Source organism: Pseudomonas sp. GW456-E7 (assembly GCF_059424105.1).
On sequence record NZ_JBWKZB010000048.1, the window covers coordinates 1 to 45,339 of the forward strand.

Genomic DNA, 45,339 nt, shown 5'->3' on the forward strand with positions numbered 1-45,339 from the left:
CGCGAAGGCGTTGTACCAGTCACCATCAACATCGAATGACACACCGCCTTCGCGAGCAAGCCCGCTCCCACAGGGGGGGCACCGAATCATCCATTGACTGCATCAATAGTCACCATCAACTCAATGAAGTTCTCATAAAAAATCCACGGCGTAACATCTGCTCCATACCAACCCATAAGCACCCCGGAGCACACGATCATGAAACGCCAGACCCTCCTCAGCATCGCTTTCTCGGTTTTCGCAGTTAACGCTTTCGCCGCAACTTCTGCTCAACCTGTGGTCGCTGAAGGCGGCTCGGATCGTCTGATTGAAAGCCGTGTGGCTGAAGGTGGTTCGGATCGTCTGATCGAAAACCGCGTCGCCGCCGATGGCTCCGACAAGTTGATGGAGAACCGCGTGGCTGAAGGCGGTTCCGACAAACTGCTGCAGAACCGCGTTGCTGAAGGTGGTTCTGACAAACTGCTGCAGAACCGCGTTGCTGAAGGTGGTTCTGACAAACTGCTGCAGAACCGCGTTGCTGAAGGTGGCTCCGACAAACTGCTGCAGAACCGCGTTGCTGAAGGTGGCTCTGACAAACTGCTGCAGAACCGCGTTGCTGAAGGTGGCTCTGACAAACTGCTGCAGAACCGCGTTGCTGAAGGTGGTTCGGACAAACTGCCGCAGAACCGCGTTGCTGAAGGCGGTTCGGACAAACTGCTGCAAAACCGCGTTGCCGAAGGTGGCTCGGATCGTCTGATCCAGAATCGTGCGGCATAACTAATCGCCGCACCACAACGCCCAACAAAAAACCCGGCCTGATCAGCCGGGTTTTTTCATGTTTGTTTGCAGGCTTTCACTGGTTTGGAGGTCACTTCATTTTCTGCGTGGGCACGTTCCCTTGTGGGAGCTGGCTTGCCAGCGATGGTCGTCAACGATAACGCGTGTGACCTGGATAAACGCGGCGCACTGGAGTCCATCGCCAGCAGGCTGGCTCCTACAGTTTCAGCGTGGGCACGGTCCCCTGTAGGAGCTGGCCTGCCAGCGATGGTCGTCAACGATAATGCGTGTGACCTGGATAAACGCGGCGCACTGGAGTCCATCGCCAGCAGGCTGGCTCCTACAGTTTCAGCGTGGGCACGGTCCCCTGTAGGAGCTGGCCTGCCAGCGATGGTCGTCAACGATAACGCGGGTGACCTGGATGAACGCGGCGCACTAGAGTCCATCGCCAGCAAGCCCGGCCCCTACAGGCATTGCGTTGACACTTCACGGACACCAGAAACCGCCCACACAAAGAACAAAAAGGAATTAATAAATAAAAATTAAGTATTTATCGTTATAAAAGTAGAAGCGTACTCTCCAGTCATCCCGTCATTCATCACCACAGTGAAGTGCCCCATGAATCCGACTGACAACCTCATCGACTTCGCCAGCTACCGCAAACGCAAACAAGCTCAGCAACGGGCACGGGCCATGTGGGAGATGTACGCACGCAACGCCGGACTTCAGGCATTCCAGTGGGTTCAGGCGTCTCGGTCTACCGAGACACGTCAGGCGTGAACGCGCACGAACCCTCGCGCTTTCTGATTAGCGCGGACGAACCTGTGCTGGACCTGAACAATCCGGATGCCCCTGAAGAAGACCCGATCTGCGAACGGGTAGCACAAAACCTGCTGCGTCTGCGGGGCAAGCGCCATCTGTCCCTCGATGCCCTGGCCCGACAGTGCGGCGTGAGCCGTGCCATGCTGGCGCAAATCGAATCGGGGCGCAGTGTGCCGTCCATCAAGGTGCTGTGCAAAATCGCCAAAGGCTTGAAGGTATCGGTGGCTGCGTTTCTGGAGCATCGGGCCTTCGAAGGCGTGGCCGTGCTGTCGGCGAGCCAGAGCAAACGCCTGGTCAGTGCCAACGGCGCTTTTGTCAGCCGCGCCCTGTTCCCCTTTGACGTGGCGCGCCAATCGGAATTCTACGAACTGCGCCTGAGCCCGTTGGGAGAGGACCATTCACAGGGCCATGGCCCAGGCGTCCAGGAAAACCTGGTGGTGGCGCAGGGTGTGCTGGAAATCAGCGTCAACGACGAGCGTTACCTGCTATCCACGGGGGACTCGATCCTGTTTTATGCCGACCAGCCCCACCGCTATCGCAACCCCGCCGACAGTGAAGCGGTGGCTTATCTTGTAGTGACCTACCCGGAACGCCTGGACTAAAACGACCTTGTAGGAGCGAGCCTGCTCGCGATGGACGTCAACGATAACGCGGGCTTCCTGAAAAAACGCGTCAGCCTCGGGCCCATCGCGAGCAGGCTCGCTCCTACAGGTACGTTGCAGGATTTAGCAGGTGCAGCACATCAACGGCATGCCATTGCAGCTCATCATCATCGGCATGCCGCAGTCGTTCATCATTTTCATCATCAGCGCGCAGCAGTTTTTCATCATGTCCATGTTCATGCCGGCCATCGGCATGATTTTGCACATCATGCCGTCAGCCATCATGGTGCATTCCATCACGCACTTCATCGACGGCATCGGCATACCCATCATCGGCATTGGCATCATCATGTTCATCATCGGCATGGCCATGCTCGCCCGGGACATGCACATCATGCTCATGTTGCCGCAGTGCATCATCATCGGCATGCCGCAGTTCATCATCATCTGCATCATTTCAGCGCTGTTCTTGAACATGGCCATGTCCATGCCAGCGGCCGGCATCATCTTGCACATCATCCCGTCGTCCATCATGTCGCAGGACATGGTCGCCATCATCATCGGCATGCCCATCATCGGCATCATTGGCATGGTGGCGTTCATCGGCATTTGCATCTGCATGGCATTCATCATGGTGTTGCTCCCTGAAGGACTGGATAGTTGGGCGAAGCTGATGGAGGCCGATTCTAGGGAATCGACCGAGCGCAACAAGCTGGCGATCGAACAGCCAAAGTCGATGTCGGGGCAGGCTTAACGAGGCAGACAGGACGATTGTTTCTGCAATGACGAACAATCGGATTCGATCACGGACAAGGTAAAAACCATGACGCGGATTAATCGGTTATGGATATGTAGATTGCATCTATATAAATAGCGGAAAGAAATAATCGTTCTAACCGGAGTGACAATCTTTCTCTCCAGGTTAATGCTTGAGTCGCAGGCAAAAACGCGACTTCACGGATTGTCAGAAGCTCTACCACCGCTCCACAAAAACCGGCCTGATCAGCCGGTTTTTTGTATTGCTCAGCCTGATGGTGCCCTGAGATTCTCAGGCCAGGCTCTCGACAGTCTCACCGCTGCTTGCCCGTTGAGCATCCAGCAGCACATCCAGCGTCGTGAGGAACAGGTCATGGCTCATGATGCCGGTGCACACCGTTGATAGAACCTGATTCCCCGCCTCGTCTTTCAGAGTGACCTTCTCACTCCAGGCGTTCAAATTGACTGAAGCAAGGGTCGACACCGGGACTTTACGTCCGTCAACTTCCAGAAACTCGCGTGTCACAATAATTGTTTGAGTGACGACATTCAGGAAGTCCCCCGAGACTCGCTTACGCCAGACCTGCCCGGTCGGCACATACTTGAAGGTCACTGCGCCGTTAGACTCAAGTTTGTTCATCACAACCGGCAGACACTCGCGAACATGCAACTCACGCACCAGTTGCTGGAATTCCTGAAAGCCTTTCAACGACTCGATGACGCGATGAAACGGCTCAGTTTCGTTACGCCGATACGCCAGGTTGGTGATCAGGCCAGTGAATACGGTTTGCCCTGAACTGAACAGGTAAAGGTCTTCTATTTCAGCAAACGCCGTATATTGTTGCTGCTTTCCACTGACAGCAACAATGCCGTGCTCGTAAACCTCATAATGGGTTCCGCGCAACTTCTTCTGCCACGGATAAAGCGCGAACAAGACCGCCGAAATGACGACCAACAGGCCACTGACTGAATAGATCAACAACTGCGGGTTGGAACCACGACTGGTGTTCGCCCCGGAGCTGGCCACCGGCAGTATGGTACCCAGGTACAACACAAATCCCGCCATACAGAACAGGACGATTGCGAGCAACAGCAAGAAGACCAGAAAGCCTTTGCCGTGACGGAAGGTGGAGATCAGTTGACCTGTCACCGTTGAAGCGGGTGTGGGTGATTGCTGCATGAGATGGTTACTTCCCTAGTGGTTGATTGTAAAAAACAACGTAATCCAGACGACTATCTTTCATTAAGAGACGTTGCCTGAGAACACTGTCGACTCCATTGCAAACCTTCAGATACAGGTTGTACGGTTCAGCCCATTGATCACAGAGTCAAAGGATTGCCCAAAAGTCTTGGCATCTCGCTCGATGGGATTATTCATTTTCCACATCATTTGTCGTTGCTCATCAGGCTTGTAGCCACCGCTTCTCGCCGTGTTGATCGCTTCACGCCCTTTACCGACAAAACGGTTCAAATCACTGAGCAAGACACTGCATTTGAGAGCTGGTGTCTGGGCCTTGCCCTTCTTGTCCCAACCTTCGATCATTTGGGCGGTCTTACTCAGGCTGTCTTCAAAATGTTTGGTAGCTTCCTGCGCACCAGATGACTGGAAAAAATCGCCAGACAATCGAACGGATTGCTTGGCGTAAAGCACGATGCCTGCACGGTAATAACCCAGGCTGTCTTTCTCGGCGCTATCAAAGGCTGTCTGGGTATTTATTTCGTCGAGCTTGTTAATACCGGCATAAAACTTCGCCTGCTCAACGGCAACGGCTTCCAAGGCTGCATCCAGCAATGGCTCCATTTCCCTGGCTTTTTTTCCGTCATCGGCCAGGTATCCCTTGGAATTGGCATAATTGGCGAGTTCTGCGTGGATAGGTTGCAATTTTGCGAGCGCTACAAGCATGCCTTTCGCAGGTTCATCCAGTTCTGGCATCGGGTAAGAGAGTTCCAATGCTTTGTTAAGGTTATCTTGCAAAATACTGATATCATAACCGCTGAACATGTAGTAACTCGTCAGTTTCTTTTCTGACGCCAGCGTTTCCGAATATTCGGCCCTACGCTTCTCCAGTGTGGTGACGAAATCCCCGCCCCTGTTCGCGGCCTCGACATAAATATTGTATTTTTCTATCTCTGCCTGACTTGAGTTCCTCTCCTCCAAATGCTCCTGATTGTGGGTCGTAACGCCTTGGGTGTTGTCGGACTTGTCACATCCGCTCAGAAAAACCCCTACCAACATCAACATCCCTGTCAGCATATTCCTTGAATACATGCTACTTCTCCCTGTCCATACAAAAACACATCTACTTCCGAAACAAAAACCACCATTTCAATACAACCTCTGCACACCTCACAGTCCCTTCAATAACTCCGAGCAACTTCCTTAAAAGCGAGCCCTCTTAGGCCTAGTGACTCTACAGCGTCCTTGAACACTTGACTGACATATAGCACTTGCGGATTTTCAGGAATGCGGAAAATTTCTCCCGTGTAACTCTCTGGAATTTTTAACACCGCCTTATAAACGACGTAACCACCCTCCCCCCTATCATAATCGGATTGATCAATATCAAATGCATTTGATAGAAGCTCGGCAATGAATATTGCGACATCCCCTGCACGTGGCCCGAGCAGCTTAACCCTAGGAAAAGTCTGCAAAAAATCAAGCGCATCATATGCTTTTTCCGAGACAACCAAGATCGGCCTGAAAAAAGTAAAAAAATCAGAAAGTGCCAGCTTATTTTTATCATCACTATTATAGACGACACAAAAAGCCTGTCTCTCAGACTCTAAAATCACTTCACCATATGCCAGCTTTGTAGCGAATTCCTGCAGACTTTCCACCTGATCCGCATCGATCAATGTTTTGTATTTATCATCTTGTGTTATTGAATAAATCTTCATAAATCACCCAAATAATCCAGACCACTGCGCATCGCGCGGACTCGTAAGCAATGTATTACGAATTCTATCAATCGTCTTCAAAACCATCGGCTTACCACCAGCCTTATCCGCACTAATTATAAGCTGGTTAACATTCTCAAAATAAGAATTTGGATGCTTACCATTATGCAAGATCCCCGGCACACTCGAGTCAATGTTATTACGATTAGGCAAAAACACTCCATTGACCGCATCATCCACATGAATATCATGCTTTGCCAGGACCGCTCTCGCAGGAGCTGCAAGCTTAGCGGTATCACCAACGATATGATGTGCAGCTGAGTTTGCGGGGCGGGGTGTTCCACCTTTTGTCATATTGTTACTTAGCGCCTTGGAGCAAAGCCCCAGTGGATCGATCCATCCAGTAGGACCGGGCGCATATTTATATAAGTTATATCCCCCATCTAACCCAATCGGATCCTGCGTAACAAACCGCCCCACCTCCGGATCGTAATACCGAAACGTGTTGTAGTGCAGCCCCGTCTCGTCGTCGAAATACTGTCCCTGAAACCGCAGGTTCTGCTCGACTTCATTGACCGTCAGCTTCTCAACCGAACCCCAAGCCTTGTACGTCGCCTGCCAGACTATGCTCCCGTCCGCGTCAGTCATCTCCAGCGGCGTACCAATCTGGTCGGTATGGAAGTAGTAAAGCTGCTGCTCCCCACCCTCCTCCTGGTCGACACGCGCCAACGGCGCATAACTCCCCGGCTCATAGAGATACAGACTGCTCCGCCCCGGACTTTCCTCCCGCAGCATCCGCAAGCCTTGCCACAGGAAACGCTTCTGCTCGGTCCGACCCTTGACCTCTGAAACCTTGGCAATCCGCCGCCCCAAACTGTCGTACCGATACGAACCGGTACTCTCCAATTTGCCGTTGACCAACGTCTCAGCCCGCACCAGCCGATTCTCACAGTCATAAACAAACGTCTGCAGCCGGTTCATCCCGCTGCGTTTCTCAATCAGGTTGCCCCATGCATCGTAGGCATACTCCTGATCCCGCCAGCGCTTGAGGCGGTTGTCTTTGACGTGGTCGAACTGGCTGGTGTTGAAGTTCAGCCGGTTCGCCGCGGCGTCGTAGCGGAATTCTTCGCTGTCGATCAGCTGGCCGGTGTCGCGGCTGTGCAACTGGCCGTTGGCTTCGTACTCGTACTTGATCTCGCCGCGCAGTTTGTCGAGGGTGCGGGTCAGTTCGCCGGCCGGGTCGTACTGGTGACGGCGGTGGATCGGGTTGTAGGCGTGCTCGACCAGCAGGTCGGGCTGGATGCCGGGGTTGTGGAGGCGCGAGAGTTTTTCCGCCGGCAGGCGCGAGGCGAACTGCCAGCTCTTGCGGCCCATCGCGTCGTAGCCGAAGCAACTGGTGAGGGTGCCCTGGGTGCGCAGGACTTCGCGGTGCAGGTCGTCGCGCTCGATGTCGCTGATCAGTTGGCCGTCGAGGTTGAGTTGGTGCAGGTGGCCGCTGCCGTAGTACAGGTGATTGAGGTGTTGGCCGGTGGGCAACGTCAGCGTGGTGAGGTTGCTCAGTGGGTCGTACTCGTAGGACAAGGCGCCTTGCGCTGTGGTCTCCTGGATCAGGCGGCCGAGCAGGTCGTAGGAGAATTCGAGGGTTTCTTCGCTGGCGCCGAGTTGCTTGCCCTGCGCGGTCGGCAGGCGCTGGATCGACAGCAGGCGATCAGCGTCGTCGTACGCGTAATCCTGACGGGCATCGGCATTGAGCTTGGCCAGCAGCCGGCCGATGCTGTCGCGCTCGAATTCGGTGCGACGCTGTGGCCGTTCGCCGCGTTCGCCGTAGCCGGTTTCGTCGACCTGGGTCAGATGTCCGCCGAGGTTGTAGCTGAAGCGCCGGGTCAGGTTGTCGATGCGTTTTTCTTCGACCAGCCGATCGGACGCATCGTAGGCGAACTGGTACGCCGCGTTGTTTTCGTTGATCAGCGCCGTCAGGCGAATCGCCGGGTCGTACTCGTAGCGAATGCGCTGACCCTTGGCGTCCTGGCGGCTGCTCGGCAGGCCACGGGCGGTGCGTAGCAGGCGCGTGGTCTGGCCTTTGCCGTCGGTGTGCGTCAGTACCTGGCCGAGGGCGTTGTAGGTGAACGACTCGGCGCTGCCGTCCGGGTGATGGATGCGCAGCACTTCGCCGTCGGGCTTGCGCTCCAGCGTGGTGGTCTGGCCCAGCGCGTCGGTGACGGCGACCAGGTGCTGGCGCTCGTCGAAGCGGTATGTGGTGTTTTTACCTGAGCAATCCTGGAAGCGCTCGACCTGGGCCAGGGTGTTCCACCACAGGTATTTGGACTTGTGGGTCGCGTCGATGATGGTGTGTGGCAGGCCGTCGTCGCCGTTGAGGTATTCGGTGGTGTGCCCGAGGGCGTCGACTTCGGCGATGAGGTTGCCCTTGTCGTCGTAGCGGGCTTGCCAGGTGCTGCCGTCGGGGTAGTCCACCTGCGTGACCAGCGGGGTCAGGTGGTGATAGCGGTATTTGATCGAACGCCCGAGCGGGTCGGTCTCCTCGAGCAGGCGTGCGTACTCGTCGTACTTGAGCGTGATCCTGTTGCCGTCAGGCAGCGTCAGGCCGGTCATGTTGCCCGTGTCATCGATGTCGATGACGTAGTGCTCGCCCCCGAAATCGCGGCTGGCGATGACGCGATGATCGGCGTTGTAGTGAAGTTCGGCTTCGCGCCCGAGCACGTCGGTGACCCGGGTGATGCGGCCCTTGATGTCGTAGCGGAACTGGAAACGTTCGCCATCGCTGGTCCAGTGTTCCACTACCCGTTGCTGGCCTTCGATGGGTTCCCAACGGTAGTTGCAGGTCAAGCCCAGGGCGTTGCTGTGGCTGGCCATCATGCCGTCGATGTAGCTGAAACGACGCAGCGAATCGCCGTTGCGGTTGATCACTTCAGCGAGCTGGCCGCTGTCGTCGTAACGGTACTGCACCAGGGTTTCAACGGCCTCGTTGTCGACCACGCGCCTGACGTCGGTCAGGCGGCCCAGCGGGTTGTCGTAATGCAGGTGCACCCGCACGCCCCCGGTGGCGCTGATGTCGGTGAGCGTGCCCTCGGCAGTGCGGGTGAAGTGCAGGAAGTGGCCCAGGGCGTTTTCGATGCGTTGCAGCGGTACCGGGACATTGTCGTCCGCGACTTCGCCGAAGTAGAAAAAGCTGTTGTCGAGGGTTTGCAGCAGATAATGACCGCCCTCGGTGCAGACCAGATACACCTGTTCATGGGGATTGTAGATGCGCTCCCCCGGCTGCACGTCCACGAACGGAACGCTGCGCCCCTGATTGTCGGTGAGGTACACGAAGGTGCCACTGCGACGTAGGCTTTGCTCCCAGGGCAAGACCCAGCCCTTGCCGAGCACGCTGTCGACGCTCAGGTCGCTGGCATAGAAACGGGACCATTGGATCGGCATCAGGCCCGGCAGGCTGAAGTCGGTTTCGTCGGTAATGACCTTGCGGCCGGTGGTGGCGTCAACGGGGTTGCCGATCAGGCCACCCACCGCGCGCTCGATGGCCGGTCCCACGACGTAACGCGAGGCAACCTCACCGGCGACGAACCCGGCGGTGAATTTCAGTGCGCAGGGCATGATGGCTTTCATGCCGGCCTGGGTCCCGGCCTTGATCAATTGAGCGATACCGCCCGCTGCACCGGCGACCGCCATGAGGATGTCGACCGTGGTCCGCAGCCAACCGGGAATCTCGTCGTCCACCGGCAGGTAGCGATGGGTTCCGCCACCGATGAAGACATTGTCCGAGCCGCTGGAGAGTGTCGCGCCGCAGGTCATCTTGTCGCCCTTGCGGGCGGCGGCCGTGCCGTTGATGAAGACGTTGGTCGAACCTTCGGCGACCTTTACCGGACCGGGATGCTTGTCGCAGGCCCCCGTGCTTTTTTCGACGTGGGCAGCCTTGCGACTGTTGATGAACACGTTGGGCGACGCGGTGACGATCGTCCCCGCGGGTGAAGAAAACATACTGCCTATCTTCTCCCCGGCCGCGGTGAGCAGGCTACCTCCGACGCCTGCGGCCAAACCCGCCAACAAGGCCACGCCAAACCCACAGGTGAACGTCGCGATCGCCACCGTGGCAACCAGCGCAATACCGAGCGCCGCGCCGATGAGAAACCCGCCCAGGGCGCTGGTGTGCGACAGTTCATCGCCAAACCTTGCGGCTTCGAACATGGCCGTTACTCCTGTGCGCTGGAGTCGGTCTTGGGGCCGCCAGGTTGGCGAGGCTGAAAGCTCGCCAGCAGGTCTATCCAGTTCTGATTCTGCTCGCTGCTGAAGTCAGCCTGGGCTGTGGTGGAAAAAATGATCGCGCGTCCAGGCTCGATCAGAAAGGCCGCCTGGCGCTGATAGAAAGGTCGGCCATCGGTTATGTAATACGCATCGATCTGCACGCCCTCGATCGGCGCCGTGGTCGACAATGCAACGGCCTTCTTGCCCAGCAGCGTATAGCCACGCAGCTTGGACGCGAGCATCTTGATCTGACGCTCGACGTAGGCTTTGAGCACCTCGCCGGGCAGCAATGTGTCCCGGGAAATGGTGATGCTCAACGGCGCTGGAATACTCGCCCCCAACACAAACATGTTTACCGTGCGGTCCTGAAAACCTTGCGGCAACGCGATGCTGCCTTCCTGCAACTCATAATCCATTTTGGGTAACTTCCTTGAATCAAAAAAATTAGGCGTTCAGCGCACGGCAAGGCCGTCGAGCATGCCGTCAAAATCAACCAGCCACAGACTGAGCACGGGCCGGGCCGGATCAATCTCGCAAGCAATGCTCAGCCATTGCCCATCGTCACGCCCGGCGACAGGCACCAGGGCACCGACAAGGCGCGCGTGACGATCGGCATGACCGGACTTGAAATGCAGATCCACGGCCTTTGCCGCACTGCCGGCCACACTGACATCGCGCTGGCGGATGATGCGCACGTCCGGATGCTCCTGGCGAAACGCCTGCACCGAGGCCTCGAAAAGCTGCTCCAGGGTCTGCCCCTGTTGCACATCACGACGACTGATCGTCAGGTTGACCGGCTCGCCTTCGTGCTCGAGGGTGGTCTGGACCTCGCGGAAGTTGAACCCCGTCGGAAATGCCAGGTTGAAACCAGCGAAGGTGAAACTGCTGGGCGTATCCTGCAGCGCCACCACCGGCTCGGGTTCCGGCTCGGGCTCAGGCTGGACGAGGAGCACGTTCTGCTGGGCAAGGCGTTCGAATTCCTCCTGCGCAATGCGCTTTTCGGAGATGCGATCGTAGAGACTGACTCTGGTCATGGCGCCGCTACCTCAGTCATTGACCCTGACCTCGGAACCGGTGATCTGGGTCGTGCCGGTACTCGTCGTGGTGATCGCCTTGCCTTTGATCTCGATGCCGTCCGGTGTGAGGGTGATGCTGCTGTCCCCCACCTGAAGAATGATGTGCTGATTGGCACTGACCTGAATGAACTGGTTGTCGACCTGAATCGTCAGCGAGCCTTCCTGGACATTCATCACCGTGTCTTTCTTGATCGTTTCGGTGTGCGTGCCACCGACCTTGATCGTGCGATTGCTGCCGACGGTATGGACTTCATCGACCTCGATCTCGGTGTCCATGTTGCGCTCGGCATGCATGATGATCTGCTCGGCACCGGCCTTGTCTTCGAAGCGGAAGAAGTTCGCCGTGCCGCCGTCACCTTTCATCGACCGGGTCAAAAAACCACTCTGGGTCTTGTTCGCCGGCAGCGACCAGGGCGGGGTGTTCTGGCTGTTGTAGAGGCTACCCATGACCAGCGGGCGGTCTGGATCACCATCAAGGAAAGCCACAACCACCTCGTCGCCAACGCGAGGGATCAAGACACTACCAAAACCGCCACTGGCTCCGGACTGCGCGACACGAACCCAGCAGGAGCTCTTGTCGTTGAACTCGCCGTAACGATCCCAATGAAACTGTACTTTCACCCGGCCCAGTTCATCGGTGTAGATCTCCTCGCCAGGTGGGCCGACAACAATGGCGGTTTGCGGGCCGGAAATCGTTGGCGTCAGAGTGTCGAGTTGCGGTCGGAACTTGATTTTCTTGCGTACGCAAAAAAACTCATTGGCATAACCCGCCTGCCCGCCGGACAGGTAATTATTACTGCCCCGGTGCTGAATGCTCATCAGCAAAAACTGTCGATCTTCGACTGAGCCATTATCGTGCTCGTAATGCTGAGTGAGTTCGAACGTGTAGCCCGGGCGCATCGCCCGGCAGTTGCTCGCACCGGCAAACGCCTTGCCTTTGAGTTCCAGTGCCTCGATGCGATTACGCACCAGCACTTCGCCATCGTCGTAGGTTCCATGGGTGTACTGGCCCATGAAATCGTAAATCTCGTAGGCCGGTACATCACCCTGCTGATTCAGGCTGTTCATGATCACTGGAAGGCGGTTTTGAGGCTGGCGGTAATCGAAGGTCTGAACCGCTATCTTGCTCGACTGCAACTCCCTCTCTGCATTCCAGTGGGTGATCGAGTCCGCTGTTTCAGTAACGGATGCCGTATGAAAACGTACTTGAGGCTGCTCAGGCAGCGCAGGCAACTGGGTTGAATCATCCATGATGATCAACGTGTGACTATCGGCAGTGTGCTCGAAGTAAAAGAACAGCCCTTCGTGCTCCAGCAGGCGCATCACGAAATGCCGATCACTTTCCCGATACTGAGTGATGTAACTATGGGGTTTGAGCGTACGGTTGATGCGAAATTCGAACTTGGCCAGCCCTTCATAACGACTGAACACTTTGGTAATCACTTGTTCGACCGTTTGGTCCTGGAAAATCTGCGAGTCAAAGCGCTGTTCAAGCAAACTGAGCCAAGAGCCGATCAGCGCCGAATAACGACACATCCCGCCATCACTGCCATTGCTGCCGAAACGCAATACATGCCCGTTGATGTAACGACTTGCGCCCGTAGCCAGTTCGATCTCGATCGTCGCCGACTGCCCCATGGCACTCTTGAGTTTTACGCTGGCATCATCGGACAACAAATCCAACTGGAAACCGAACTCCATCGACAGGCCTTCGTGTCCGACGAAAGACTCAAGCAAGAGCTCCTGGCCGCTTTTGAGCGGCATGGTCAGTTTGAACAGGCGCCGGTTCTGCGCAGTAAACAGGGATGAAAGGTCCATTGTCATGTGTAACTCCTGGAATCAATGTTCGGGCAACCACCGCATTAACGTTCTGGTCGTCAGGAACCTGTCGACTGGCGCAGGGAACCCATCCATTTAAACAACCGGCCCAGCCACCAGCGGCTGCGGGCTTCGCGTATTTCGTCGATTTGCATGAAGGTGTAGGGGGTGGGCATTTTGTGCTCACGGATATGAAGGGTGCGGAGGCCTCGGATGCTGTGGCGTAAGTAAAACAAAATAATTACAGAACACCCCGCGCAGATGACTAGCGCAACCATGCCACCCGTTTGCGCACCCACCGATTTCAGAAACATACTGCCTGTGAGTGTCGAGACACCGGAAATCAATCCGAGATTATAACTCTTGGAATTCACAACTTTTTTAGGTCGAGCCGTAACTCTATTACCTACGCATTCGAAAGGAAAAAAAGAGGATTTACTATAAAAAATCACCAAAAACATCAGAAACACGATAGTGATCGGTGCTGTCCCACTGACTACAGACCTAGGATCTCCCTTGCCAAAGGATTCTGAAGCAATCAAGTACGCCAAACTACTGGAAATATAAGGAAAGGTAAATATCGCAGTTGACAATATGGCCGCAAAAAATACAACAAACCTCTCACAATAATAAATCAAATATAGACTAAAACAAAAAACAACAACTACAAGAAACAAATACCACCACCAAGAACACTCCAAGGTCAAGGGCCCAAAAACACCAAAAAAAGCAGCCATAAAAAACATTAAAAAGATATGTTTTTTTATATTATTCGCGTCAATCATGAAAATTTCACTCAAAACCGCCCGCCCACATCAAGCCGAAGAGCGCAGGGAGCCTAACCATTTCAACAATCTACCCATCCACCACCGGTTACGGGCTTCACGAATCTCATCAATTCTCATGAAGGTGTAGGGGATAGGCATGCCACGCTCTTGCAGGCGAAGAGTACGGATACCGCGAATTATGTGACGGAGACGTATTAACAAATATACGCACATACAAGTCCCTAATAAAATAGAAACCGCCCCTCCACTAAACGAGCCTACAGATTTAACAAACAGACTACCAATCAAAGTGGAGACTCCTACAAGCACCCCACCAAGGAATCCAAAATCCTTTGCCTTGAACTCACGAGCAGCGACTTTCCCACCATCAATCTCAAAAGGAAAGAATGAAGACTTCGTAAAATAAATCAGAAAAAACAATGCAACCACTATTAGCATAGGCCCTACCCCAGCCATGACCGCACCGACCACACCAAGCCCTAAATCCTTCTTCGAAAGCAAGTAACTTAAACTGGACAACAGATAAATAAACGAATACAAACCAGCGCAAAGCATTATCAATACGAAGCTTGTATATCGCTCACACCGATAAGCCAAATACAAAGTAGCGTTCAGCATAAAAAAAACAATCGATATATATAGATACCAGTAATAGGGAAATCCAGACACCTTGAACCCCCCCGCAAATGCCACCGCAAAAAACATGAGCCACGGAAGTTTTTTTATCATATATGCATCTGGATTAAACATCTAACACTCTCATTTTTTTAGGTAGTCCGCAATTTCTTTATCAGCCCCACTGCTCCCCATATACGCTTGAACGGCAGTACCACCTACCCAACCAACTGCTAAAACTATAACCAGCGGCGCTCCGAGCGCACCAGCAATAGCTGTAAAAATCATCCCCCCCGCAAACGCGGCAACGTTAGTAGGCTGACTTTCAGTAGACTTCCTATAAAACTCACCCATCGACGTTGAACTTGTATAATCCAGATAAGCCTGCGGCCCAACGGCTAACGCAAACCCCACCACATTACCCGTCATGAACTTGAGTCCGCCTGTCGCTCCGTTTGCATGAACCATGGCCCGCTGATTAAGCGCCCCCCTGGTTCCATATGCCGGAAGATGAGCAACTTGCCCTCCAACCCGACCGAGCACCTTGTAACTTTGTGCCTGAGCAGTAATCGGCACCTCGAAGTGCAACTGCCCTGCAACCCGAATCAGTTTTATCCTGCCTTTGAAGGCTTTCTTAGCCGAGGTCGAGTTCGCTGTGCCCCGACTATTGGCCCACTTGATCAGTTTTTTCTTGTCGGCCGCGGAGAGATCCAGCAAGTCTACAACCGACTTCGACTTTGAAAATGCAGCTACGCTGGTGCCTGCACTGACCAACGTGCCAGGCAAGTTGGCTGGAGAAAACAACAAGGAGCCTACCTCCGGGATGGCCTCTGCGGTTTTCTGTAATTCTTTCAGCGCTTCGAGGGAGACGTCCTTCGCCGAAGACAAATTCCTGATTAACGAACGCAGTAACTGTAAGGACTCTTGCGCTTCACTCGGCGACATGTCCAATTCGGGCGAAGCCAGTTCATGGGCAAGAAACATCGCCGCGTTGTAATCGCTCGTCGCGTAGTAACCGGCAAAATCTTGCGGCGCAGGGAAAGACCGAGAGGCGATCTCGCTGGGAAATGAAAGATTGCCGCCACCGATCAATCCGGCTTGTTGACGCGTTCCACGGGGGTTCGCCACTGTGCAGGGTAAAAACCTTTCGTCCATGTTCCTTTCTCCTGTTACCGCCTTCCCGAAAAGATCTTCGGCAAAACCTGCTCCGTGCAATAACTGACCAATCTTTCTTGGGCCATACTCCGTTCAAAGAGCATTGCCCCATCAACCATCACGAAAAAAAAACGCTGTTGCGATTGTCTTCCTGAATCACAAACGGCGGAAAATGACCCGTGGGTGCGACAACCACCCTGCTGAAAAAGTGCCGAAGGAATTCAACAAAAATAGAACTGCGTCACATTTTTTAATCGTCACCCGAGTACGTGCGAAAGGAAACACCTATGCAACACCAAGTGTCAAGCCGGTATTTTTTGCTCAGGAAATCATATGTCGAAATGCTGGCACATCATTCATCGCCTCCGAATCGCTTATCCGCGTCCAATATTGAACCGGCTTCACATAGATTTTGATTAAATATGTGATCCACCACCTCGCCGAAACCATTGAATTGGCTGGATTTCAGAACTACCTGACAGACACATCCCACAAGTAGTGGCAAGCAGACATCATTGTGGCCAGTAATCAAGCACAGAAAAGTCCGTCCCCATGGATATCGAAAAACTGAAAGAAAAAACCCTGAAGCTACGGTCCGCCATCGATGCATTGAAGGCAAAGGACCCTGCTGTAACCCAACTGGATCTAGAGCTATCGCCCCTGATGGACCGGGCTGAACGAGGTCAAATCCGCACGCCTTTGGAGTGGCGAGATATCCCTGGACGCTACTTGTTCACTGAACACGGCTTGCAGCAATACGCAGAACTTGAGCTGGCTTTTGCGGAGTTTAAAATCGAACTGACTGGCGGAGAATCCCCGACGCTACTCCGACTGAAAGCCCGAATGGCTCCGCCGTCCGGAACAGCCTGACAAAATCCGCGAAAAGAACGCCTGCCGTATTCCCGCCACGCGCCAATGCCATCATCCCCTCCCGATTAATATGACACTTGCACTGCAATAGTTCTGAAATCGCCAATCAATCCGGAACTGGGTGAACCGGTTCACCTTTTACAAATTATTTTCAATTAAAAATTGGATCCACCACGCCTCTGAAACCATTGAATTGACTGGCTTTCGGAACTGTCTGACAGACACATCCCGCAAATAGTGGCACTAAGGCATCATTGCGACATGTAACAAAAACGAGAAAAAATCTGCCCCCCGAATGAACTTTTCGATACGACGTGTTGCCATACACGACGTTACTGGCAACTCGATATCTATATGCCAGCATCACACTTCCGATTGTTTCCGGCAGTGTGATTTTTTGATGACGAACACCAGCAGTCACTTCTCGTGGACGGATGTCCACTTGTGAATCAAGTCACTCGACATGCTCTCCGGTTTTATTCCAGGAAGGTGCGAAGTGCTCAAGGACGATGTACCGATGACTCAGACGTTTTTTGATGTTGAAGCATTGATCCAGCTGCGAAGCCAGACCCGGGCCATTTCCGATGCGCTCAAGGCGCAGGCCTCGGATTATCTGGCGACCCTGGCTTTGCTGATTCGTCCGCAAGCGTTTTTCGGTGAATACCTGCAAGGCGCGCAACGCAGCAGCGGGCGCGAGACCCAGCACCATTTCAAGGAACTCAAGGAGCTCTTCGACCGCATCGGCTCGGCCGCTCCGTTCCAGCTGGTCAATGAACTCGAAGTGCCCCTCAACCTGCTCAGTACCACCCCGCAATTGTTTGCGCTGGAGTACGACAAGGTGCTGTCCCAAAGCGGTCAATCCATTCGTATCACCAGCCCCGTGCGCTGGGTGGTGGGCTTCAGTTCGTTCGACCTGGCCCGTTTTCGCACCGTCATCAAAGACCCCAATCGCAGCAGCGCCGAGCTGTACCGCTTCGTGGTGCATTACCTGGTGCTGTTCTACTGCCTGAGCAAGTCGCCCGGCATCAGCCGCCTGCTCGAAGGCCTGCGTTTCCCCGTCAGTTTCGAACGCCTGAAGGAATTCGGCGACCTGCCCTTCTGCGTCATCAGCTCGCCGGTTCGCTCGCAGTTGCCCGAGGAGGCCGTGATCCGCAGCAGCACCCAGATCGCCGGCAACACCAGCTTCGAAGAGCTGGTGGGGCACGCCAACATCATGGAAATGAACGATGAAATCCGTCAGCGCCTGCTGCTGACGATCGAAGGAATGTAACGCGCTCGGCCACCCATTGAACCGACACGCAAACGACTTGCAGCGAATTGTTCGCACAGGAGATCACGATGGCGAAGAAGGAAAGTACCCAGCACAAACTCGACCGCGTCCGCGCGCCTCGGGTCCATATCACCTACGACGTGGATATCGGTGACGCTCAGGAAAAGAAAGAGCTGCCCTTTGTCGTCGGTGTGCTGGGCGATTTCTCCGGCAACCCGCTGGAGCCGCTGCCGAAGCTCAAGGACCGCAAGTTCATTTTCATCGACCGCGACAACTTCAACGGCGTGCTCAAGGGCATCAAGCCGCGCCTGACCTACCGCGTCGACAACACCCTGGCGAAAAACGGCACGCAGCTGGGCGTCGAGCTCAACTTCAACGCCCTCGAAGACTTCGAACCGCAGAACGTGGTCAAGCAGGTCGAGCCGCTGCGCAAGCTGCTGGAAGTGCGCAACAAGCTGGCGGACCTGCGCAACAAGATGGGCGGCAACGACAAGCTCGAAGAGCTGCTGATGGACGTGTTGCAGAACACCGAGAAGTTGAAAACCCTGGGCAAGGAATTCGGCCGTGAAGCCGCCGTTCCGGCCACCGACGGCAAAGCGTAGGAGCCTGACGATGAACGACAAGCAAACCGTGACTCAACAGGACAGCACGCTGGTTGAAGTGGACAGCTTCACCGCGCAATCCTCGTTGCTCGACAGCATCATTTCCGAAAGCCGCGTGGCCCGTTCCGAGACTGAGCGCACCCGTACCCGCGACCTGATCGGCGAACTGGTCAACCAGATCCTGGAAGGCGAAATGACGCCGAGCAAGGACCTGATCGCCGTGCTCGATGCGCGCATCGCCGAGATCGACGCGATGCTCTCCGAGCAGATGAACGAAATCATGCACGCCAGTGAGTTCCAGCAGCTGGAAGCCTCCTGGCGCGGCCTGAAGTATCAGGTGGACCAGACCGAGACCAGCACCACGCTGAAGATCCACTTGCTCAACGCGTCGAAGAAAGACCTGGTGCGCGACCTCAAGGCCGCTTCCGAATTCGACCAGAGCGCGCTGTTCAAGAAGATCTACGAAGAAGAATACGGCACCTTCGGCGGTGCACCGTTCGGCATGCTGCTGGGTGACTACGAGTTCAACCGCAGCCCGGAAGACATGTACCTGCTCGAAGAGATTTCCCACGTCGCCGCGGCCGCCCATGCGCCGTTCATTTCGGCGGCTTCGCCTGAGCTGTTTGGCTGGGATTCGTTCACCGACATGTCCGGCCCACGGGATCTGGCGAAGATTTTCGACACTGTCGAATACGCCAAGTGGAAGTCGTTCCGCGCCTCCGAAGACTCGCGTTATGTCGGCCTGACCCTGCCCCACGTGCTCGGTCGCCTGCCTTACGGCCCGGATACCACGCCGGTCGAGGAATTCAACTTTGTCGAAAGCGTCGACGGACGCGACCACAACAAGTACCTGTGGATGAACGCCGCCTACGCGCTGGGCACCCGGGTCACCGATGCGTTTTCCCGTTACGGCTGGTGCGTGGCGATTCGTGGCGTCGAGGGTGGCGGCCTGGTGGAAGGCCTGCCGACCCACACGTTCAAGACCGATGACGGTGAAATCGCCCTCAAGTGCCCGACCGAGATCGCCATCACCGACCGCCGTGAAAAAGAGCTGTCGGACCTCGGCTTCATTCCGCTGGTGCACTGCAAGGGCACGGACTACGCCGCGTTCTTCGGCACCCAGTCGGCGCAGAAGCAGAAGCAGTACAACACCGACATCGCCAACGCCAACGCCCGGCTTTCCGCGCAGTTGCAGTACATCTTCGCCACCTCGCGCATCGCCCACTACATGAAGGCGATCATGCGCGACAAGATCGGCAGCTTCGCCTCGCGCAAGGACGTCGAGCTGTTCCTCAACAAGTGGCTGTCGAGCTACGTGTTGCTGGACGACACCGCGAGCCAGGAAGCCAAGGCCAAGTTCCCGTTGCGCGAAGCCCGCGCCGAGGTGTTCGAAGTGCCGGGCAAGCCGGGGGTGTACAAGGCCGTGACCTACCTGCGCCCGCACTACCAACTGGACGAGCTCACCGCTTCGTTGCGCCTGGTGGCTGAATTGCCGCAATCGACCCGCGGCTGATCATGCACATTGCCAGGGAGGCAATATGAGTAGTCAACACAAGCTGTTGCCATCACTGCTGGACCGGTTGCTGGACGATCGTCCGCATCAGTCCATCGAAGCGTCATCGCAGCGCTTGTGTTCGCTGGCCGATTACAAGGCCAGTATCGTTCGCGACCTGGAGATCCTGGTCAACACCCGCCAGTCCCTGGTCGCCAACGAGCTGGAAGGTTTCGTCAATCTGGGCGGCACCATCCTCGACTACGGCATGCCGGATTTCACCAGTCGCAGCGTGCTTGACCCCAAGGATCGCCTGTTGATCCAGCGGCAACTGGAGAAGGCGATCTCGGTCGGCGACCGGCGCTTTCGCAGCGTCAAAGTCCAACTGCTTGCCCAACAGACCGGCCAACGCATGCTGACCTTTCGCGTGGACGCGGTCCTGCGCCTGCAGGACGTCACCCGTCAGGTGTCCTTCGACGCGGTGCTGCAGGTCAACACCCAGGAATACAAAGTGCAGAACCTCAACTGATGCTCGACGATCTGCTGCCCTATTACGAAAAGGAACTGTCGCACCTGCGCTTTTTGGGCCAGGAGTTTGCGAGCCAGTATCCGAAAATCGCTTCGCGGTTGCTCATCGAGGGCGATAACTGCGAAGACCCGCATACCGAGCGCTTGATCGAAGCCTTCTCGTTCCTGTCTGCACGGGTACACAAAAAACTCGACGACGAACTGCCGGAAATCGTCGAGTCGTTTCTCGAAGTGCTGTACCCGCACTACCTGCGCCCTACCCCGTCGATGTCGATCGTCGAGTTCAACCTGGGCAAGCAGGAAAAAGTCACCGAAGCCTTCCGTGTGCCCCGGCATACCGAAATCAGTGCCAACCCGATCGATGGCGTGGTGTGTAAATTCCGCACCTGCTACCCGGTCGAACTGTGGCCGGTGGCGGTGCAACAGGCATCGTTCATCGAGATGGAGCGTTCGGCGTTCAACGGCCACAGCGCTGACCTGGTCGCGCGCTTGCGCATCGGCCTGGTGGCGACCGGCGACATGATGTTCGGCAAGCTGGAACTGGACCGCCTGCGGTTCTTCCTCGACGGCGAAAGCACGTTGATGCTGCAACTGTACGAACTGCTGTTCAACAACCTGGCCAAGGCCACGCTGACCTTCGAAGATCAGGGCCGCACCCGCGAAGTCGCCTTGCCGGCCAACGCGCTGAAAACCGTCGGCTATGGCCTGGACGAAGGCCTGGTGGATTACTCCGAGCGTTCGTTCCTCGGTTACCGCTTGCTCCACGAGTACTTCACCTTCCCCGACAAGTTCATGTTCTTCGACCTGTCGGGCTTTGCACGGATTCTGGCGGGCAAGGAGGTCGAGAAAGTCGAGGTCAATTTCTACTTCTCCGACTACGACCTGAGCGACCGCCTGGCGCGCCTGACGCAGAACATCGGGCGCAACAACTTCAAGCTCAACTGCACGCCGATCATCAACCTGTTCCGCCAGCAGGCCGAGCCGATCAAGTTGACCCACGCCCAGCACGAGTACGCGGTGACCCCGGATGTGCGCCTGCAAAGCTCGGCCGAAGTGGTGTCCATCGACCGCGTACGACGTGTGCGCAAAGTGGGCAGCATCGATCAGGTGGGCACTTGCCATCCATTTTTCGAGCCTCGTGGCGATCAGGGCCCGGGCCAGAGCTTCTGGATTGCCCGACGTCGAGCCGTACAGACCGGCCAGCGCGATGGCTCGAACGTGTTTATCCGGGTGGTCGATCGAGAACTGGGGCTGATGGAGGCCAACAACGATACGTTGAGCATCCGCCTGACCTGCAGCAACCGCGACCTGCCGCTGATGTTGCCTTTCGGTGGCGAGCGCGGCGATTTCACTATCCCGGGCAACTCGGTGATCAAGAACATCCGTTGCCTGCGCAAGCCCACCGCCACCGCTCGCGTGCCGCTGGGCAACGGCGTGATCTGGCGGCTCATTTCACACCTGTCGCTGAACCATATGTCGCTGGTGTCCCGTGGTCGCGAAGTGCTGCTGGAGCTGTTGTCGCTCTACAACTACCGCAACCTGTCGGCACTGCGCAAACAGATCAACGGCATCGTCTCGGTGAGCAGCGAGCCGGTGGTGGCGCGCATCGGCCACCCGCGGCCGAACTTCGTGCGCGGCGTCGGCATCACCCTCAATTTCGATGAAAGCCAATACACCGGCAGCGGTGTGTTCCTGTTCGGCATGGTGCTCGATCACTTCTTTGGTCAGTACTGCACCATGAACAGTTTTACCCAATTAACCCTTCGCACCTTGCAGCGCGAAAAGAGAGTCGTCCAATGGCCACCGCGAACCGGCGATCAACCCCTGGTCTGATCGACCAGGCAAGGGCTGAGCCGCACCGATTCGAGTTTTTCCAATTGGTGCGCCTGCTTCGCCTGCATTACAGCAGAACCGGGCGCATGGACCTGGAAACCCGACCGCACGAAGATCCTCTGCGTTTTCGCTCGCAGCTGTCGCTCAACTTCCCGGCCAGTGAAGTCAGCGATCTGCAGTTCGAGCGTGAAGGCAAGGTGTCCGTGGCCGGCCTGCCGCTGTCCGAGATGCAAGTCACCTTCATGGGCCTGGTCGGGCCCTCGGGTGTGTTGCCGCGCCCGTACACCGAGCTGTTGATCGAGCGGCACATCCAGTACCGCGATGACGCGGCCCATGCCTTCCTCGACATCTTTTCGCACCGCATGACCACGCTGTTCTACGAGGCCTGGCAAAAGTACAAGTTCTACATCGAGTACGAACGCAACGGTACTTCGGACTTCGATCGCTACCTGCTCAACCTGGTGGGTTTCGGCCCCGAGGCGCAGAAGCAGAAATTCGACCGCCAAGGCTCGCCCCTGCGCCGCGAACTGTTCAGCTATTTCTCCGGCCTGTTCGCCCAGAAACCGCGCAACGCCCTGAACCTGGAAGCGATGCTGTCTTTTTATTTTTCGCTGCCGTTCAAGGTCAAGCCCTTTGCCGGTCGCTGGCTGAAACTCGACGCCAGCCAGTGCACGCAACTGGGGCGCAAGAACGCCGTGCTCGGGCAAAGCGCCGTCGCCGGCAACCGGGTCTGGGACTACCAGTCGTGCCTGCGCATCGAGATGGGTCCACTGGAGCTGGCCGACTATCAACGCTTCCAGCCAGGCACCGAGGACTACCGGAAACTGGTGGAACTGGTGCGTTTCTATGTCGGTGCCGAACTCGACTTCCAGTTGGCGCCCAGGCTCAAACCCCAGGCCGTGCCCGTTGCGCGCCTGGGGCGCCAAGGCAACGTTTCGCTGGGCTGGCTCGGCTGGCTCAAGCGACCGGCCTCCGACGTCGAGCCATCCCGTTGTGCCCTCTTCCACATTCCTTTTGATGGGGTCTCCCTGTGAACCTGAAGTCCCTGTTTGCCAAGCTCAACGACACCAGCCGCGCCGCCACTGAAAGCGCCGCGGCCTTGTGCCTGTCGGAACACCATTACGATGTCGAAATCGAGCACCTGTTGTTGCAGTTGCTCGACAGCCACGACAACGACCTGCCGGCCATCCTGCGTCATTACGACGTGGTGCCCGAACGCTTGCAGGCGCAGCTGGTGACGGCACTGGGGACGTTCAAGAAAGGCAATACGCGCACGCCGGCGCTGTCGCCACACCTGACCCGCATGATCGAACAGGCGTGGGTCCTGGCGTCCATCGAGTTCGGCCAGGCGCAGATCCGCACCGGTCATCTGTTGCAAGCCTTGCTCGATGACGACGAACTGCGCCGCGTGGTGGTCGCCAGCGCCGCCGAGCTTGAGAAAATCAACGCCGACGACTTGCGCGTCAACCTCGGCGCACTGGTGGACAGCAGCGCCGAGTCGAAACAGGCCAAACCGCTGGGCACGTCCGACGTCGCCAGCGCCGGCACGGTAAAAGGCAACGGCAAGACTCCGGCCCTCGATCAATACACCATCAACCTCACGCAAAGCGCTCGCGAAGGCCGGATCGACCCGGTGCTGGGCCGGGAGTTCGAGGTGCGGCAGATGGTCGACATCCTCACCCGCCGCCGCCAGAACAACCCGATCCTCACCGGTGAGGCCGGCGTCGGCAAAACCGCCGTGGTCGAAGGCCTGGCCCTGCGCATCATCCAGGGCGACGTGCCGTCGGTGCTCAAGGGTGTCGCCATCCACACCCTGGACCTGGGTCTGTTGCAGGCCGGTGCCGGCGTGAAGGGCGAATTCGAAAACCGTCTCAAGTCGGTGATCGAAGAAACCAAGCGCAGCCTGCACCCGATCATTCTGTTCATCGACGAAGCGCACACCCTGATCGGTTCGGGTGGCCAGGCCGGGCAGAACGATGCCGCCAACCTGCTCAAGCCAGCCCTGGCCCGGGGCGAACTGCGCACCATCGCCGCGACCACCTGGGCCGAGTACAAGAAGTACTTCGAGAAAGATGCCGCACTGGCGCGGCGCTTCCAGGTGGTGAAGGTCGAAGAACCGGACGAAGACAAGGCAATCCACATGCTGCGTGGCCTGCTGGCCAAGATGCAGGAGCATCACAAGGTCACGGTGATGGACGAAGCGCTGGTGCAGGCGGTGCGCCTGTCCAATCGCTACATCACCGGCCGCCAGTTGCCGGACAAGGCCGTCAGCGTGCTGGACACCGCCTGTGCCCGGGTGGCCCTCGGTCAATCGGCGCAGCCGGGGCCGCTGGAAGACTGCAAACGCCAGATCGACAACCTGCAGGCGGAAATCGCGGTACTGCAGCAGGAAGCCGCCAAAGGCAGCGACCACGCTCGACGCCTGACTGCCCTCAATACCGAACTGCAAAGCGCACAGCAGACCCGCGACGCCCTCGAACAACAATGGCAACGCGAACTGCAACTGGTGGAAAAACTCGGTGCCCTCAGCCACCCGGAGAATCAGACACCGGATGCCCAGGAGATTGCCGCGGTACGCGCCGAACTGGCCAGCGTCCAGGGTGAGCAACCGCTGGTGCATGCCCTGGTGGATGGCGGGACCATCGGCGAAGTGATTTCCGGCTGGACCGGCATTCCCTTGGGCAAGATGCTGCGCGACGAAATCGAAACCGTGCAGCGCCTGCCGGCGTTGCTGGGCGAGCGGGTGCTCGGCCAGGACCACGCACTGCACGAAATCGGCAAGCGCATCAAGATTTCCCGCGCGCGCATGGAAGACCCGAACAAACCGATCGGCGTGTTCCTGCTGCTCGGCCCGAGCGGCGTCGGCAAGACCGAAACCGCACTGGCGCTGGCCGACACCCTGTACGGCGGCGAGCGCAACGTCATCACCATCAACATGTCCGAGTACCAGGAAGCCCACACCGTCTCCAGCCTCAAGGGTTCGCCACCGGGCTATGTCGGCTATGGCGAGGGCGGCGTGCTGACCGAAGCCGTGCGGCGCAAGCCTTACAGCGTGGTGCTGCTCGATGAAGTGGAGAAAGCCCACCCGGACGTGCTCGAGCTGTTTTTCCAGGTGTTCGACAAAGGCGTGCTGGATGACGGCGAAGGTCGCGAGATCAACTTCCGCAATACCGTGATCATCCTCACGTCCAACACCGGCACCGACCGCATCATGCAGTGGTGCCTCAATGCTCAGCCGCAACCGACGCCGCAGGACATCGTCGAAGGGCTGCGTGACGAGTTGAACCAGGTGTTCAAGCCCGCCTTCCTCGGCCGCTTGACCATCGTCCCCTACTACCCGGTCAAGGACGCGATTCTCGAGCGCATCGTCGCGCTCAAGCTTGCGCGCATCCGCCAGCGCTTCGAGCGCAATCATCAAGCGCAGTTGAGCTATGACGAAGCACTGGTCAAGGCGATTGCCTCGCGCTGCACCGAGGTCGACAGCGGTGCCCGCAACATCGACAACATTTTGTCCCAGACCCTGATGCCGGAACTGGCCCAACGGGTGCTGGAGCGCATGGCGCAGGACAAACCGATTCAGAGTTTGAACATCGAGTTGGGCAGCGACGGCGATTTCGCCTATCGCCTGAACTGATCGGGCATTAACAGGTAGTGGTCATGAACAAGAGATATTCAGGGAAGCGTCCCGCGAGGACGACGTTGGCCAAATGCCTGACGGCGGTGGCGATGATGACGGTACTCAGCGCCTGCGGCGTCACCGACCGGGTCGGCAAGCGAGTCGACAACACCTGGGCCGGCGACATGCTGTTCGAGGATAACGAGAAGGTCATCCTCACGTCCGACGGCGGCAACCAGCTCAACCCCGACGCGTCCGGCAAGCCGCTTTCGGTGGTGCTGCGGGTGTACCAGCTGACATCGCTGGAGCGCTTTGCGTCGGTGGATGCCGACTCGCTGTGGGACGACCCGCAAAAAGCCCTCGGCAATACCCTGATCGAAAACCGCGAAATCACCTTGTTGCCGGGCATGGGGCAAGTCGACAAGTGGCCGCTGAACAAGGCGGCGGGCTATGTCGGTGTCGCGGCTTTCTTCCGCAACGACGAGAACAGCCGCTGGAAGGTCGCGTTCGACGCCAACTCCCTGCGCAAGGACGGCATCTGGTTCTCCTCCGACGGCTTGCGTGTGCTGGTGGACAACAACACGGTGTCAGCCGTCAGTGGTGTCGATGTCCTCGATAAACCCAAGACCCAGGAACAACTGGCCAAAGCCGCTGAGCAACCGGCCGAACCCACGCTGACCGAGCGCGTGCAGGACGCCGTGGTGCAGAAAGCCCAGGACCAGGCGAGTGCCTCCGCGGAAAAAGCCGTGGAATCGAAATTGAATTCATTATTGGAAAGCGCTCAATGAGTAAGCAAAGCCGGGTGATGTGGTCCGAAGGCATGTTCCTTTTGCCACAACATTTCCAGTATCAGGATGAGTTCCACCAGCATCAGCTGGCGCAGGCGACCCTGCGCAACACGCCTTTTCACTGGGGCGTGCAGTTGCTCGAAGTGGACGAGGAAGCCCTTGCCACCGGCTCCCTGCAGCTCAAGCGACTGAAGCTGGTGTTTCCCGACGGCAGCCTGTTCGACGCACCGCAGCACGACCCGCTGCCGGCGGCCCGTGACCTGAAGGACCTGCTCAAGGGCAACGACCTGAAGGTCTACGCCGCACTGAAACTGCCCGAGCCATTCGGCCTGAACTACGTTGAAGACGGCCAGGAGCAGAAGACCGGGCGGCGCTTTCGCAAGCAGTTCGACACCTTGCCGGACCTCAACGAAGGCGACCTGGAAAACGAAATCACCAGCCTGCGCCTGAACGTGGTGATGCTGATCGACGGCGACAACCTCGATGGCTACACCTGGTGCCCGATTGCCCGGTTGTCGCGCAACAACATCGGCGGATTCAACCTCGACGGGCATTTCGTGCACCCGACGCTGCACCTGGGCACCCACGACACCCTGGTCGGACTGGGCAAGCGTTTGCTCGGCGCCCTGCAATCCAAGAGCAAGGCGTTGTCGGGGCGGCGTCGCGAGCGCGCGGACCAGATTGCCGAATTTGGCTCCAGCGACGTCACCCTGTTCTGGCTGTTGAACACGGTGAACCGTGCCCACCCGAGCCTGGCGCACCTGCTCGCGCATCCGCGCCTGCACCCCGAGCGCTTGTATCTGTTCCTGGCCGAACTCGCCGGCGGCTTGCTGACGTTCTCGCTGGATACGCAGCTCAACGACATCCCCGAATACGACCACCACGACCCGGCGGCCTCGCTGGTCAAGCTCGACGAAATGATTCGCGTGCTGCTCGACAACGTCGTGCCGAACCAGTGTGTGGTGATCAACCTGACCCAGACCAAACCCTCTTACTGGCAAGGGCAATTGCACGACCCACGGTTGGCCGAGGCGGACTTCTACATCTCCGTGCACGCCGACATGCCGGGCGCAAGCCTGCTGGAGCTGGTGCCACGGGCGTTCAAGGTCGGCTCGCCGGAAGACATCGAAGTGGTGGTCAACAGCGCCATGCCCGGCGTCACCCTCAATCATTCGACCCGCCTGCCCAATGCGATTCCGGTGCGACTGGACAATCACTACTTCTCCATCGAGCCCCACGGCCGGGTGTATGAACGAATGATGAGCGCCCAGGCCATCTCTTTCTACGCGCCCAGCGCCTTCACCAACCTCAAGCTTGAACTGATGGCGGTACTCAAATGACCGAAGCCGTACTGCAAGGCGCCGTTGCGGCCGCCCGTGAAAAACCGACGCTCAAAGACCTGGTGCAAGACTTCATCAGCATGGCGCTGATCGTGCGCAAGGGCCGGCAAGTGACGTCGGTCAGCGCCTTCGAGGCCAGTGTCGACACCTTCTTCAAGGCACTGGAGCGCGATGCCCGCAGCGCCAACTACAGCGTCGAACAGGTGAAGGACACCCAGTACGCCCTGTGTGCGTTCCTCGATGAAAGCGTGTTGCGCTCCGGGGACAACGAGTTGCGCCGGCACTTTGAATTGCAGCCGCTGCAGTTCCGCTACTTCGGCGTGCACCTGGCCGGCGAAGGCTTCTTCGAAAAAATCGATGCCCTGCGTGGCGACGTCAAACAGCACCTTGATGTGCTCGAGGTCTACCACCTGTGCCTGGCCCTGGGCTTCGAAGGCAAGTTCAGCCTCGGGCAAAAGGATCAGCTGCGTTACCTGGCCAATACCCTGGGCCAGGACATCGCGCGTTATCGCAAGACGCCCAAGGCCCTCTCGCCTGACTGGGCGTTGCCCGACCAGGTCTCGCAAATGCTGCGCCATGAAGTTCCCCTCTGGCTCTACCTGGCGCTGATTGCGCTGGTCTGCGCAGGTGTCTACCTGACGCTGGACTGGTTGCTGGCCAAGGACGTAGCCGCGTTGTCCGAACAAATCAGCCAGCTGTTCAGTGCCTGAGCACAGGTCAGGTAACCGAGTCAGGAAGACATGAAGACATTATTGCGTTTGTTGAAAAGCTTTTGGTTCCTCGTTCCCGCCCTGTGGCTGGCGAGCCTGGCGGTCTGCTGGTTCGTCGCGCCGCATGTGAGCTGGCTGCGCGGTTATGCGCCGGAGGCGATGGCGATCGTCAGCGCCTTCTACCTGCTGATCATTGTGCTGCGTCAGTACAAGCGTATCCGGGCGGAGCACAACCTTGAAAACCTGGTGCAGATCGAAGTCGATCGCTCGCTCAAATCCACCGGTGAGTTCCGCGATCAGCAGGTGCTGCGCGAACGTCTCAAGCACGCGATTGCGATGCTGCGCACCGACCGCTCGGCCGGTGGCGGCGGCTCGTCGGCACTTTACGATTTGCCGTGGTACCTGGTCATCGGCATGTCCGCGGCGGGCAAGACCTCATTGCTGACCCGCTCTGGCCTTTCCGCAAGCATTGCCAGCAGCGCCAACGACACCGAAAGCGGCACCCAGCATTGCGATTGGTATTTCAGCCCCGAGGCCGTGATGATCGATACGGCCGGCCGTTACCTGCGGGACGACCCGTCGGCCAGCGAGTTCGCCGCCTTCCTGCGCATGCTGAAAAAGCAACGCAGCAAGGCCGCCGTCAACGGCCTGGTGCTGGTGGTGAGCCTGCCTGAACTGCTGGCATGCAGTGCGGCCGAGCGCAACGAACTCGCCGCGCAACTGGTGTCGCGCATCGAGGAGTACAACGCTTGCCTGGACGCCAGTCCACCGATCTACCTGATGCTGAGCAAGACCGATCAACTGCCGGGCTTCAGCCAGGCGTTCGAGGGCCTGGACCTGAACGAACGCCAGCAACCGCTGGGCATGACCTTCGGTTTGTCCGAGATCCGCAACCAGGGCCTGCGCCCGGTGCTGGATGCCAAGCTGGCCAACCTGCACAACCATATTCGCCGTCACGTCGACGCCCAGATGATTGCGCTGGGTGCCGATGCCAACAGCGCACTGCTGAATTTCCCGAACTATTTCGCCGAACTGTCCGGCGTGCTGGAGCAGTTTCTCCAGCACTTCGCCGAGACCGGTCGCAGCGGTGCGCCGCTGTTGCTGCGCGGGCTGTATTTCACCAGCGCCCTGCAGACCGACCAGCAGCTGGGCCAGGTGTATGAAGACGACCTGGCCGAGTCGTTCGCCCTACAACCGGAACATGAGCAATCGGAGCCAAGCACCGGCAAGAAAATCAGCGACCGCAGCTATTTCATTACCGATACGTTCCGCCGGGTGATCTTCCCGGATCGCGACCTGACCCTTTATCAGTCGCGCCTTGGCAAGAACACCTCCGTCAGCCCTGCCCTGCTGGGCCTGGCGGTACTGGCCGGCGTCGCGTTCATTGGCTGGCAAGCCCTGTCGTTCCAGAACAACCGTCAGTGGCTGGCCACGTTGCGCGAGCAACTGACCGAGCTGCAACAGTCCCCGGAGCGTGCCGGGTTGCTCGCCTCGGGCCAAGGCCTGGAGCTGTTGCGCGAGCAACTCTCGGTCATCGAGAAGAACCGTGCCAAAGGCGTGCCGTTGCAGCTGGGCGCAGGACTGTATCGCGGTGACGACATCTACCGCGTCGCGCAAGCCGCCTATTTGCAACAACTGCGTACCCAGGCGCTGGAACCCGTCACCTTGCAACTGCAATTGCAGATGCGCGCCTTCAACGAGTTCGCCAAAACCATGGACCCGCAGAACAGCTTTGCCTCGGCGGCGTCCAAGGCCGACGCTGCCAAAGGCCGTGCGCAAGGCCTGAAGCTGCCCACCCGCCTGAACAGTTTGCCGCGCAGTACCGGTGAGGCGGCCAGTCGCCTGAGCGGCTCGGCCAAGGGCGCTGCCAACAAGGCACGCAGCGAAGCGCTGGCAGCACTGCGCAACCCGGCCACGGCCAGCGATGCCGCGGATTTGTCGGCGACCACCGGCGGGCTGTCGTTGTCCGAAGAAATGCTCGGGCGCCTGGATGAGCGACAAGTCGCGTCCATCATCGAGTCCTATAACGCACTGAAGCTCTACCTGATGCTGACGCAACCCGGCACCCACCCGGACCCGGAGTTCGTCGGCGCTGCGTTGCCGGTGGCCTGGGCCAATACCGCCAGTGCCGACAATCCTGTCAGCACGGCGGTGATCCAGGACAACTCGCCGGTCTACGTGCAATTGCTCAAGAATGGCCAGGCACCGTCCTTGTCGCGTAACGAGCAACTCATCAGCGAAACCCGCAACAGCCTGAAGTCCTTCATGATTTCCAGCTCGCTGGTGGACCGTGAATACCTGCGCCTGCAACTCGAATCCAGCCGTCAGTTCCCGGCCGTGGGCTTGAGCGACCTGGTGCCGATGCCCGGCCGGCAGTTGCTGTACGGCACCGAGGCGGTGCCGGCGATTTTCACCCGCCAGGGCTGGGAACAGTTCGTCAAGCCTGAGCTGATCAAGCTGGTGTCGGGCAACCTGCAGAACGAATCGGACTGGGTGCTCGACGGCGAAGGCGGCGACAGCATCGTGCAGAAAGCCAATTTCATCCGCGAGTTCATGACGCGCTACAAGCGCGACTACACCCAGGCCTGGTACACCCTGATCGACAGCGTCGGTGTTCGCCATTTCACCGACATGGCCAACGCGACCCAACAGCTGGCCCTGCTCAGCGACGTGCAGAACTCGCCGGTGAAAATCCTCCTGGCGGCGGTCAACGACAACACCCAATGGGATGTCCCGGCCCCCCGCGAAACACTGCCGGCGGGCGTCAAGCCCGATGACGGATTCTGGAGCGGCGTCAGCGGGATTTTCGATGGCAAGAACACGTCGCCCAGCGCGCTGATTTCGCCGTTGCCGGCGGTCGATGACGGCAGCCTGGCGAAGCGCTTCGAGCCGGTGTCGCGGGTGTTCGCCGTGCAAAACGCCGAAGGCGCCGACAGCACGATCATGGACCGCTACCTCGCGGCCTTGCGCAAGCTCAAGGTGCGGATGAACAACATCCAGCGCTCCCAGGACGTTGGCAAGAGCAGCAAGCAGCTGATCAGCGAAACCCTCGAAGGGCTGCCAAGCGAAGTGACCAGCGTGCGCAACTATGTCGAGACCACCGTCGACACCAGTCAGGGTGGCCTGTCCGAATCGTTGCAGGGCCTGTTCAGCCTGCCGATCCAGTTTGCCTGGGAAACCCTGCGCGACCCGGCCGGCCAACAGATTGCCAAGGCCTGGGCACAGCAGATCGCCAAGCCCTGGGAACAGGTCATGGCGCACCGTTACCCGATTGCGCCAGGCAGCCGCAATGAAGCCTCGGTCAAGGACCTGCAGCGTTTCGTCGACCCGGAGTCCGGGCTGCTGCCGAACTTCAAGCGCAACGAAATCGGCAACCTGTCCGGTGGCGAAGGCCTGGGGATGAGCAGCAACAACAAGGCAACGCCGCTGGTCAACCCGAACATGGTCAACAGCATCGACAAGGCCAGTTCGTTGGGCCAGGTGATCGCCAGCCTGTCGGACCGCGACAACGGCTTCGAGATCATGCTCGAACCTTCCGCCAACCTGACCGACATCATCTTCACCCTCGATGGCCAGGTACAGCACTACCGTAACGGCAAGACCAGCTGGAGCCGCTTCTCCTGGCCGGGCACGACCACCACGCCGGGCGCACGCCTGGATGTGGTGACCCTGACCGGCGAGCGCATCACGGTGTTCGACTACCCGGGCCGCTGGGGCCTGTTGCGCATGAACGACAGCGCGCGGGTCAGCGATCTGGACGGCATCCAGCAACGCTTCAGCTGGAACACCGGCAGTGGCCCGGTCAGCCTCGCCGTGCGCAACTACGGCGGCGTCAAGTTGACCGACCTGGCCAACGTCAAGGCCTTGAGCGCGCTCAACGCCAAAGAAGGTCAAGCGCTGTGAGCTGCCGCACCTTGAACCCGGGATCCGGCCAATGATCGGCTGCTTCGGCAAGGTCCCCGCGAGCCCGGACTTCGTCAGCCTGCAAGGTGCGGGCGACGAGGTCTGCGAGTTCGATAGCTGGCTGCAAGGGGCGCTGGCCGCCCTGCAGCATCGCGAAGACTGGCGAGCGTTGTTCGACGCTTTGCCGGTGTGCTTTTTCAGCTATCGCGCGCGCAACGGCAACTGGCTGCTGGGTGGGTTGATCAGCTCAAGGGATGCGAGTGGCCGACGCTACCCGTTCTTCATTTTCCAGACGCTCAAGGCCAGCGAAGCCGAACCGCTGGTCAATCCGTTCACCCTGGGCGAACTGTTCAGCGGGCAGATCAGGCCGCTGCTGCACATGGCCGTCCAGGGCGAAAGCACTTCGGTGCTGTTCGAGCGCATCAAAGCCCTGCGCCCGTTGCAAGGACAGGACTTCGAGTTGTTCCGGCGCGTGCACGACAAGTTCCTGGTGAACTTCAACCTGGGCGACATCGCCTACGCGCTACAGGGCACCTACCCGGAATTCGTCACCAACGCCGTGCTGACCCGGCTCCAGGCCCTGAAAAAGCACCTCGGTCAGGCCACGCCGATCGGCATCGCCCTGCCCTTGCCGGCGGAACGGGGGTTGAAAAACCCGACCGCCGATTTGTGGGTCACCTGGCTGACGCAAATGACACCCGAACGCACCGTGCCGCAGATCAACCTGCTGGCGGACGACTTCATGCGCCCCCGGCTGATCTGCTTTGCCTCACGCAATACCAGCGATGCCTATCGCCTGCTGACTGGCATCCATGACCGCTCGCAGAGCTATGACGTGCTGGCGTCATTCGATGCCTTTGACGAGCACCACCGCAAACACGCTTTTCCCGAAATCGACCGCCCTCTGGGTGACGTTATCGACCGTTTTGTCGATGCCCTGGATTCGAAGTCCGTATGAACAAGATCAAGTATTACTTCTTGCGCTATCAGCCCTACATCCTGGGGGTGTGCTTTTTCCTCACGATCTTCGTGGTGTGGGGCATCGGGCGTGCGTTCGGCTTCAGTTCGCTCAACAGCCTGTTGACCGGCATCGGTGTGTTCCTGGGTCTGTCCGCCGGCTATGTGCTGCTGCTTTATCGCGGCGTGTCCCGGCATCACAACCTCGAAGGACTGCTGCGAGAGGATGCCGACCAGGCCGTGTTGAACGCGAGCCCGGCGGATCGCGAAGAGGTCAGCCTGTTGCGCGAGCGCCTGTTGCAGAGCATCGAGCGCTTGCACAGCAACAAGCCACGGGGCAGCAATCCCAAGGATGCGCTGTATGCCTTGCCCTGGTACCTGGTGGTCGGCCAGCCCGCGGCAGGCAAGAGCACCATGCTCTACCAGTCGGGACTCAATTTCCCTTACGCCGAGCGCGAAGGCGTACGGGTTGCTGGCCTGGGTGGCACCCGCAACTGCGACTGGTTCTTCAGCTCCGAGGCCGTGCTTCTGGACACCGCCGGGCGCTACATGAACAACCAGGAAGAAGCCGGCAAATGGCGCGCGTTCCTGCAACTGCTGCGCCAGCATCGCCAGCGCCGGCCACTCAATGGCCTGATCGTCACGGTGAGCATCCACGACATCCTGCAAGCCTCGCTCGAAGATCAGGAGCGCATCGCCAAGCGCCTGCGCGAACGCATCCAGGAAACCCATGCCTTGCTGGAAGTGCGCCTGCCGGTCTACCTGGTGTTCACCAAGTGCGACCTGGTGCCCGGCTTCGCGCCCTTCTATCGCCAACTGGACGAGACCGCCCGCGGCGAAGTGATGGGCAAGACCTTTTCCCACAAAGGCTATGAGCAGGCCGACTGGGGACAGCGCTTCGGCGGCGCGATGGACGAACTGGTCAGCTATTGGCAACAGGTGGCGAGCCAGCAACTGGTCACGCAGGACATCCAGATCACCCGGCAGGATTCGGCGGTGTACCGGTTCCCGCTGGAACTGGCGGCCCTCAAGCCCCGGCTTCAACTGTTCGTCGATGCCCTGCTGCGCGCCAACCCTTACCAAAGTGCAGAGCTGCTGCGCGGCTTCTATTTCACCAGCGCCCTCGATGCCGACCAGCCGGAACTGGGCGGCCATGCACGACAGGTGACAGAGCGTTTCTCGCTGGAAGGTGACCGGGAGATCGCCGACGGCAATGCACAACCGCGACCGTTGTTCATCAACAGTCTGTTCCGCAAGGTCATCATTCCCGACCAGCACCTGGTGGCGCTGTACACCACCAACCACCGCGAGCGTCGGCGCAGGGCAGCCTGGATCGGCGGTGCCGGACTGGTCGCTGTGTTGCTGTGCAGCCTGTTGGGCTGGTCGTACGTCAACAACAAGAACACCCTGCAGAGCCTGTCCACAGAACTGACCCAGGCCGCCGCCGACGATCAATCGGCCACCGGGCAGTACACCGCCTGGCAAACCCTGGATCGCCTGCGCTTCTGGACTGCGCACTACTATGCGCAACACCACGATCAGGGCGTGCCGCTGCGCCTGCGCCTGGGGCTCTATCAAGGGCACAAGGTAGAGCCACTGGTGCGCAGCCACTATTTCGACCGCTTGGAAAGCGTGATGCTCAAGCCCACGGCCGACAACCTGACCCGCTCGTTGTATTTGCTGACCACCCTCAAGGTCTATCAGCGCAACGCCAAAGAGTTGATGCCCGTGACCGGTGTGGACAGCGTCGAACCCAAGGCGCTGCCCAATGACAACCGGGCGCAGTCCATCGCCGGTTTCGGCAAGGCGACGCTGGACACCTACGTCATGCTGTCGCGCGCCCAGCGTGAGAAGGCCGACCCCGGGTTCCTGAAAGCGAAAATCCCGGATTACTGGTACCCGGCGATTGCCCGTCAGGTCGGCAACGCCAGCGTCGCCGCCTCGGACTATGAGTTCGCCAGCCGCCAGATCAACTTCTACAGCGACCAGATCCACGAACCGGACGTGCCGCGGATCCTCGACAACGCGTTCCTGATCTCCAGCTCGCGCAACTACATCAACAGCCTGCTGACCCAGTCGTTGCGCTCGATCGAAACCATCACACTGGAGTCGGACACCCTGTTCGCCTTCGCCCGTGCGGATTTCCAGAGCCTGAAGACTGAAGGGCAAAGCCAGCTGAGTGCGATCGCCGGCAAGCTGCTCAGCACCCCCAACATCGGAAAAATCATCATCGCCGGGCACGCCGATCAACTCGGCGATCCCCAGGGCAACCTGCAGGTGTCCAGACAGCGGGCGCAAACCATCAAGACCTACCTGGTGGGCAAAGGCGTGCCCGGCGAGCTGGTGGAAGCGATCGGCGAAGGCAGCACCAAGCCTCTGGTCAAGTGCGACTTGCAGCAACCCAGGGCCCAGCTGATTCACTGCCTGGAGCCTAACCGGCGGGTAGAGATCGAAGTGCGGGCACTCAACTGAGCAAAGCGCGCCTTGTGAAGAAATACCGGCATCCGGGTCATCTCGACGAGAGGCCCGGGCTGGCATAAGACACCTCTCTTGATCGTTTCAAAGAGGTTAAAGCGAAGGGCTGTGACTTGCGCGCAAGTCGTCTCCCTTTAAATGAAGGTAAGGAGAAAATAGAAATGGCATTTGACGCATACATCAAGATCGACGGCATTCCAGGTGAAGTTCTGGACGACAATCACAAGGACTGGATCGAAGTGCTGGGCTACGAGTACGGCGCCACCCAAGCGACTTCCGCGACGGCCAGCTCGTCGGGTGGTGCTTCGTCGGAACGCGCATCGTTGAGCGACTTCAAAATCCGCAAAGCCGTGGACAAGGCCTCTGCCAAGCTGTTCGAACACTGCTGCAATGGCAAACACATCTCCAAGATCCAGCTGAACGTGAACCGCGCCGGTGGCGACAAGGTGACCTACCTGACCATCAACCTGGAAGAAGTCATCGTGTCTTCCGTGAGAGCGATCGCCGGCGGCAGCCAGGACGGTGAAGACAAAGCCGTTGGTGATCTGCCGATCGAAGAAATCAGCTTCAACTTCGCTCGCATCAAGACCACCTACACCCAGCAGAGCCGTGCAGATGGCCAGGGCGGCGGCAACGTCACCGGTGGCTGGGACCGCACCGCGAACAAGGTTTACGCATAACACCGTGGTAACGACGGGCCGCGCAAGCGGCTCGTTTTCAGCACCGTGCCTGCCCGGCGGACACGGTGTTCTTTTAGCCTGATCAGAGTTTCCCATGTCTGAATTTCTCAACGACCTTTCGCTGGCCGAACTGACAGCGCCCATCAACGAGGGGAGCGGCGAAGACCTGAGCTTTTCCACCTTGTTCGATCAGGTGAAAGAAGCACGGCGAGCAGACCCCGACTACCTGACCCAGGGTGACTGGCAAACCGACCTGAAGTCATCCGACTGGGACCTGACCCTCACCCTGGCTGCACAGGGCCTGGCTCGACAGAGCAAGGACCTGATGCTCGTCGCCTGGCTCAGCGAAGCCCTGGCGCACAAGCACCATTTCACCGGTATCACCTTCGGCCTGACCCTGGCCGAACGCATACTGGACAATTTCTGGACCGACCTCTTCCCGTCCCTCGAGGATGGGGTCGATGAACGCGCTGCCCGCCTGGCATGGATGAAAACGTCGCTGGCGGAGGTCGTGGGCGGACTGCCCATCACCCAGGGCCAACAGTACGGCCTGCTGCGCTATGACGAATCCCGGCACGTGGAAAACCTTGGGTTGCAGAACCCCCAGGCCATGCGTGCCGCCCTCGACGAAGGCAAGATCAACGCCGAGGTGTTCCAGCGTTCGGTGGTGCTGACCGACTCCGATCACCTGCGCCTCAAGGCCGACGAAATAGCCGCCAGCCTCAACGCATGCCAACGGCTGCAGAACACCGCCGACAGGCTGTTCGGCCATGACGCGCCGAGTTTTGCCGGGCTCCACGACGTGTTGTCCCGCGCCGGCCAACTGGCCGAGAAGCTGCTCAAGGATCGCGGCATCGAACTGAACCCGGCCCCTGCCGCACCCACCCCGGCCGTCTCCGAAAGCGCCGGCGCACAACCCACAGGTGCTGCAATGACCCAGACCCCGCAAGACCTTCCAGTCACGCCGCTGCGCACCACGCCACAGACCCGCGACGAGGCGTTCACCCTGCTGGCGGGTATCGCGCAATTCTTCAAGCAGACCGAGCCCCAGAGCCCTGTCCCCTACCTGATCGAACGCGCGATCAAATGGGGCAACATGCCGCTCGAGGGTTGGCTCAACGATGTGATCAAGGACAGCAATGTGGTGGACAACATCCGTGATGTGCTGGGGACCAAGTAACCAAGGGTTCTTGCCCCTGACGTTCACCGCTCGGCCTCGTTGTTTGGTGGTGTACGCGTTCCCCTGTAGGAGCTGCCGAAGGCTGCGATCTTTTGATCTTGATCTTCAGCAATCTCCAGATCGCAAAAGCAAAATCAAGATCAAAAGATCGCAGCCTTCGGCAGCTCCTACAGATCTGTTTTCCCCCCGGGGATTCCGGCAGCTTCGCACTGGAGCGCCCCGCGGGAGCAAGCTCCCTCGCCACAGATAAAGTGTTCATCCCTTCCTGAACAACATTCCCCCCACCTGGCGTAAACCCGTGCCTGCCGTTTGTCCGCTGCGACCGGCGGCACACACTTTTGCACGCCATCCAGCCAGAAACTCCGTTCAGGGACTTGTGCTATCGGTATTATGGTATACCATCAGACGCACAGACACCCAAAACCTCCACGGAGCAGCTCATGAGTTTCGAAATCCGCAAGATCGTCAGCTATGTCGAAGAAACCTTTATTGAAGGCGGCAAAGCCACCGATAAGCCCGTGACCATGGTCGGTCTGGCCGTGGTGATGAAAAACCCCTGGCTGGGCAACGGTTTCGTCGAAGACCTGAAACCACAGATCCGCGCCAACTGCTCCGACCTCGGCGCACTGATGGTCGAGCGCCTGGTGGGCATCATCGGCGGTGCCGAGAAGATCGAGGCTTACGGCAAGGCTGCGGTGGTCGGTGCCGATGGCGAAATCGAGCACGCTTCGGCGGTGATCCACACCCTGCGTTTCGGCAACCACTACCGCGAAGCGGTCAAGGCCAAGAGCTACCTGAGCTTCACCAACAAGCGCGGCGGCCCGGGCACCTCGATCCAGATCCCGATGATGCACAAGGACGACGAAGGCCTGCGTTCGCACTACATCACCCTGGAAATGCAGATCGAAGACGCCCCGCGTGCCGACGAAATCGTCGTGGTCCTGGGTTGCGCCGACGGCGGCCGCCTGCATCCGCGCATCGGCAACCGCTACATCGACCTGGAAGAACTGGCCGCCGAAAAAGCCCAGTAACCGGCCGGTAGAACGACAACAAGAAGGCATTGCAGGAGCGCTCCATGATTCGGCTCACCGCTGAACTCACCCCGGCTGGCACCAGTTACCTGGCGACCGGCCAAGGCCAGCCCGTGGTCTTGATCCACGGCGTGGGCCTGAACAAAGAAATGTGGGGCGGCCAGATCGTTGGCCTGGCCACGAAGTACCGCGTCATCGCCTACGACATGCTCGGCCATGGCGCCAGTCCGCGGCCAGAGAGTGGCACACCGCTGCTCGGCTATGCCGACCAGTTGCTGGAGCTGCTCGACCACCTGCAATTGCCCAAGGCAACGGTGATCGGTTTTTCCATGGGCGGGCTGGTGGCGCGGGCGTTTGCCCTGCACTACGCGCAACGCCTGGAAGGCCTGGTGGTGCTCAACAGTGTGTTCAACCGTAGCGCCGAACAGCGCGCGGGGGTCATCGCCCGCACCAGCCAGGCTGCCGAACACGGGCCGGACGCCAACGCCGAAGCGGCGCTGTCGCGCTGGTTCAGCCGCGAATACCAGGCGGCGAACCCGGCGCAGATCGCCGCGATCCGCCAGACCCTGGCCGGCAATGACCCGCAGGGTTACCTGACCACCTATGAACTGTTCGCCACCCAGGACATGTACCGCGCCGACGACCTGGGCAGCATCCGGGTACCGACGCTGATCGCCACCGGCGAACTGGACCCCGGCTCGACCCCGGAAATGGCCCGGCAACTGGCCGAACGCATTCCCGGTGCGACCGTTGCCGTGCTCGCCGAGCAACGGCATATGATGCCCGTAGAATCGCCGCGCCTGGTCAACCAGCTGTTGCTGGAGTTTCTGCAGGCCGCGCACTCCCAACAAAACCAGATCAAGGGGATCGTTGCATGACACTCGCACGCTTCCAGATGTGCATCGGCGGTGAATGGGTCGATGCCCTGTCCGGCAAGACCTTCGAAAGCCTCAACCCGGCGCTGGCCGAGCCTTGGGCCGAATTGCCCGATGCCGACGAAGCCGATGTCGAGCGCGCCGTGCAGGCAGCGCAGACCGCTTTCGACAGCCCGGCCTGGCGCGGTTTGACCGCCACCGCGCGCGGCAAACTGCTGCGACGCCTGGGCGACCTGATCGCCGAGAACAAGGAACAACTGGCGCAGCTGGAAAGCCGCGACAACGGCAAGCTGATCCGCGAAACCCGTGGCCAGGTGGGTTATCTGCCGGAGTTCTTCCACTACACCGCAGGCCTGGCCGACAAGCTCGAAGGCGGCACCCTGCCGCTGGACAAGCCGGACCTGTTTGCCTACACCGTGCACGAAGCCATGGGCGTGGTTGCCGCTATCATCCCGTGGAACAGCCCGCTGTACCTGACCGCGATCAAACTCGCCCCGGCCCTCGCCGCGGGCAACACCATCGTGATCAAGCCGTCGGAGCACGCCTCGGCGACCATCCTCGAACTGGCGCGCCTGGCCCTGGAAGCCGGGATTCCGCCGGGGGTGGTCAACGTCGTCACCGGTTATGGCCCGAGCACCGGTGCCGCCCTCACCCGCCATCCGCTGGTGCGCAAGATCGCCTTCACCGGCGGCGCGGCCACGGCGCGGCATGTGGTGCGCAGCAGTGCGGAGAACTTCGCCAAGCTGTCGCTGGAACTGGGCGGCAAATCGCCGAACATCATCTTCGCCGACGCCGACCTCGACAGCGCGATCAACGGCGCCATCGCCGGGATTTATGCCGCTTCCGGGCAGAGCTGCGTCTCCGGTTCGCGCCTGCTGGTGCAGGACGAAATCTACGACGAGTTCGTCGCTCGCCTGGTGGAACGCGCCCAGCGCATTCGCATCGGCAACCCCCAGGAAGACAGCAGCGAAATGGGCCCGATGGCCACCGCGCAGCAACTGGCGGTAGTCGAAGGCCTGGTGGCCGATGCCATCGCCGAAGGTGCGCGCCTGCGCCTGGGTGGCAAGCGCCCTGAGAATCTGGGCGACGGCTGGTTCTACGAACCGACGCTGTTCGAGTGCGACCGCAACTCGATGAAGATCATGCAGGAAGAAGTCTTTGGCCCGGTGGCCTCGGTCATCCGTTTCAAGGACGAAGCCGAAGCCCTGGCGATCGCCAACGACTCGCAGTTCGGCCTCGCCGCCGGCATCTGGACCCGCGACCTGGGCCGTGCCCACCGCCTGGCCCGGGACGTGCGTTCGGGGATCATCTGGGTCAACACCTACCGCGCGGTCTCGGCCATGGCGCCGATCGGCGGTTTCAAGAACAGCGGCTATGGACGCGAAAGCGGCATCGATTCGGTGCTGGCCTACACCGAGCTGAAAACGGTGTGGATCAACCTGTCCCAGGCACCGATGCCTGATCCCTTCGTGATGCGCTAGGAGTCCTGGAAAATGATCGAACCCGGCATTTACAAAGACGTGATGAGCTCGTTCCCGTCCGGGGTCACGGTGGTCACCACCCTGGACCCGGACGGCGGCATCGTCGGCATCACCGCCAGCGCCTTCAGTGCGCTGTCGATCGACCCGGCACTGGTGCTGTTCTGCCCCAACTACGGCTCCGACACCTACCCGGTGCTGCGCGACAGCAAGCAGTTCGCGATTCACTTGCTGTCCGCCGACCAGACCGCCGAAGCCTATGCCTTCGCCGGTAAAGGCAAGGACAAGGCCAAAGGCATCGAGTGGCACCTGAGCGAACGGGGCAACCCGATCCTGGCCAAGGCCACAGCCATCATCGAGTGCGAACTGTGGCGCGAATACGACGGCGGTGATCACGCGATCATCGTCGGCGCGGTGAAGAACCTGATCCTGCCCGAGCAACCGGTGACGCCGATGATCTACCACAAAGGCAAGCTGGGCCCACTGCCTGCCCTGGCCTGACACTGCTCTATATGTGGGAGCGAGCCTGCTCGCGAATGCGGACTGACATTCAACATCAATGTCGACTGATACATCGCTTTCGCGAGCAGGCTCGCTCCCACAGGTAAAGCAGAGCAGTCACCTTTCAACTTTCTCAGGAGCCGGCATGAGCCCAGCAGCCTCGTTACTGTTCCGCCAGCAGGCCTACATCAATGGCCGATGGCTGGATGCGCCCGATGGTGCGCAACAGGACATCTTCAACCCGGCCACCGGCGAGTTGATCGGCCAGGTGCCGAACCTCGGCGCCGAGCATGCGCGCCTGGCCATCGAGGCCGCCAACAAGGCCTGGCCGGCCTGGCGTGCGCTGACCGCCAAAGAGCGCAGCAATACGCTCAAGCGCTGGCATGCCCTGATGCTGGAAAATGCCGATGCCCTGGCCGAAATCCTCACCCTGGAACAAGGCAAGCCATTGACTGAGGCCAAGGGCGAAATCCTCTACGCCGCGAGCTTCATCGAGTGGTTCGCCGAGGAAGCCAAGCGCATCTACGGCGACACCATTCCCAGCCACAAGGGCGATGCGCGCATCGTGGTCAGCAAGGAGCCGATTGGTGTGGTCGCGGCCATCACGCCGTGGAATTTCCCGGCGGCGATGATCACCCGCAAGGCCGGCCCGGCACTGGCCGCCGGTTGCCCGTGCATCGTCAAGCCGGCTCCGGAAACACCCTTCTCGGCACTGGCCATGGCCGCGCTGGCGGAACAGGCCGGCATTCCAGCGGGTATTTTCAACGTGATCACCGGTGACGCCATCGCCATCGGTGGCGAGCTGACCGCCAGTGTGCAGGTACGCAAACTGTCGTTCACCGGCTCCACCGCCATCGGCAAGTTGCTGATGGCCCAGTGCGCACCGACGCTTAAAAAAGTCTCACTGGAGCTGGGCGGCAACGCGCCGTTCATTGTCTTCGACGACGCCGATCTGGAACGTGCCGTCGAAGGTGCGTTGATCGCCAAATTCCGCAACGCCGGACAGACCTGCGTCTGCGTCAATCGCTTCCTGGTGCAGGCCGGCATCCACGATGCCTTTGTCGCACGCCTTGCCGAAGGGGTTTCGCAGATCAAGGTCGGCAGCGGTTTCGAAGAAGGTGTGACCCAGGGCCCGCTGATCAACGAGCGTGCCGTGGCCAAGGTCGAAGAGCACGTGCAAGACGCCCTGGCCCAGGGTGCACGACTGCTGTGCGGCGGCGAACGCCATGCGCTGGGCAATGGTTTCTTCCAGCCGACCGTGATCACAGGCGTCACCCCACAGATGAAAGTCGCCCGCGATGAAACCTTCGGTCCGCTGGCCGCGGTGTTCCGTTTCGACTCCGAGGCCCAGGCCATCGAGATGGCCAACGACACCGAATTCGGCCTCGCCGCCTACTGCTACACCCGCGACCTGGGCCGCGCCTGGCGCATGAGCGAGGCGCTGGAGTACGGCATGGTCGGGATCAACGAAGGGCTGATTTCCACCGAAGTCGCCCCCTTCGGCGGCATCAAGTCCTCGGGGCTGGGCCGTGAAGGGTCGAAGTACGGCATCGAGGATTATCTGGAACTCAAATACACCTTGATGGGCGGGCTTTGAGCCCACGGGAGCTACGCAAATGAGCAACGAAAAATACGAAAAAGGCCTGAAGATCCGCACCCAGGTGTTGGGTGAGGCCTACGTCAAGCGCTCCATCGAGAACGCCGACGACTTCACCCGCCCCTTGCAGGAGATGGTCACCGAGTATTGTTGGGGTCATGTCTGGGGTCGTGAGGGGTTGTCCCTCAAGGAACGCAGCATGATCAACCTGGCGATGATCTCGGCCCTCAACCGGCCCCATGAACTCAAGCTGCATGTGCGCGGCGCCTTGCGTAACGGCCTGAGTCGTGAGCAAATACGCGAAATATTGCTTCAGGTCGGCATTTATTGCGGTGTCCCCGCTGCCGTAGACAGTTTCCGGCTCGCCCGTGAAGCCTTCGCCGAAGCCGATGCCGAGGCCTCCAGTTAACCCTTGGCTGTTTGATCCGACCGAGCACCGGGATTCCCGTAATCGAAGTGCTCTTTTTGCATGGACAGCCACAATCAGAGCGGACCCCATGAAACGCCTGCCACTCGACGACAGCTTCAAGGTCAATCGCAACCCCGTCACCCTGCGCGAAATCGTGCTGGATAAACTGCGAAGCGCCATCATGAACTTCCAGCTCCTGCCGGGAGACCGTCTGGTCGAACGCGATCTGTGCGATCGCCTGGGCGTCAGCCGTACTTCCGTGCGCGAAGCCTTGCGTCACCTGGAATCCGAAGGCCTGGTGGAATTCGCCGATGCCAAGGGCCCGCGTGTGGCGATCATTACCCTGGCCGACGCCGTGGACATCTACGAGCTGCGCTGCGTGCTCGAAGGGCTGATCGTGCAACTGTTCACCCTGCGTGCCAAGGCCAAGGACATCAAGGCCCTGGAAAAAGCCCTCGAAGAAAACCGCAAGGCGCTCAAGGACGGCGAACTGCAACAGGTCATCGATTCGGTGCAGGGTTTCTACGACGTGCTGCTCGAAGGCTCGGGCAACCATGTCGCGGCCACCCAACTGCGCCAGTTGCAGGCACGCATCAGCTACCTGCGGGCGACCTCGGTGTCCCAGGAAAACCGTCGCGGCGCCAGCAACCAGGAAATGGAACGCATGGTCGAAGCGATCAAGGGCGGCGATCCGCTGGCCGCCCACCAGGCTTGCGTCGACCACGTGCGCGCGGCCGCTGCCGTCGCCCTGGACTACCTCAAGCGCAAGCAGGAAGAAACCGGCGACGTCCCGGCGATCACCCTGCCCATCGCGCTGAAAGAACCGCGCATAGGTCGCTGAGATGTTCAGCCCGAGCTTTTGCCCCAAGTGCGGCAGCGCTGATCTCGGTCAGCAGCTGCCGCCGGGCGATACGCACGAGCGCCTGATGTGCCGCGGTTGCGGCTACATCCACTACATCAATCCGAAAATCATCGCTGGCTGCATCATCGAGCAGGACGGCAAATACCTCCTGTGCCAGCGCGCCATCCCGCCGCGCCCCGGCACCTGGACCCTGCCCGCAGGCTTCATGGAAAGCGGCGAGACCACCGAACAGGCGGCCTTGCGCGAGGTCTGGGAAGAAAGTGGCGTGCGTGCGGAAATCGTCTCGCCCTACTCGATTTTCAGCGTGCCCAAGATCAGCGAGGTGTACATCATCTTCCGCGCCATCGCGCTGGAGATCACCGGGCAATACGGGCCGGAAACCCTCGACTACAAGTTCTTCGCGCCTGAGGAGATTCCCTGGGACAGCATCTACTATCCGGCGATCCGGCAGATTCTCGAGCGTTATATCGAGGAGCGGCAGGTCGGGGTTTATGGCATTTACATGGGCAATGATGACAGCGGGAAGATTCACTTTATTCGCTGATTCGTCTTTGCTTTTGACTGTGTACCTGGAAAAACGGAACACCGCCCGGCCTGTAGGAGCGAGCTTGCTCGCGATGGAGATGCGGGGAGCCTGACACCCCGCGGTGCCCTCAGTTTTTTCGCGAGCAAGCTCGCTCCTACAGAGCCCGCCGGCCTGATTCTGATGCGTACGTGTTTCCCTGTAGGAGCTGCCGAAGGCTGCGATCTTTTGATTTTGATTTTTGACGATGTCGAAAGAGCGGAAGATCAAGAT

38 protein-coding genes are annotated in these 45,339 nt (G+C 59.2%); 27 read left to right on the top strand and 11 right to left on the bottom strand.

Annotated features, from left to right (window positions below; genetic code table 11):
- The first annotated feature begins 198 nt into the window (after window positions 1-198).
- The 3 genes from AC07YV_RS24385 to AC07YV_RS24395 all read left to right on the top strand — a co-directional run bounded on the left by AC07YV_RS24385 (window position 199) and on the right by AC07YV_RS24395 (window position 2,180).
- Window positions 199-756: a phage infection protein gene (locus tag AC07YV_RS24385; RefSeq protein WP_102701766.1), complete on the top strand. Its 558-nt coding sequence runs from the start codon at window positions 199-201 to the stop codon at window positions 754-756.
- A gap of 618 nt (window positions 757-1,374) precedes the next feature.
- Entirely contained in the window at window positions 1,375-1,536 is a 162-nt protein-coding gene (locus AC07YV_RS24390) for a hypothetical protein (protein ID WP_173900852.1), read from the top strand.
- Between the two features lie 53 nt (window positions 1,537-1,589).
- Window positions 1,590-2,180, top strand: coding sequence for a helix-turn-helix domain-containing protein (locus AC07YV_RS24395; RefSeq protein WP_162130295.1), 591 nt, complete (start codon window positions 1,590-1,592; stop codon window positions 2,178-2,180).
- A gap of 123 nt (window positions 2,181-2,303) precedes the next feature.
- Here AC07YV_RS24395 and AC07YV_RS24400 read toward each other — a convergent pair whose 3' ends face one another.
- The 11 genes from AC07YV_RS24400 to AC07YV_RS24450 all read right to left on the bottom strand — a co-directional run bounded on the left by AC07YV_RS24400 (window position 2,304) and on the right by AC07YV_RS24450 (window position 15,546).
- Complete coding sequence (locus AC07YV_RS24400) at window positions 2,304-2,813, bottom strand: hypothetical protein (RefSeq protein WP_173900851.1); 510 nt, start codon at window positions 2,811-2,813, stop codon at window positions 2,304-2,306.
- Between the two features lie 415 nt (window positions 2,814-3,228).
- Window positions 3,229-4,116 carry a hypothetical protein gene (locus AC07YV_RS24405; RefSeq protein ID WP_102701763.1) on the bottom strand — a complete coding sequence of 296 codons (888 nt, stop codon included), beginning with the start codon at window positions 4,114-4,116 and terminating at the stop codon, window positions 3,229-3,231.
- A 108-nt stretch (window positions 4,117-4,224) separates the two neighbouring features.
- The gene (locus AC07YV_RS24410; protein ID WP_102701762.1) at window positions 4,225-5,205 is read right to left on the bottom strand and encodes a YiiG family protein; all 981 of its coding nucleotides are present in this window, start codon (window positions 5,203-5,205) and stop codon (window positions 4,225-4,227) included.
- 89 nt (window positions 5,206-5,294) lie between these two features.
- Complete coding sequence (locus AC07YV_RS24415; RefSeq protein WP_102701761.1) at window positions 5,295-5,834, bottom strand: hypothetical protein; 540 nt, start codon at window positions 5,832-5,834, stop codon at window positions 5,295-5,297.
- A 3-nt stretch (window positions 5,835-5,837) separates the two neighbouring features.
- Window positions 5,838-10,037: an RHS repeat-associated core domain-containing protein gene (locus AC07YV_RS24420; protein ID WP_102701760.1), complete on the bottom strand. Its 4,200-nt coding sequence runs from the start codon at window positions 10,035-10,037 to the stop codon at window positions 5,838-5,840.
- A gap of 5 nt (window positions 10,038-10,042) precedes the next feature.
- Complete coding sequence (locus AC07YV_RS24425; protein ID WP_102701759.1) at window positions 10,043-10,510, bottom strand: DcrB-related protein; 468 nt, start codon at window positions 10,508-10,510, stop codon at window positions 10,043-10,045.
- Window positions 10,511-10,546: 36 nt separating this feature from the next.
- Complete coding sequence (locus AC07YV_RS24430; RefSeq protein ID WP_102701758.1) at window positions 10,547-11,128, bottom strand: DcrB-related protein; 582 nt, start codon at window positions 11,126-11,128, stop codon at window positions 10,547-10,549.
- A gap of 12 nt (window positions 11,129-11,140) precedes the next feature.
- Complete coding sequence (locus tag AC07YV_RS24435; RefSeq protein ID WP_173900850.1) at window positions 11,141-12,994, bottom strand: type VI secretion system Vgr family protein; 1,854 nt, start codon at window positions 12,992-12,994, stop codon at window positions 11,141-11,143.
- 53 nt (window positions 12,995-13,047) lie between these two features.
- Window positions 13,048-13,773: a hypothetical protein gene (locus AC07YV_RS24440; RefSeq protein ID WP_102701757.1), complete on the bottom strand. Its 726-nt coding sequence runs from the start codon at window positions 13,771-13,773 to the stop codon at window positions 13,048-13,050.
- Window positions 13,774-13,803: 30 nt separating this feature from the next.
- Entirely contained in the window at window positions 13,804-14,526 is a 723-nt protein-coding gene (locus tag AC07YV_RS24445; protein ID WP_102701756.1) for a hypothetical protein, read from the bottom strand.
- Between the two features lie 9 nt (window positions 14,527-14,535).
- On the bottom strand, window positions 14,536-15,546 hold the full coding sequence (locus tag AC07YV_RS24450; RefSeq protein ID WP_102701755.1) for a prefoldin domain-containing protein: 1,011 nt from the start codon (window positions 15,544-15,546) through the stop codon (window positions 14,536-14,538).
- Between the two features lie 552 nt (window positions 15,547-16,098).
- On the opposite strand from AC07YV_RS24450, the gene AC07YV_RS24455 reads away from it, so the two are divergent.
- The 24 genes from AC07YV_RS24455 (at window position 16,099) to AC07YV_RS24570 (ending at window position 45,087) form a co-directional block, all read left to right on the top strand.
- Window positions 16,099-16,416: a hypothetical protein gene (locus tag AC07YV_RS24455; protein WP_102701754.1), complete on the top strand. Its 318-nt coding sequence runs from the start codon at window positions 16,099-16,101 to the stop codon at window positions 16,414-16,416.
- Between the two features lie 517 nt (window positions 16,417-16,933).
- Window positions 16,934-17,686, top strand: coding sequence for a hypothetical protein (locus AC07YV_RS24460; protein WP_102701767.1), 753 nt, complete (start codon window positions 16,934-16,936; stop codon window positions 17,684-17,686).
- A 68-nt stretch (window positions 17,687-17,754) separates the two neighbouring features.
- Window positions 17,755-18,288: a type VI secretion system contractile sheath small subunit gene (gene tssB / locus AC07YV_RS24465; protein ID WP_007978739.1), complete on the top strand. Its 534-nt coding sequence runs from the start codon at window positions 17,755-17,757 to the stop codon at window positions 18,286-18,288.
- Between the two features lie 10 nt (window positions 18,289-18,298).
- Complete coding sequence (gene tssC, locus AC07YV_RS24470; protein ID WP_007978737.1) at window positions 18,299-19,801, top strand: type VI secretion system contractile sheath large subunit; 1,503 nt, start codon at window positions 18,299-18,301, stop codon at window positions 19,799-19,801.
- Between the two features lie 25 nt (window positions 19,802-19,826).
- Window positions 19,827-20,309, top strand: coding sequence for a type VI secretion system baseplate subunit TssE (gene tssE, locus AC07YV_RS24475; protein WP_102701753.1), 483 nt, complete (start codon window positions 19,827-19,829; stop codon window positions 20,307-20,309).
- Window positions 20,309-22,141: a type VI secretion system baseplate subunit TssF gene (tssF, locus tag AC07YV_RS24480; protein ID WP_102701752.1), complete on the top strand. Its 1,833-nt coding sequence runs from the start codon at window positions 20,309-20,311 to the stop codon at window positions 22,139-22,141. The genes tssE and tssF overlap by 1 nt, the downstream gene beginning before the upstream one ends.
- A complete protein-coding gene (tssG, locus tag AC07YV_RS24485) occupies window positions 22,105-23,175 on the top strand; it encodes a type VI secretion system baseplate subunit TssG (RefSeq protein ID WP_102701751.1) in 1,071 nt (356 codons plus the stop codon). Before tssF ends, tssG begins: the two co-directional genes overlap by 37 nt.
- Window positions 23,172-25,775, top strand: coding sequence for a type VI secretion system ATPase TssH (tssH, locus tag AC07YV_RS24490; RefSeq protein WP_102701750.1), 2,604 nt, complete (start codon window positions 23,172-23,174; stop codon window positions 25,773-25,775). Before tssG ends, tssH begins: the two co-directional genes overlap by 4 nt.
- Before the next feature lie 23 nt (window positions 25,776-25,798).
- Entirely contained in the window at window positions 25,799-26,545 is a 747-nt protein-coding gene (gene tssJ, locus AC07YV_RS24495; protein WP_102701749.1) for a type VI secretion system lipoprotein TssJ, read from the top strand.
- Window positions 26,542-27,885: a type VI secretion system baseplate subunit TssK gene (tssK, locus tag AC07YV_RS24500; protein ID WP_007978722.1), complete on the top strand. Its 1,344-nt coding sequence runs from the start codon at window positions 26,542-26,544 to the stop codon at window positions 27,883-27,885. Before tssJ ends, tssK begins: the two co-directional genes overlap by 4 nt.
- Window positions 27,882-28,595, top strand: coding sequence for a type IVB secretion system protein IcmH/DotU (gene icmH / locus AC07YV_RS24505; RefSeq protein WP_102701748.1), 714 nt, complete (start codon window positions 27,882-27,884; stop codon window positions 28,593-28,595). Before tssK ends, icmH begins: the two co-directional genes overlap by 4 nt.
- A 30-nt stretch (window positions 28,596-28,625) precedes the next feature.
- Window positions 28,626-32,498, top strand: coding sequence for a type VI secretion protein IcmF/TssM N-terminal domain-containing protein (locus tag AC07YV_RS24510; RefSeq protein ID WP_102701747.1), 3,873 nt, complete (start codon window positions 28,626-28,628; stop codon window positions 32,496-32,498).
- Between the two features lie 31 nt (window positions 32,499-32,529).
- Entirely contained in the window at window positions 32,530-33,456 is a 927-nt protein-coding gene (gene tagF, locus AC07YV_RS24515) for a type VI secretion system-associated protein TagF (protein WP_102701746.1), read from the top strand.
- Window positions 33,453-35,927: a type VI secretion system membrane subunit TssM gene (gene tssM, locus AC07YV_RS24520; protein WP_102701745.1), complete on the top strand. Its 2,475-nt coding sequence runs from the start codon at window positions 33,453-33,455 to the stop codon at window positions 35,925-35,927. The genes tagF and tssM overlap by 4 nt, the downstream gene beginning before the upstream one ends.
- Window positions 35,928-36,091: 164 nt before the next feature.
- Window positions 36,092-36,610, top strand: a complete 519-nt coding sequence (locus AC07YV_RS24525) for an Hcp family type VI secretion system effector (RefSeq protein WP_102701744.1) — start codon at window positions 36,092-36,094, stop codon at window positions 36,608-36,610.
- A gap of 94 nt (window positions 36,611-36,704) precedes the next feature.
- A complete protein-coding gene (gene tssA, locus AC07YV_RS24530; RefSeq protein WP_102701743.1) occupies window positions 36,705-37,790 on the top strand; it encodes a type VI secretion system protein TssA in 1,086 nt (361 codons plus the stop codon).
- Between the two features lie 440 nt (window positions 37,791-38,230).
- Window positions 38,231-38,821 carry an amino acid synthesis family protein gene (locus tag AC07YV_RS24535; RefSeq protein WP_007978708.1) on the top strand — a complete coding sequence of 197 codons (591 nt, stop codon included), beginning with the start codon at window positions 38,231-38,233 and terminating at the stop codon, window positions 38,819-38,821.
- A gap of 44 nt (window positions 38,822-38,865) precedes the next feature.
- Window positions 38,866-39,699, top strand: coding sequence for an alpha/beta fold hydrolase (locus AC07YV_RS24540; RefSeq protein WP_007978706.1), 834 nt, complete (start codon window positions 38,866-38,868; stop codon window positions 39,697-39,699).
- Complete coding sequence (locus AC07YV_RS24545) at window positions 39,696-41,177, top strand: aldehyde dehydrogenase (RefSeq protein ID WP_102701742.1); 1,482 nt, start codon at window positions 39,696-39,698, stop codon at window positions 41,175-41,177. Before AC07YV_RS24540 ends, AC07YV_RS24545 begins: the two co-directional genes overlap by 4 nt.
- A 12-nt stretch (window positions 41,178-41,189) precedes the next feature.
- Complete coding sequence (locus AC07YV_RS24550; RefSeq protein WP_007991923.1) at window positions 41,190-41,675, top strand: flavin reductase family protein; 486 nt, start codon at window positions 41,190-41,192, stop codon at window positions 41,673-41,675.
- A 145-nt stretch (window positions 41,676-41,820) separates the two neighbouring features.
- Window positions 41,821-43,272: an NAD-dependent succinate-semialdehyde dehydrogenase gene (locus tag AC07YV_RS24555; protein WP_102701741.1), complete on the top strand. Its 1,452-nt coding sequence runs from the start codon at window positions 41,821-41,823 to the stop codon at window positions 43,270-43,272.
- Window positions 43,273-43,291: 19 nt separating this feature from the next.
- Window positions 43,292-43,681: a carboxymuconolactone decarboxylase family protein gene (locus tag AC07YV_RS24560; RefSeq protein WP_007978697.1), complete on the top strand. Its 390-nt coding sequence runs from the start codon at window positions 43,292-43,294 to the stop codon at window positions 43,679-43,681.
- 88 nt (window positions 43,682-43,769) lie between these two features.
- Window positions 43,770-44,522 carry a GntR family transcriptional regulator gene (locus AC07YV_RS24565; RefSeq protein WP_007978695.1) on the top strand — a complete coding sequence of 251 codons (753 nt, stop codon included), beginning with the start codon at window positions 43,770-43,772 and terminating at the stop codon, window positions 44,520-44,522.
- A 1-nt stretch (window position 44,523) separates the two neighbouring features.
- Window positions 44,524-45,087, top strand: coding sequence for an NUDIX hydrolase (locus AC07YV_RS24570; protein WP_102701740.1), 564 nt, complete (start codon window positions 44,524-44,526; stop codon window positions 45,085-45,087).
- The last annotated feature ends 252 nt before the right edge of the window (window positions 45,088-45,339 follow it).

Excerpts from the sequence above, each read along its gene's own strand:
- AC07YV_RS24385 (WP_102701766.1), top strand. The coding sequence starts at position 199 with ATGAAACGCCAGACCCTCCTCAGCATCGCTTTCTCGGTTTTCGCAGTT.
- AC07YV_RS24390 (WP_173900852.1), top strand. The coding sequence starts at position 1,375 with ATGAATCCGACTGACAACCTCATCGACTTCGCCAGCTACCGCAAACGC.
- AC07YV_RS24400 (WP_173900851.1), bottom strand. The coding sequence starts at position 2,813 with ATGATGAATGCCATGCAGATGCAAATGCCGATGAACGCCACCATGCCA.
- AC07YV_RS24405 (WP_102701763.1), bottom strand. The coding sequence starts at position 4,116 with ATGCAGCAATCACCCACACCCGCTTCAACGGTGACAGGTCAACTGATC.
- AC07YV_RS24410 (WP_102701762.1), bottom strand. The coding sequence starts at position 5,205 with ATGTATTCAAGGAATATGCTGACAGGGATGTTGATGTTGGTAGGGGTT.
- AC07YV_RS24415 (WP_102701761.1), bottom strand. The coding sequence starts at position 5,834 with ATGAAGATTTATTCAATAACACAAGATGATAAATACAAAACATTGATC.
- AC07YV_RS24420 (WP_102701760.1), bottom strand. The coding sequence starts at position 10,037 with ATGTTCGAAGCCGCAAGGTTTGGCGATGAACTGTCGCACACCAGCGCC.
- AC07YV_RS24425 (WP_102701759.1), bottom strand. The coding sequence starts at position 10,510 with ATGGATTATGAGTTGCAGGAAGGCAGCATCGCGTTGCCGCAAGGTTTT.
- AC07YV_RS24430 (WP_102701758.1), bottom strand. The coding sequence starts at position 11,128 with ATGACCAGAGTCAGTCTCTACGATCGCATCTCCGAAAAGCGCATTGCG.
- AC07YV_RS24435 (WP_173900850.1), bottom strand. The coding sequence starts at position 12,994 with ATGACAATGGACCTTTCATCCCTGTTTACTGCGCAGAACCGGCGCCTG.
- AC07YV_RS24440 (WP_102701757.1), bottom strand. The coding sequence starts at position 13,773 with ATGATTGACGCGAATAATATAAAAAAACATATCTTTTTAATGTTTTTT.
- AC07YV_RS24445 (WP_102701756.1), bottom strand. The coding sequence starts at position 14,526 with ATGTTTAATCCAGATGCATATATGATAAAAAAACTTCCGTGGCTCATG.
- AC07YV_RS24450 (WP_102701755.1), bottom strand. The coding sequence starts at position 15,546 with ATGGACGAAAGGTTTTTACCCTGCACAGTGGCGAACCCCCGTGGAACG.
- AC07YV_RS24455 (WP_102701754.1), top strand. The coding sequence starts at position 16,099 with ATGGATATCGAAAAACTGAAAGAAAAAACCCTGAAGCTACGGTCCGCC.
- AC07YV_RS24460 (WP_102701767.1), top strand. The coding sequence starts at position 16,934 with ATGACTCAGACGTTTTTTGATGTTGAAGCATTGATCCAGCTGCGAAGC.
- tssB (WP_007978739.1), top strand. The coding sequence starts at position 17,755 with ATGGCGAAGAAGGAAAGTACCCAGCACAAACTCGACCGCGTCCGCGCG.
- tssC (WP_007978737.1), top strand. The coding sequence starts at position 18,299 with ATGAACGACAAGCAAACCGTGACTCAACAGGACAGCACGCTGGTTGAA.
- tssE (WP_102701753.1), top strand. The coding sequence starts at position 19,827 with ATGAGTAGTCAACACAAGCTGTTGCCATCACTGCTGGACCGGTTGCTG.
- tssF (WP_102701752.1), top strand. The coding sequence starts at position 20,309 with ATGCTCGACGATCTGCTGCCCTATTACGAAAAGGAACTGTCGCACCTG.
- tssG (WP_102701751.1), top strand. The coding sequence starts at position 22,105 with ATGGCCACCGCGAACCGGCGATCAACCCCTGGTCTGATCGACCAGGCA.
- tssJ (WP_102701749.1), top strand. The coding sequence starts at position 25,799 with ATGAACAAGAGATATTCAGGGAAGCGTCCCGCGAGGACGACGTTGGCC.
- tssK (WP_007978722.1), top strand. The coding sequence starts at position 26,542 with ATGAGTAAGCAAAGCCGGGTGATGTGGTCCGAAGGCATGTTCCTTTTG.
- icmH (WP_102701748.1), top strand. The coding sequence starts at position 27,882 with ATGACCGAAGCCGTACTGCAAGGCGCCGTTGCGGCCGCCCGTGAAAAA.
- AC07YV_RS24510 (WP_102701747.1), top strand. The coding sequence starts at position 28,626 with ATGAAGACATTATTGCGTTTGTTGAAAAGCTTTTGGTTCCTCGTTCCC.
- tagF (WP_102701746.1), top strand. The coding sequence starts at position 32,530 with ATGATCGGCTGCTTCGGCAAGGTCCCCGCGAGCCCGGACTTCGTCAGC.
- tssM (WP_102701745.1), top strand. The coding sequence starts at position 33,453 with ATGAACAAGATCAAGTATTACTTCTTGCGCTATCAGCCCTACATCCTG.
- AC07YV_RS24525 (WP_102701744.1), top strand. The coding sequence starts at position 36,092 with ATGGCATTTGACGCATACATCAAGATCGACGGCATTCCAGGTGAAGTT.
- tssA (WP_102701743.1), top strand. The coding sequence starts at position 36,705 with ATGTCTGAATTTCTCAACGACCTTTCGCTGGCCGAACTGACAGCGCCC.
- AC07YV_RS24535 (WP_007978708.1), top strand. The coding sequence starts at position 38,231 with ATGAGTTTCGAAATCCGCAAGATCGTCAGCTATGTCGAAGAAACCTTT.
- AC07YV_RS24540 (WP_007978706.1), top strand. The coding sequence starts at position 38,866 with ATGATTCGGCTCACCGCTGAACTCACCCCGGCTGGCACCAGTTACCTG.
- AC07YV_RS24545 (WP_102701742.1), top strand. The coding sequence starts at position 39,696 with ATGACACTCGCACGCTTCCAGATGTGCATCGGCGGTGAATGGGTCGAT.
- AC07YV_RS24550 (WP_007991923.1), top strand. The coding sequence starts at position 41,190 with ATGATCGAACCCGGCATTTACAAAGACGTGATGAGCTCGTTCCCGTCC.
- AC07YV_RS24555 (WP_102701741.1), top strand. The coding sequence starts at position 41,821 with ATGAGCCCAGCAGCCTCGTTACTGTTCCGCCAGCAGGCCTACATCAAT.
- AC07YV_RS24560 (WP_007978697.1), top strand. The coding sequence starts at position 43,292 with ATGAGCAACGAAAAATACGAAAAAGGCCTGAAGATCCGCACCCAGGTG.
- AC07YV_RS24565 (WP_007978695.1), top strand. The coding sequence starts at position 43,770 with ATGAAACGCCTGCCACTCGACGACAGCTTCAAGGTCAATCGCAACCCC.
- AC07YV_RS24570 (WP_102701740.1), top strand. The coding sequence starts at position 44,524 with ATGTTCAGCCCGAGCTTTTGCCCCAAGTGCGGCAGCGCTGATCTCGGT.